This is a genomic window from Streptomyces sp. NRRL S-1022 (genome assembly GCF_000720135.1).
Classification (GTDB): domain Bacteria; phylum Actinomycetota; class Actinomycetes; order Streptomycetales; family Streptomycetaceae; genus Streptomyces.
In genome coordinates this window covers 1-55,521 of sequence record NZ_JOIU01000036.1, presented here as the reverse complement: position 1 = coordinate 55,521, position 55,521 = coordinate 1, and the positions used below count along the sequence as shown (strand labels likewise).

Here is a 55,521-nt window from a genome sequence, read left to right as displayed (position 1 = left end):
GGCGGCCCTCCCCGACCCGGCCTGCCCGGAGCTGAAGCGGGCGAGGACGGCCGCCGCCGAGGTGGCCACCGTCGCCGACGACCTCAACACGCTGATCGCCGACCAGAACGGCGACCTGAAGACGATGCGGGCCAACCTCGGCACGCTGCAGAAGCAGGCCGACGCCCTCGCCGCGCGCGCCCCGCACCTGTACGAGGACGTCGACGACGCCGTCAAGAAGATCAACAAGCTGAACACCGGCGCCCGGAAGGTCGCCGCCGGTGCCGAGAAGCTGCACGCCGGCATCGGCACCGCGCACACCGGCGCGGTCACGCTGGACCAGGGCATCGGTACCGCCAAGTCGGGCGCCGAGACCCTGAACGGCGGTCTGTACAAGCTCTCGGACGGCTCCGGGAAGCTGGCCGGCGGCCTGCACTCGGGCGCGAAGAAGATCCCGGACTACGACAAGCAGGACCGCGACCGGCGCACCGGCGTGATGGCCGACCCGGTCCAGCTGGCCTCCCACGACCTGCACAAGGCGCCGAACTACGGCACCGGGTTCGCCCCCTACTTCATCCCGCTGTCCCTGTGGGTCGGCGCGATGGTGGCCTACATGCTGATCCCGCCGCTCAACCGGCGGGCCCTCGCGGCCGGCTCCTCCGTCTGGCGGATCGCGCTGGCCGGCTGGCTGCCGGTGGTCGCGGTGGGGGTGCTCCAGGTGGCCGCGCTGATGGCCGTGCTGCACTGGGGGATCGGGCTGCAGATGCTGCGGGCGGCCGGCACGATCGGCTTCCTGTGCCTGGTCACGGCGTGTTTCGCGGCGATCGTGCAGTGGCTGAACGCCCGCTTCGGGCCGGCCGGCCGGATCCTGGTGCTCGCGCTGCTGATGCTCCAGCTGACCTCGGCGGGCGGCACCTATCCGGTGCAGACCAGCCCGGGCTTCTTCAACGCGATCCACCCGTTCCTGCCGATGAGCTACATCGTGGAGGCGCTGCGCCGGCTGATCACCGGCGGCGGGCTCGGCCCGGTGTGGCAGGCGTGCGGGGTGCTCGCCGCGTTCACCGCGGGCGCGCTCGCGCTGACCGCGCTGGCGGCCCGCCGCCGCCAGGTGTGGACACCGGACCGGCTGCACCCGGAGCTGAGCCTGTGATCCGGGGGCGGCGTCCGCACGCGCGCGTACCTGTGAGAATCGGAACCATGGAAAGCAGCAGCGCCCGGGCCGGCGGCAGCACGCGCCGCGAGGCCACCCGGCAGAAGCTCTACGAGGCGGCCGTCACCCTCATCGCCGAGCAGGGCTTCTCCGCGACCACGGTGGACGAGATCGCCGAGCGGGCCGGGGTCGCGAAGGGCACGGTCTACTACAACTTCGCGAGCAAGTCCGTTCTCTTCGAGGAGCTGCTGCGGCACGGCGTCGGCCTGCTCACCGCCTCCCTGAGGGAAGCGGCCGAACAGACGGCACGCGAGGGCCGCGGCAAGGTGGACGCGCTGGACGCGATGGTCCGCGCGGGACTGGTCTTCATCGACCGCTACCCGGCCTTCACCCAGCTGTACGTCGCCGAGCTGTGGCGCACCAACCGGGCCTGGCAGTCCACCCTGATGGTGGTGCGGCAGGAGGCGGTCGCGGTGGTCGAGGGGGTGCTGCGCGAGGGCGTGGCGGCCGGCGAGTTCAGCGACGAGATCGACATCCAGCTGACGGCGGCGGCCCTGGTCGGCATGGTCCTGGTGGCCGCGCTGGACTGGAAGTCCTTCCAGCCGGAGCGCTCCCTGGACGACGTGCACGCGGCCCTGTCCCGGCTGCTCCAGGGACGGGTCAGCGGCACGGTCTGAGACAGCCGCAGGAGAACCGGGAGACGCACGAGGAAGGCGCCGGTCCGTTGCCGGACCGGCGCCTTCCGCTCCCCCGTGTGCCACCGGGATCCCCCGTGATCCCCCGTGATCCCCGTTCTCCCGGTGTTTCCCCCGTTGCCCCCGTACTTCCTTCCCGTACTCACCCGCGTACGGGCTCCCCCGTGCGGACCCCCGTGGTGGTCTCTCCCCCAGGGCCCCCGTGTCTCGCTTCCGCCGACGGATCGGCGGAAGGAGCGGCCGGCGGGCGGGCGCCGTTCCGCCGCCCCGTGCCGGCGGTGCCGGGCCACGCCCCCTGCCGTGGCTCCACTCTCTCGTCCCGGCGGCCCGCGCCCCATCCGCGCGCGTACTCATCTCGCGGTCTGAGTACCTGTACTCAGCCCCTGCGCGCCCGCCCCCACGCGCCCCGCGCCGCCCGGCGGCCGGGTTGTCGGCGGCGGTCGATAAAGTCGCGGGCATGGCACGGATTGCGGTGATCGGCGCCGGGATGGGCGCGATGGCGGCTGCCGCCCGGCTGGCCGTCGCGGGCCACCGGGTGGTGGTGTACGAACGCACGGAGACGTACGGCGGTGCGGTGCGCCGGTTCGAGCGGGAGGGTTTCCGCTTCGACACGGGCCCGGGTCTGCTGACCCTGCCGGCGGTCTACCGGGATCTGTTCCTCAAGACCGGCAAGGAGCCGCTGGAGGACCGCGTCGAGCTGGTCCAGGTCGACCCCTCCTCGCGGCACGTCTTCGCGGACGGCACGGAGGTGACCCTGCCGAACGCCTCCCGCGCCGGCGTGGTCGCGGCGCTGGACGAGGCGCTGGGCGCGGGGGCGGGCGAGCGCTGGGGCGACTTCCTGGTGCGCGCCCGCGAGGCCTGGGACCGCACCCGCCGGCCGCTGCTGGAGGAGCCGCTGTGGCCCAACTGGGAGGTGCTGGCCGGCAAGGAGCCGTACCCGGGCACCCGGTACAAGCGGCTGCTGCGCACCCACCGCGTGGTCAAGCTGCACGAGATCGGCAGATGGGAGCTGCGCGACCCCCGGCTGGCCCAGCTGCTGGCGGGGTACGCGCTCGCGTACGGCGTCGACCCCGACATCGCCCCGGCGAGCGCGGCCGTGCTGGCGTACATGGAGCACGCCTTCGGCACCTGGTACGTGCGCGGCGGGGTCCGGGAGCTGGCCCGCGCGGTGTACGAGCGGTGCCTGGAGCGCCGGGTGGAGTTCGTCTTCGGCGCCGAGGTGGTCCGGGTCCTGGAGGCGGACGGCCGGGCGGCCGGGGTGGAGCTGGCCGACGGGACGGTGGCCGAGGCGGACTTCGTCGTCGGCCAGGGACCGTGGCGGCTGCGCGGCCTGCTCCGGGACGGGCAGCCGTTCGGCCCGCAGGACGTGCCGCCGGACCCCGAGGACGCCTACCCGGGCCGGGTGGTCGTGTGCCTGGCGCTGCGCGGGGCGCGGGAGCCCGGCGCGGTGCACCGCACGGTGGTGCACTCGGCCGACGCCGACGGGAGCCTGGACCTGTTCCGGCACGGGGTCGTGCCCGACCTGCCGCAGGTCGTCGTGGACCGGCCGGACGACCCGGCCCTGTGCCCCGACGCCGGCCACGAGTCCGTGGTGCTGACGGCCACCGTGCCGTCAGCCACGGAGTACGACTGGGCCGCGCCGGGGGCCGCCGACGCCTTCGCCGACCGGCTGGTGGCCGCCGCCGAGCGTGCCGTACCGGGGCTGCGCGAGCGGGTGCTGTGGCGGGAGGTGCGCACTCCGCTGGACACCGAGCGGGAGACGGGCGCGACGGGCGGTGCGGTGCCGCCGCCCGCGCTGGCCGGGCCGGAGGGTGTGCTGCATCCGGCCAACACCACGGCGGTGCCGGGCCTGTTCGCGGTCGGCGGCTGGTCGCACCCCGGCGGCGGCCTCCCGCATGCCGGCATGTCGGGCGCGCTGGTGGCCGGGCTGATCGTGGAGGGGCCGGAGTTCCGCGGCTCCCGGTGACGGGCCGGGCCCCGGCGGGCCCTCAGAAGCGGTACTGCTCGTCGTACCCGGCCCCGGGCTGCGCCTGCTGGCCGCCCGTGGTGTGCGGGTACGGCTGCTCCTGCGGGAGTTCGCCGCCGTAGGTCTCGTCGGTGCGCTGCTGCGGTACCCACACCCCGCCGGCCGGGGTCTCGCCGTAACCGCCCGTGACGTACGGGTCCTGGGCGTAGCCCTGCTGCTGCCCGTACTGCTGGCCGTAACCCTGGTCGTATGAGCCGTAGGACTGGTTGCCGATGTACGGGTCGGAGTAGTTGGCGTAGCTCTGCTGGCCCGCGGTGTCGTAGCCGTAGCCCTGCTGGCCGTAGCCGGTGTAGTCGTAGGCGTAGTTCTGCTGGGCGGCGCCCGCGGGGGCCGGGTCCGCGGGGGCTGCGTCGCCGTAGACGCCGTAGGCGCCGGTGTCGTCGGGGAGGGGCTGCGGCGCGTAGACGGCGGAGGTCTCGGCGGCGGCCTCGGCCGCGCGGGAGGCGGCCGGGGTGAAGACGTCGTCGCGGTCGTAGTCGTCGTCGTAGTCGCCGTGCGTCCGGCCGGAACCGTGAACGTCCTGGTCGGGCGCCTGGTCGTCGGCGGGCGCGGCGAACCCGGCGTCGTCCCGCGGGGCCGCCCCGGCCCTGTCCGACCGGCCGCGGCGGCGCTTGCTGCCGCCGGCCTCGGCCTCGGGCCGCTTGACCGCCCAGCCGGAGGCGAAGCCGCGGCGGAACGACAGCGTGACGTAGGTCTGGCCGAGCGCGAAGGCGATGGCGCCCAGTCCGATCACGACGACGGACGGCATCAGCACGCCGACCACGACGCCGAGGAAGCCGGCGAAGGCGAGAAGGCGCCAGCGCAGCCGCGCCTTGTACTGCAGCAGCACCTCGCCCAGCAACCACAGCGCGACGACGCCGAACGCGATGTAGAGGACCGTCCAGCCCATGTACGCCCCTCTCCCAGTGACCGCTACGCAGTGTGTCGTATCGCGGTGCGGCCGGTCTAGGCCTGCGGGGGGTGGTGCAGGCCCAGGTTCTCGTAGATTTCCAGGGTCGCCGTGGAGCTGTTGAGCGTGATGAAGTGCAGTCCGGGCACTCCCTCGGCCAGCAGCCGAGCGCAGAACTCCGTGGCGAACTCGATACCGATGGAGCGTACCGCCGCCGGATCGTCCTTCGCCGAGAGGATCCGCTCTTTCAGGGCGTCCGGGAAGCGGGCGTTGCTGAGCTTCGGCAACCGTTCCAGCATCTTCACGCTCGTGACCGGCAGAACCTCCGGGATCACCGGGGTGTCACAGCCCGCTGCCGCCACCCGGTCGCGCAGCCGCAGGTACGACTCCGGCTGGAAGAACATCTGTGTGATGGCGTAGTCGGCGCCCGCACGGCACTTGTCCACGAAGTGGGCGACGTCGGTGTCCCAGTCCGCGGAGCGCGGGTGCATCTCCGGGAAGGCGGCGACACCCACGCAGAAGTCGCCCGACTCCTTGATGAGCCGGACGAGTTCGGCGGCGTAGGCCAGCCCTCGCGGGTGCGGCACCCACTCGCCCATCGGGTCGCCGGGCGGGTCGCCGCGCACGGCGAGCATGTTGCGGATGCCGGCGTCCGCGTACTGGCCGATGATGTTGCGCAGCTCGGCGATGGAGTGGTCGACCGCGGTGAGGTGGGCGACCGGGGTCAGCGTGGTGTCCGCGACGATCTGCTCGGTCTCCTTGACCGTGCCCGCGCGGGTGGAGCCGCCGGCGCCATAGGTCACGGAGACGAAGTCGGGGGCGACCGCCTCGACCCGCCGGAGCGCGCTCCACAGGTTCCGCTCGCCCTTCGGGGTCTTCGGCGCCGAGAACTCGAACGAGTACGTCGTCTTGCCGGTGGCGAGGATGTCGCGCACGGTCCGTGCGCGATCAGTCCTGGTGGATGCGGTTCCGAGGGCCATACCGGCAGGTTAGCCAGGGGTGGGCGGTCCCCCAACCGGATGCCGGTAAATTGCCCGATTTGTCGCTGTCCTGTCCAGCAAGTGGACAGAAAGGCTCTAGCCGGCGTCCCGCAGCCGCTTCGCGAGCTCCGCGGCCGCCGCGCCCGGGTCGTCCGCCTCGGTGATCGCGCGGACCACGACCACCCGGCGGGCACCCGCGTCCAGCACCTGGTCCAGGGTGCCGAGGTCGATGCCGCCGATGGCGAACCAGGGCCGGCCGGTGCCGAGGGCCGCCGTGTGGCGGACCAGGCCGAGGCCGGGGGCGTGCCGGCCGGGCTTGGTGGGGGTGGGCCAGCAGGGGCCGGTGCAGAAGTAGTCCACGCCCTCCTGGACGGCGGCCGCGGTGGCCTCGGCCTCGGCGTGCGTGGAACGGCCTATGAGGACGCCGTCGCCGAGGATGGCGCGGGCCGCGGGGACCGGCAGGTCGCCCTGGCCGAGGTGGAGCACGCCGGCGCGGGCGGCGTGGGCGACGTCCGCCCGGTCGTTGACCGCGAGCAGCTTGCCGTGCCGGGCGCAGGCCTCGGCGAAGACCTCGAGGTGCGCCAGCTCCTCGGCGGCCTCCATGCCCTTGTCGCGCAGCTGCACGATGTCGACGCCGCCGGCCAGCACCGCGTCCAGGAACTCGGGCAGGTCGCCCTGGCGCTTGCGGGCGTCCGTGCACAGGTACAGGCGGGCGCCGGCGAGCGCGGCGCGGGCGGTGTCGGACATGGGTGGTCCCCCCGTGGTGTCGGTGTCCCCGGCGGTCCGGGGCGGTGGCGTACGGGCGTCCGTCCGCACGCCACCTCCTGCTGCGGGCCGGCTCAGACGGCGAGCGCCTGGGCGCGGCGCTTCACCTCCGTGCCGCGATTCTCGCTCAGGGCCTGCGCGGGGGTGCCGGGCAGGGTCGGGTCGGGGGTGAAGAGCCACTCGATCATCTCTTCGACCGTGAAGCCGTCGTCCCGCAGGAGCGTCAGGGTCCCGGCCAGGCCCTTGACGACCTTGTCCCCGTCGATGAAGGCGGCGGGGACGTGCAGCGCCTTGTTCTCACCACGGCGCACGGCGACGAGCTGGCCCTCCTTGACCAGCTGCCGGACGCGCGTCACCTCGACGCCGAGCATCTCGGCGATGTCCGGGAGAGTGAGCCAGGCGGGGACGAGAGCATCAATTTTTGCGTCAATCTCGGTCACGGGGACAAGCCTGCCATCCCCCGCCGACAGTCGGAAGCCAGGCAGGTCCACCTGGGAGAACGTCCTAGTCGGCGGTGGCGTCCTTCAGCGGGCGGGACGGGTCGTCCAGGGCGTCCGCGTCCATGGTCCGGGACGCCTCGATCAGCCGGCGGCCCTGGGCCAGGTCCCGGGGGCGGCCCACCGCCAGCAGGGCCACCAGGCGGCCCTCGCGCAGCCAGCACACCGTCCAGGACGGGCCCGCCGGGTCACCGCGCCACACCAGGCGGTCGGCGGCGGCGTGGTGGCCGGCGTACTGCACGAACCGGCCGAACTGCTCGGACCAGAAGTACGGCACCGGATCGTAGACGGCCGGGGTCTCGCCGAGGATGTTCGCGGCGACCGTGCGCGGGCCCTGGAGGGCGTTGTCCCAGTGGTGGACGAGGAGCCGTTCGCCGTAGCGGGCCGAGGGGAAGGAGGCGCAGTCGCCGACGGCGTACACGTCCGGCGCGGAGGCGCGCAGGCGGTCGTCGGTGAGGACCTCGCCGTGCGGGCCCAGCTCGATGCCGGAGCCGGCCAGCCAGGCGGTGGCGGGGCGGGCGCCGATGCCGACGACGACGGCGCCGGCGGGCAGCCGGGTGCCGTCCGTGAGCACCACCTCGCCGGGCTCGACACGCTCCACGCGCGCGCGGGTGCGCAGCTCCGCGCCCGCGTCGGCGTACCAGGCGGCCATGGGCGCGGCGACCTCGGCGGGCAGGGCGCCGGCGAGCGGGTGCTCGGCGGCCTCCACGACGGTGACCGCGCAGCCGGCCTCGCGGGCGGCGGTGGCGAACTCGGCGCCGATCCAGCCGGCGCCCACGACCACGATGTCGTGCTGGCGGGCGAGCACGGGCCGCAGCCGTTCGGCGTCGTCCAGGGTGCGCAGCAGGTGCACGCCGGGCACGCCCTCGGCGCCGGGCAGCCGGACCGGTTCCGCGCCGGTGGCGAGGACGAGGACGTCGTACGGCACCGGGCCCGCCTCGGTGTCCAGCTCGTGCTCGGCGGGACGCAGGCCCAGCACCTCGCAGCCGAGCCGCAGCTCGACCCCGAGGGAGTCGAAGTCGACCTCGAAGGCGGAGTCCTCGGCCTTGCCGAGCAGCACGGCCTTGGACAGCGGCGGCCGGTCGTACGGCTGGTGCGGCTCGGCGCCGATCAGGGTCACGCCGCCCCGGAAGCCCTGCTCGCGCAGGGCGACCGCGGTCTGCACCCCGGCCATGCCCGCGCCGACGACGACCACGCGCCGTCCCGCCGCCGTGCCCTCTTGCGCTGTCTGCTCGCTCACCCGATCACCATAGACAATTGACGATCTGTCAGTCAGGGGGCCTGACCGGTGACCTGTTCCACAACACTCGTGCCGGAGCCCGGCCGGGACTCCCACTCCCAGGTCTCCTCCAGCCGCACCCGCCCGTCCGGCAGCTCGGCGACCGTGGACACGCAGTGCCCGGAGGCGGTCGTCCCGTCGGTCTTCAGCTGCACGTACCGGAAGTCCAGCCGGTCCCCCTCCCGGGTGCCCACCAGACGGCCGCGTACGACGTCGCCGCCGGCGTACTCGGCCCAGATCGCGCCGTCCTGCTCGTGGTAGGTGAAACGGGTGCGGGTGCCCACCTGACCTGGGGCTTGGTCCGCCACCGGGGCGAGGATCAGTCCGTCGAGCGACCGGGCCATGAAGCGGGGCTCCCTTACGGGTGAGGAGGGCTGCGGGCTAGGGTGGCCACCGTACAAGCACTCGCGGGAGCCCGGACGCACCGGGCTGAGAGGGAGGCTGGCGGCCTCCGACCGTACGAACCTGATCCGGGTCATGCCGGCGAAGGGAGGGGCTGGACGCCCATGTCGTCACGTACGTCCGACGTCCTCGTCATCGGGGGCGGGATCATCGGCCTGGTCACGGCCTGGCGCGCGGCGCAGCGCGGGTTCGCCACGGCCGTGGTGGACCCGGAGCCCGGCGGCGGGGCCGCGCAGGTCGCGGCCGGGATGCTGGCCGCGGTCACCGAACTGCACTACGGCGAGGAGACCCTGCTCGCCCTGAACCTGGAATCGGCCCGCCGCTACCCCGGTTTCGCGGCCGAGCTGGCCGAACTGACGGGTCACGACCTCGGTTACCGCCGCTGCGGCACCCTCGCCGTCGCGCTGGACGCCGACGACCGCGCCCATCTGCGGGAACTGCACGAACTCCAGCAGCGCTCGGGGCTCGCCTCGGAGTGGCTGTCCGGGCGGGACTGCCGGCGTCTGGAGCCGATGCTGGCGCCGGGGGTGCGCGGCGGGCTGCGGGTGGACGCCGACCACCAGATCGACCCGCGCCGGCTGGCGGCGGCCCTGGTGACCGCGTGCGAGCGGGCCGGTGTGGTGTTCCACCGCGCGTGGGCGCAGCGGCTGGACGTGGTGCGGGACCGGGCCGCCGGGGTCACCACGGCGGACGGCACCGCGCTGCGCGCGGACCAGGTGGTGCTCGCGGCGGGCAGCCTGAGCGGGCGGCTCGCGGGGGTACCGGACGAACTGCTGCCGCCGGTGCGGCCGGTCAAGGGGCAGGTGCTGCGGCTGACCGTGCCGCGCCGGTACGCGCCGTTCCTGAGCCGGACCGTCCGGGCCGTGGTGCGCGGCAGCCACGTCTACCTGGTGCCCCGGGAGAACGGCGAACTGGTGGTCGGCGCCACCAGCGAGGAGCTGGGCTGGGACACGACGGTCACGGCCGGGGGCGTGTACGAGCTGCTGCGCGACGCCCACGAGCTGGTGCCCGGCATCACCGAGCTGCCGCTGACCGAGACGCGCGCCGGACTGCGTCCCGGCTCCCCCGACAACGCACCGCTGCTCGGCCCGTCCGGCCTGGCCGGGCTGCTGCTGGCCACCGGGCACCACCGCAACGGAGTGCTGCTCACCCCGGTCACCGGGGACGTGCTGGCGCACACCCTGGTCGCCGGTGAACTGCCGGAGGAAGCCCGCCCGTTCGCCCCGCAGCGTTTCGGCGCCGCGCCCGTGGAGAAGCTGGAGCAGCCCGCATGAACAGTCCGGTCCGCATTTCCGTCAACGGGGAGCGCCGGGAGATCGCCCCGGGCACCGCTCTCGACACCCTCGTGCGGACGCTCACCGCGGCGCCGCGCGGGGTGGCCGCCGCCGTCAACGAGACCGTCGTCCCGCGCGCGCAGTGGGCGGCGACCGCTCTCGCCGACGGCGACCGGGTCGAGGTCCTCACCGCCGTGCAGGGAGGCTGAGCCATGGCGGACGATCTCCTGGTCCTCGGGGACCTGACCCTGTCCTCCCGGCTGATCATGGGCACGGGCGGGGCACCCAGTCTCGACGTGCTGGAGCGGGCGCTGATCGCCTCCGGTACGGAGCTGACCACGGTCGCGATGCGCCGGGTGGACCCCTCCGTGCACGGCTCGGTGCTGTCGGTGCTGGAGCGGCTCGGCATCCGGGTGCTGCCGAACACGGCGGGCTGTTTCACCGCCGGTGAGGCCGTGCTGACCGCCCGGCTGGCCCGGGAGGCGCTCGGTACGGACCTGGTGAAGCTGGAGGTCATCGCCGACGAGCGGACGCTGCTGCCGGATCCGGTGGAGCTGCTGGAGGCGGCGGAGACACTGGTCGACGACGGGTTCACGGTGCTGCCGTACACCAACGACGACCCCGTGCTCGCGCGGAAGCTGGAGGACGTGGGGTGCGCCGCGGTGATGCCGCTGGGGTCGCCGATCGGGTCCGGGCTGGGCATCCGCAATCCGCACAACTTCCAGCTGATCGTGGAGCACGCGCGCGTGCCGGTGATCCTGGACGCGGGGGCCGGCACGGCGTCCGACGTGGCGCTCGCGATGGAACTGGGGTGCGCGGGGGTGATGCTCGCCTCCGCGGTGACGCGGGCGCAGGAGCCGGAGCGGATGGCGTCCGCGATGAGGCTCGCGGTGGAGGGGGGCCGGCTGGCCCGGCTGGCCGGGCGGATTCCGCGCCGGTACCTCGCCGAGGCGTCGTCTCCCCCGGAGGGGCTGGCCCGGCTGGATCCCGAGCGGCCGGCGTTCTGACCGTCACAGGTCGGCTGCAGTGCCGGTCGGAAAGCGCTCTCGGCGCGGGAACCGTCCGTGCCCCCTCGTAGACTCCCCTGCGTGGATACGACCCTTCAGGACCCTCTCCTCGGGCAGGTGCTCGACGGCCGGTACCGCGTGGACGCGCGCGTCGCGGCCGGCGGGATGGCCACGGTGTACCGGGCCCTGGACACCCGTCTGGACCGCGTGCTCGCGTTGAAGGTGATGCACCCCGCGCTCGCGGCCGACGGGACGTTCGTCGAGCGGTTCATCCGGGAGGCGAAGTCGGTCGCCCGGCTCGACCACCCCAACGTGGTGCAGGTCTTCGACCAGGGGACCGACGGGTCGTACGTCTACCTGGCGATGGAGTACATCGCCGGCTGCACCCTGCGGGACGTGCTGCGCGAGCGGGGCGCGGTGCAGCCGCGGGCCGCGCTGGACGTCCTGGAGCCGGTGCTCGCCGCGCTCGGCGCCGCGCACCGGGCCGGGTTCGTGCACCGGGACATGAAGCCGGAGAACGTGCTGATAGGCGACGACGGCCGGGTCAAGGTCGCCGACTTCGGGCTGGTGCGCTCCGTGGACACGGTGACCAGCACGACGGGTGCCGTGCTCGGGACCGTCTCCTATCTCGCGCCGGAGCAGATCGAGCAGGGCGCCACGGACGCGCGCGTCGACGTGTACGCGTGCGGTGTGGTCCTGTACGAGATGCTGACGGGCGGGAAGCCGCACGCCGGGGACTCCCCGGCGCAGGTGCTGTACAAGCACATCCACGAGGACGTGCCCCCGCCCTCGGCGCTGGTGCCCGGGCTGCCGTACGCGCTGGACGAGCTGGTGGCGTCGGCCACCGCGCGTACCCCGGACATCCGGCCGCACGACGCCGTCGCGCTGCTCGCCCAGGTCCGCGAGGCCCGCCTGACGCTGACCGACGAGCAACTGGACGCGGTGCCGCCGCAGGCGCTGACCGCGGAGCACGACATCGCCGAGGACCGCACGAGCGTGATCCCGCGCGCGCTGACCGTGCCCCGGCCGCTGCCCGTCCACGAGGACGCGGACGCCCCCGGGGACGGCGTCGACCGCACCGCCCGCTTCCAGAGCCCGCCCGTGCCGCACCGCCGGCGCCCGGGGCGGCCCCCGCGCGCGGTGCTCGCGGTGATCGCCGCCGTCCTGGTGGTGCTCGGGGTGGGCGCCGGGGTCTGGTACATCAACTCCGGACAGTTCACCAAGGTGCCGCCGCTGCTGGCGCAGAGCGAGGCGAAGGCGCGGCACCGGCTGAGCGCGGCCGGTCTCGACGTGGGCCAGGTCAAGCGGGCGTACAGCGACACCGTGAAGCGCGGCGCGGTGATCGGCTCGGACCCGGCGCCCGGTGCGCGGATCCGGGACCACGACGCGGTGACGCTGACCGTGTCGCTGGGCCCGGAGACGGTGAACGTGCCGAACGTGAAGGGGCAGTCGCTCGCGAAGGCGCAGGCACGCCTGAAGGCGGACGGCTTGGAGCCGGGCATGGTCACCCGCGAGTTCAGCGAGGACGTGGCCAGGGGCTCGGTGGTCGGTACGACGCCGGAGGCGGGCACCGAGCGGCACGCGGGCTCGGCGATCGCGCTGATCGTGAGCAAGGGCAGCCCGGTCGACGTGCCGGACGTGACCGGCGACGACGTGGACAGCGCCCGGCAGGAGCTGACGGACGCCGGGCTGAAGGTGAGGATCGCGGCCGGGCGGATCAACTCCGAGTACGACAAGGGCCAGGTCGCCGCGCAGAGCCCGGACGAGGGCAGCCGGGCCGCCGAGGGCGACACGGTGACGCTGACCCTGTCCAAGGGCCCCGAGATGGTCGAGGTCCCGGACGTGACCGGGGACAGCGTGGACGACGCGCACAAGGCCCTGGAGGCCGCCGGCTTCGAGGTGGACGAGGACCGCGGGCTGCTCGGGCTGTTCGGCGACACCGTGAAGAAGCAGTCGGTGGCCGGCGGCGACGAGGCGCCCAAGGGGTCGACCATCACGATCACCATCCGGTGACCGGTCTCACCGGGGACTGCGGTCCCGTCGCGGGGGGCGGACATGACACCCTGAACGGGTGAGTCCACTTCCCTCCTCCCTTCCGCGCAACCCCGTCGGCGGCCATGTGCCGGTGGCCGGCGGCCTGCACTCCGTGGGGCTGTCGTACGCCCGTGACCTGAAGGCGGAGACCGTGCAGGTCTTCGTCGCCAACCCGCGCGGCTGGGCCACTCCGCCCGGCAATCCGCGGCAGGACGAGGCGTTCCGCGCGGCGTGCGCCGAGGAGGCGGTCCCGGCGTACGTGCACGCGCCGTACCTGATCAACTTCGGCTCGCACACCGAGGCGACGGTGGAGCGGTCGGTGGAGTCGCTGCGGCACTCGCTGCGGCGCGGGCGGGAGATCGGCGCGCTGGGCGTGGTCGTGCACACCGGCAGCGCGACCGGCGGCCGGGCCCGGGACGTGGCGCTGAAGCAGGTGCGTCAGCACATGCTGCCGCTGCTGGACGAGCTGACCCACGACGACGACCCGTTCCTGCTGCTGGAGTCGACCGCCGGGCAGGGCGCCTCGCTGTGCTCGCGGACCTGGGACTTCGGGCCGTACTTCGAGGCGCTGGACGCCCATCCGAAGCTGGGCGTGTGCCTGGACACCTGCCACGTCTTCGCCGCCGGGCACGACCTGACCGGGCCGAGCGGCATGCACCAGACCCTGGACCTGCTGGTGGACACCGTGGGCGAGGGGCGGCTGAAGCTGATCCACGCGAACGACTCGCAGGACGTGGTGGGCGCGCACAAGGACCGGCACGCGAACATCGGCGCCGGTCACATCGGCGAGGACCCGTTCCGGGCGCTGATGACCCACCCCGCGACCGAGGGCGTCCCGCTGGTCATCGAGACGCCCGGCGGCAAGGAGGGGCACGCGGCGGACGTGGAGCGGCTGAAGAAACTGCGCGACGCATAACCCTGTGGGAATACCCCTGGGGGGTATACGGTTCCTGTCCGGTGCAGGAGCCGTCATCCGACATGGGGGTACACGTCATGCAGCACGAGGCACACACGGAACACGTCCACCACGACGCACACCACGCACACCACGCCGGTCACGCGGGCGGGGCCGGCTGGGCAACGGCCGCACAGGCCACCCTGCACTGCCTCACCGGCTGCGCCATCGGCGAGGTGCTCGGCATGGTCGTCGGCACGGCGCTGGGCTGGGGCAACCTGGCGACCACCCTGCTCGCGATCGTGCTGGCCTTCTTCTTCGGCTACTCGCTCACCCTGCGCGGGATCCTGCGGGCCGGCGTCGGCTTCCGTGCGGCCTTCCGGGTGGCACTGGCCGCGGACACGCTGTCCATCGCCGTGATGGAGCTGATCGACAACGGGGTGATCGTGGTCTGGCCGGCCGCGCGGGACGCCATGCTGGACGACGCGCTGTTCTGGATCTCGCTCGCGGTCTCGCTCGTGATCGCCTTCGTGGTGACCACCCCGGTCAACAAGTGGATGATCGGCCGGGGCAAGGGGCACGCGGTGGTGCACCGGTACCACCACTGACGCGCCGGGCCGGGAGTCAGAGCTCGGGGCCGTCCCCGGGCTGCTCCTGGTAGGAGTAGCGCTGCTCCTTCCAGGGGTCGCCGATGTTGTGGTAGCCGCGCTCCTCCCAGAAGCCGCGGCGGTCGGCGGTCATGTACTCCACGCCCCGGACCCACTTCGGGCCCTTCCAGGCGTACAGGTGGGGCACGACGAGGCGGACCGGGAAGCCGTGCTCGGCGGTGAGCAGCTCGCCGTCCTTGTGGGTGGCGAAGAGGGTGCGGTCGGAGGCGAAGTCCGACAGGCGCAGGTTCGAGCTGAAGCCGTACTCCGCCCAGACCATCACATGGGTGACGTCCGGCGCCGGCGGGGCCAGGTCGAGGATGGCGCGGGCCGGGATGCCGCCCCACTCGGCGCCGACCATGCTGAACTTCGTCACGCAGTGCAGATCGGCCACCACGGTGGTGTACGGCAGGGCCGTGAACTCCTCGTGGTCCCAGGTGCGCTTGTCCCCGTCGGCGGTGGCGCCGAAGACCCGGAACTCCCAGCGTTCGGGCCGGAACTTCGGGACCGGACCGTAGTGCGTGACCGGCCAGCCCCGCTGGAGCCGCTGACCCGGCGGAAGCTCGGACCCGGTCGCTGCCCCAGACTCTCGCTCCACCGGATGACCCATGTATCCATCCTGACAGACCTCGGGCGGTGCCCTTGACCACCTTCCCCGGAATCGGACAAGAAGCATCAAGTCAGCACGAACTTACTAAGTACGCACTTACTGGACGATCTTCGCCGCCGGTGCAATCATGCCGCCGCACCCTCTCCCGTATCCCGTGTGGAAGGAGCCGCTGCGATGCAGGGCGACCCCGAGGTCATCGAGTTCCTCAACGAGCAGCTGACCGGCGAGCTGACGGCGATCAACCAGTACTTCCTGCACGCGAAGATGCAGGAGAACTTCGGCTGGTACAAGCTCGCCAAGTACACGCGGCACGAGTCGTTCGACGAGATGAAGCACGCCGAGGTGCTCACCGACCGGATCCTGTTCCTGGAGGGGCTGCCCAACTACCAGCGGCTGTTCCACGTGCGGGTGGGGCAGACGGTGCGGGAGATGTTCGAGGCCGACCGGCAGATCGAGGTGGAGGCGATCGACCGGCTCAAGCGGGGCGTCAAGGTGATGCGAGAGAAGGGGGACATCACGTCCGCCAACGTCTTCGAGGACATCCTCGCCGACGAGGAGCACCACATCGACTACCTCGACACCCAGCTGGAGCTGCTGGAGAAGCTCGGCGAGGCGCTCTACCTCGCCCAGCTGATCGAGCAGCCGGAGAGCAGCTGAGCCCTAGGCCGCCCTGGGGACGTCCGTGGGGATCTCCGCCAGTGCCGGCCTGCCCTGGTCGGCCAGCTCACGGCGCGGGCAGGCGCCCCGGCCGAGGATGGCCTGGATCCGGCGGACGCACGAGCCGCAGTCCGTGCCCGCCTTGCAGGCGGAGGCGATCTGGCGGGGGGTGCAGGCGCCCTGGTCCGCGTGCCGCTTCACCTGGTCCTCGGTGATGCCGAAGCAGCTGCACACGTACACGCGGATTCACCTCCCGACGGGATCGCTGTCTCTACTGCCGTCCCGTTCCCGGTGAGGCAAACCTAACCTAACCCATGCCGTGGGGACCGCAAAAGGGAAAGAGGCGCGGATCCGGTGTGATCCGCGCCCCTTCCGGTGCTCAGCGGCCGCTCACTGGTCCCGGTACATCTCCGCGACGAGGAACGCCAGGTCCAGCGACTGGCTGCGGTTCAGCCGCGGGTCGCAGGCCGTCTCGTAGCGCTGGTGCAGGTCGTCGACGAAGATCTCGTCGCCGCCGCCCACGCACTCGGTGACGTCGTCGCCGGTCAGCTCCACGTGGATACCGCCCGGGTGCGTGCCGAGCGCCTTGTGCACCTCGAAGAAGCCCTTGACCTCGTCCAGCACGTCGTCGAAGCGGCGGGTCTTGTGCCCGGAGGCCGCCTCGAAGGTGTTGCCGTGCATCGGGTCGGTCACCCAGGCCACCGTGGCACCGGATGCCGTGACCTTCTCGACCAGCTCGGGGAGCTTGTCGCGGATCTTGCCGGCGCCCATGCGGACGATGAAGGTCAGCCGGCCCGGCTCCCGCTCGGGGTCGAGGCGGTCGATGTACCGCAGCGCCTCCTCGGCCGTGGTGTTCGGGCCGAGCTTGATGCCGATCGGGTTGCGGATCTGCGAGGCGAACTCGATGTGCGCGTGGTCCAGCTGCCGGGTGCGCTCACCGATCCACACCATGTGCGCCGAGACGTCGTACAGCTTGCCGGTGCGGGAGTCGACCCGGGTCAGGGCGGACTCGTAGTCCAGCAGCAGCGCCTCGTGCGAGGAGAAGAACTCGACGGTCTTGAACTCCTCCGGGTCGGTGCCGCAGGCCCGCATGAAGTTCAGCGCGTTGTCGATCTCCCGGGCGAGCTGCTCGTAGCGCTGGCCCGACGGCGAGGTGCGCACGAAGTCCTGGTTCCAGGCGTGCACCTGGCGCAGGTCCGCGTAACCGCCGGTGGTGAAGGCGCGCACCAGGTTCAGCGTGGACGCCGACGCGTGGTACATGCGCTTCAGCCGCTCGGGGTCCGGGATGCGGCTGGCCTCGGTGAAGTCGAAGCCGTTGACGGAGTCGCCCCGGTACACCGGGAGCGTCACGCCGTCACGGGTCTCCAACGGCTTGGAGCGGGGCTTGGAGTACTGCCCGGCGATCCGGCCGACCTTCACCACGGGCACGGAGGCCGCGTAGGTCAGGACGGCGCCCATCTGGAGCAGCGTCTTCAGCTTGTTGCGGATGTGGTCGGCGGACACCGCGTCGAAGGCCTCGGCGCAGTCGCCGCCCTGGAGGAGGAACGCCTCTCCCTTGGCGACGGCCGCCATCCGGGCGCGCAGCTGGTCGCACTCGCCCGCGAAGACGAGCGGCGGATACGACTCAAGGTCCGCGATCACTGCGCGCAGAGCCTCGGTGTCGGGGTACTCGGGCTGCTGCGCCGCGGGCAGGTTTCGCCAGGTGTTGCCAGCGCTCGGGCTGGTCTTAGCGTTCACGGTCACGAACTCAACACTACGGGGTGCTGTCGCGCCTTCCCGTCGGTGCTCAGGTAATGAGACACGGCATACAGAGTGCGGACATACGGAGCGCGGGCATGCGGTAGGGTTCCCCGCATGTTCGCGCCGTCGATCCAGAACTGGTGGTGGACCGCTTCTCCGGCGGCCCACTGATCGCGCGTACCACCGACATCGCGAAGGCCGCCCGAGGGGCGGCCTTCGGCGTTTCCCGGGGCCGTTCCTCCTCACCGAGTCACCGACGGAAGAGGAACCATGGACCTGGCACAGCTGCTGCACGACCCCCGCCCCTTCGCCCTGCTGCGCCGCCGCGCCCCGGGCCGCGACGAGCACCCGGTGGAGGTGCTGCTCGGCCCGGTGACCGGCCGGGACCGGCTGGCCGACCTGCCCGACGAGGGGCTCGCCCTGGTTCCGTTCCGGCAGCTGCGCGAGCGGGGCTTCGACGTCCGCGACGACGGCACCCCGCTGCTGGTGCTGACCCCCGAGGAGTCGTACGAGATCCCGCTCGCCGACGCGCTCTCCCAGCTGCCGGCGCACGAGGTGCGGGTCGAGGGCGGGGGCTTCGACGTCGGCGACGAGGAGTACGGCGAGATCGTCGGGCGGGTGCTGCGCGAGGAGATCGGCCGGGGCGAGGGCGCGAACTTCGTGATCCGGCGCACGTACCAGGGCACGGTCCCCGGCTTCGGACGGGCGGACGCGCTCGCGCTGTTCCGGCGGCTGCTGGCGGACGAGCGGGGCGCGTACTGGACGTTCGTGGTGCACACCGGGGAGCGCACGCTGGTCGGGGCGAGCCCGGAGGTGCACGTCCGGATGAGCGGCGGGACCGTGGTGATGAACCCGATCAGCGGCACGTACCGCTATCCCGCCGAGGGCCCCACGCCGGAGCAGCTGCTCGGCTTCCTCGCCGACGGCAAGGAGACCGAGGAGCTGTCGATGGTGGTCGACGAGGAGCTGAAGATGATGTGCACCGTCGGCGACATGGGCGGGATCGTGGTCGGCCCGCGGCTGAAGGAGATGGCGCACCTCGCGCACACCGAGTACGAGCTGCGCGGGAAGTCCTCCCTGGACGTGCGGGAGGTGCTGAGGGAGACGATGTTCGCGGCGACCGTCACCGGGTCGCCGGTGCAGAACGCCTGCCGGGTGATCGAACGGTACGAGCCCCTCGGGCCGGACGGCGTCGGGCGCGGCTACTACGCCGGTGCGCTGGCGCTGCTCGGCCGGGACCCCGGGGGCGCGCAGACCCTGGACTCCCCCATCCTGATCCGCACCGCCGACATCGGTGCCGACGGCCGGCTGCGGGTGCCCGTCGGGGCGACGCTGGTGCGCGGCTCCGACCCGGCCGGCGAGGTCGCGGAGACCCACGCGAAGGCGGCGGGCGTGCTGGCCGCCCTCGGGGTGGGGCCGGCCCGGCCGCGGCGGGAGCGGGAGCTGCCCCGGCTGGCCGACGACCCGCGGGTGCGGGCCGCGCTGGACGGGCGCCGGGCCGGGCTCGCGCCGTTCTGGCTGCGGATGCAGGAGCGGTCCGACGCCCTGGCGGGCCACGCCCTCGTCGTGGACGGCGAGGACACCTTCACCGCGATGCTGGCGCACGTCCTGCGCTCGGGCGGGCTCGACGTGACCGTCCGGCGCCACGACGAGCCCGGGCTGCGGGAGGCGGTCCTCGCCCACCGGGGGCCGGTCGTCCTGGGGCCCGGTCCCGGTGACCCCCGCGACCTCGCCGACCCCAGGATGCGGTTCCTGCGCGGCCTCGCCGCCGAGGTGGTGCGCACCCATCGGCACGGTGTGCTGGGCGTCTGCCTCGGGCACGAGTTGATCGCGGCGGAGCTGGGCCTGGAGATCGTGCGCAAGGAGGTGCCTCACCAGGGGGCGCAGACCCGGATCGACCTGTTCGGGCGGGACGAGACCGTCGGTTTCTACAACAGCTTCGTGGCGCGCTGCGACGAGGACGCGGCCCGCGAGCTGGCCGCGCACGGGGTGGAGCTGAGCCGGGCGGGGAACGGTGAGGTGCACGCGCTGCGCGGCCCCGGTTTCGCGGGCGTGCAGTTCCACCCCGAGTCGGTGCTGACGCTGAACGGGGCCGCGGTCGTACGGGAGCTGATCGGTCAGCTGCGCCGCACGACCGTGTAGCCGCCGAAGGGCCGCCGTCAGCCGAAGAACACCCCGGCCTCCTCGTACAGCTTCGGGTCCACCGTCTTCAGCCTGGCGGTGGCCTCGGAGAGCGGGACGCGGACGATGTCGGTGCCGCGCAGGGCGACCATCGTGCCGAAGTCGCCGTCGTGGACGCTGTCGACGGCGTGCAGGCCGAAGCGGGTGGCGAGCCAGCGGTCGAAGGCGCTGGGGGTGCCGCCGCGCTGGATGTGACCGAGGACGGTGGTGCGGGCCTCCTTGCCGGTGCGCTTCTCGATCTCCTTGGCCAGCCACTCGCCGACCCCGGAGAGCCGGACGTGTCCGAAGGAGTCCAGCGACTGGTCCTTGAGCACCATGTCGCCGTCCTTCGGCATGGCGCCCTCGGCGACGACCACGATCGGCGCGTACGACGCCCGGAAGCGGGAGGTGATCCAGGCGCACACCTGGTCGAGGTCGAAGCGCTGCTCGGGGATGAGGATGACGTTGGCACCGCCGGCGAGGCCCGAGTGGAGGGCGATCCAGCCGGCGTGCCGGCCCATCACCTCGCAGACGAGCACCCGCATGTGGGACTCGGCGGTGGTGTGCAGCCGGTCGATGGCCTCGGTGGCGATGCCGACCGCGGTGTCGAAGCCGAAGGTGTAGTCGGTGGCGGACAGGTCGTTGTCGATCGTCTTGGGCACGCCGACGCACGGCACGCCGTACTCGTCGGACAGGCGGGCGGCGACGCCCAGGGTGTCCTCGCCGCCGATCGTGACGAGGGCGTCGATCTCCTGCTTGGCCAGGTTCTCCTTGATACGGCGGACACCGCCCTCCACCTTGAGGGGGTTGGTGCGCGAGGAGCCGAGGACGGTGCCGCCGCGGGGCAGGATGCCGCGCACCGCGGCGATGTCGAGCCGCACGGTGTCGCCTTCGAGAGGTCCGCGCCAGCCGTCCCGGAAGCCGACGAAGTCGTAGCCGTACTCCTGTACGCCCTTGCGCACGATGGCCCGGATGACGGCGTTGAGCCCGGGGCAGTCGCCGCCTCCGGTCAGTACTCCGACCCGCATGGAATTGTCCCTTCACCGCGGTTTCCTGACAGACAGTCACGCTAGTGGTGATCCGTGTCACATCGGGAGAGGCGGGAAGGGTGATTCGGGCGCGTTTACTCCTCGTCGAGCCCGCGCTCGATCGCATACCGCACGAGCTCCACCCTGTTGTGCAGTTGCAGCTTGCCGAGGGTGTTCTGGACGTGGTTCTGGACCGTGCGGTGGGAGATGACGAGGCGTTCGGCGATCTGCTTGTAGCTCAGGCCCTTCGCCACCAGCCGCAGCACCTCGGTCTCCCGGTCCGTCAGCCGGGGCGCGCCCGGCTCGCCGGCGTCCGGGGCGGGCACCGGCTCGGCGGCCAGCCGCCGGTACTCGCCGAGGACCAGTCCGGCGAGCCCCGGCGTGAACACCGGGTCGCCCACGGCGGTACGGCGGACCGCGTCCAGCAGTTCCTCGGTGGAGGCCGACTTCAGCAGGTAGCCGGTCGCGCCGGACTTCACGGCCTCCAGCACGTCCGCGTGCTCACCGCTCGCCGAGAGGACCAGGACCCGCAACGCCGGGTTGTGGCCCACGAGTTCCTTGCACACCTGGACGCCGGGCTTGGCGGGCAGGTTGAGGTCGAGCACCAGGACGTCCGGGGCGGCGGCCCGGGCGCGGCGGACCGCCTGCTCGCCGTCGCCGGCGGTGGCGACCACCTCGAAGCCGGACTCGGCCAGGTCACGGGCGACCGCGTCACGCCACATCGGGTGGTCGTCCACCACCATGACCCGGATCGGGTCCTGCTGCTGTGTCATCGCTGCTCCGCCTTCTTCCCCCGCGCCCGCACGGCGCCCTTCGGTACCTTCAGTTCGACTTCCGTGCCCTGCCCGGGCACCGAGACGATCTCGGCGCTGCCGCCGAGGTCGCGCAGCCGGCCGCGGATCGACAGGGCCACTCCGAGCCGGCCCTCCCCCTCGGCCTGCGCGAGCCGGCCCTCGGGAATGCCGGGGCCGTCGTCCCGGACGGTGACGACGATCTCCTCCGGCTCGTCCTCCACCAGGATCCAGGCCCGGGCCTCGGCCCCCGCGTGCAGGCGCACGTTGTCCAGGGCGGCCCCGGCCGCGTCGGCCACCTCGCGGGCCGCGGCCGGCGGCAGCAGCACGGGGGCGCCGGGCTCGGCGAGGCTGACCCGGGCGCCGGCGTGGCGGGCGAGCAGGGAGCGCAGGTCGACCGGGCCCGCCGGGTCGTCCTCGTCCGGCTCCTCCACCGCGCGGACGACGGCACCGGCCGCCAGGTCCTCCGAGACCCGGGACACCGGGACCAGACCGCCCGACACCAGCGTGCGCAGGGCCACCTCCTGATCCCCGGCCAGCCGGCCCAGCTCGGCCGCCTCGCCGCCGAGGGCCGCGCCCCGGCGCTTCACCATCGCCAGCACCTGCAGCACGCTGTCGTGGATGTCCCGGGCCAGCCGCTCGCGTTCCCGGGTCGCGGCCTCGATCTCCAGGGCGCGGGCGAGGGTGCGCTCGGAGGCGCGGGCCACCTCCACGACGTAGCCGATCGCGATGGAGGCCACCCAGACGAGGATCACGTTGTGCACGGTGTCCCGGGCGGGGTGGCCGCGCTCGACCAGGTTGACGGCGGCCACGGCCGTGGAGGCGGCGGCCGCCCAGCGCCAGCCGCCCTTGATGGCGAAGGTCAGCACCGCGCCCGCGGTCCATATCGAGGGCAGGGTGGGGCCGCCGCCCGCGATCCGCTCGTGGCTGTCGGCGACCGGGGTGAGCAGGATGCCGGCGAGGGCGACGGTGAGGTCGGCGGCCAGGAAACGCCGGGTGCAGGCGGCCGCGGTGGCCAGCTTGGGCAGGGTGGCGAGGGTCCACACGAACAGGAAGGCGTAGTAGGCGACGGCGACCCAGGGCCGGACGAAGTGGTCGTACGCGGTGGCGCACAGGCCGATGGCGTACAGCATGGTCAGGACGCGGTAGCCGGCGAGCGCGCGCCACAGCGGCAGCTCGACCGACATCCGCATGACGCGCTCGCGCTTGGGCATGTCCCCCGGTCCCCCCGGCTCCCCCTTGTGCCCCCGTCTAGGACTCGTCCTGCTTCTTCCCGGCCTTCTGGGCCTTCTCGGCTTCCCTGGCCGCCTTCGCCGCCTCGGCTATCTGCCGTTTGGCGGCGGTGGCGTACATGTCGACGTACTCCTGGCCGGAGAGCTTCATGATCTCGTACATGACCTCGTCGGTCACGGCGCGCAGCACGAACCGGTCGTGTTCCATGCCCTGGTAGCGGCTGAAGTCCAGGGGCTTGCCGATGCGGATGCCGGGCCGCATCAGCTTCGGCACCACCTTGCCGGGCGGCTGGATCTTCTCCGTGTCGATCATGGCGACCGGGATGACCGGCGCGCCGGTGGCGAGGGCCACGCGCGCGAGGCCGCCGGGCTTGCCCCGGTACAGCCGGCCGTCCGGCGAGCGGGTGCCCTCCGGGTAGATGCCGAACAGCTCGCCGCTCTCCAGCACCTCTATGCCGCTGCGGATCGCGGCCTCGCCGGCACCGCGCGCGCCGGAGCGGTCCACCGGGAGCTGGCCGACCCCCTTGAAGAAGGCGGCGGTGAGCCGGCCCTTCACGCCCGGGGTGGTGAAGTACTCGGCCTTGGCGATGAACGTGACCTTGCGGTCCAGCACCGCCGGCAGGAAGAACGAGTCCGAGAAGGACAGGTGGTTACTGGCCAGGATGGCCGGGCCCGTGGCCGGAACGTTCTCCAGGCCCTCCACCCAAGGCCTGAAGGCGACCTTCAGCGGCCCTCCGATGGCGACCTTCATCGTGCCGTACAACACCCGTGTGCCTCCTGGTTTCCGTCTCAGAGACCTTAACCCGGGGGACCGTCAATGAGCCCGACGACCCTGGTCGGTGTCAGTGCGGTCGCGTACGGTGAAGCACATGCCAGTTCTCCCCGGAGCCGAGCCGTACCGCCACCAGGGCGGGGAGGTGGGGGTTCTCCTCTGCCACGGCTTCACCGGCTCGCCCCAGTCGCTGCGTCCCTGGGCGGAACACCACGCGGCGCACGGCCTGACCGTGTCCCTGCCGCTGCTGCCCGGCCACGGCACCCGCTGGGAGGACATGCAGCTCACGACCTGGCAGGACTGGTACGCGGAGGTGGACCGCGAGCTGCGCCTGCTCGCCGAGCGCTGCTCCCGGGTCTTCGTCGCGGGCCTGTCGATGGGCGGCGCGCTGGCCCTCCGGCTCGCGGCCCGGCACGGCGAGCGGGTCGCGGGCGCGGTGGTCGTCAACCCGGCGAACCGGGTGCACGGCCTGTCCGCGTACGCCCTCCCGGTCGCCCGGCACCTGGTGCGCACGACCCGGGGCATCGCCAGCGACATCGCGAAGGAGGGCGCGGCCGAGCTGGGCTACGACCGGGTGCCGCTGCACGCGGCGCACTCGCTGCGGGTGTTCCTGCGCCGGCTGGACGGCGAGCTGCCCCAGGTCACCCAGCCGTTGCTGCTGCTGCGCAGCGCCCGTGACCATGTGGTGCCGGCGGCCGACTCGGCGCGGGTGCTGAGCCGGGTGTCGTCCACGGACATCACGGAGGTCGTGCTGGAACACAGCTACCACGTGGCGACGTTGGACAAGGATGCGGACCGGGTCTTCGAGGAGAGCCTCGCCTTCATCGGCCGGCTCGCACCCGATGTCGGCAAGGAAGGGACGGCCGCAGTTGGCTGAGCACGACTCCGACCGCGAGGACCGTGAGGACCGCGAGGGCCGTGAGGGCCTCGACGGTCACGAGGTCCGCGAGCCGGACAAGCAGGAGGTGCCGTTCGACGAGGACGCCGCCTGGCGGGCCATCGTCGCCGGGTACGGCGAGGAGCCGCCGGACCCGCCGGGCACCCGGCCGTTCAAGCCGGTGGAGGACCTGGCGCTGCTGGAGAGGCAGCTGGCGAAGGAGCCGGTGACGGAACCGGCGAAGGAACCGGTGCCGGAGCCGGACGGCGACGCCGGGGGCGACGCGGAGGACTCCGCGGGCCGGCCGGCCGCCCGGCCCCTCGGCGGTTCCGTCTCCTTCGCGCCCGGCGTCGGCCCGCGCGACTACGCGGTGGCCGAGCCGTCCGACGACGACTTCACCGAGGACGACGAGGGCCACTTCGTACCGCCCGAGCCGCCGCCGCTGCCGACCGCGGACACCACCGCCCGGTTCGCCTGGCTCGGGGTGGTCGGCGGTCCCGTCCTGCTCCTGCTGGCGGTGCTGCTCGGCTGGGAGATGACCTGGTGGCTGGCGACCGCCGGCATCGGCGGCTTCCTGGGCGGCTTCGTGACGCTGGTGGCGCGGATGCGGACGGACGACGAGGAGGACGACGACCCGGGGCGCGGAGCGGTGGTCTGACACCGGACGGGAGCGGCGGGCCGGCGTCCTGGACTCAGTACAGGACGCGGCCTGGTGACCTGTCGTGTGCCCATGCCGCGCGACACGCTCACGCTGGAGCGGGCCCTGCTCGCCGGCCTGCGCCCCGAGAACGCCTGACGCCCGGACCGGACGCCGCCCGCCGGGACGTGACCGTGCCGTCGGCCGCGCGGGAGGAGAAGCCGCGCTGTCCCTTCAGGCCGCCCTCGCTGCGGCCGGGGGGGCGAGGGCAAGAGGTTTCTTGTACTGCTTCAATCGCCGGCCGGGACGCGGAGGGCGGCGAGGACCGGGAGGTGGTCCGTGGCCGCCCTCAGGTCCGCTTCGTGCACGCCCGGCTGGCCCAGGGGCACCCCGCAGCCCAGCACCTCGATGCCCTCCGTCGCGAAGATCGCGTCGATGCGCTGGTGGGGGTCGGCGGGCGTGGAGGTGAACTCGCCGCCCCAGGGCGCGGTCGTACGGCAGTCCTGGAGGGTACCGGCGAGCCGGCGGAAGGTGTGGCCGTCGGGGCGTTCGTTGAGGTCGCCGCCGACGACGGCGTGCTCCGCGCCCAGTGCGGCGAGGCGGTCGAGGAGCATGCCGCCCTGCTCCCGGCGCTCGGCCTGCTGGAGGCTGAGGTGGCAGCTGACCACGCCGAGGCGGGCGCCGCCGAAGCGGACCACCGCCGTGGCGAGGCCGCGCCGGTGGAGGCCGGGGGTGAGCGGGAGGAGGACGTCCTCGGTCCGCTCGACGGTGGCCCGGAGCGAGCAGAGGATCGCGGGGCCGGCGGCGGTGGCCCCGCCGGTGAGGATCACCTGGCCGGAGGCCGCGGCCAGGCGGGCGAGCTTCTTGCGCCAGCGGAAGAAGCGCGGGGCCTCCTGGACGAGGACCAGGTCGGGGGCGCAGGCCGTGATCACCCTGGCGAGGGCGGCCGTGTCGTCCCGCATCGAGCGGATGTTGTAGCTCAGGACCCTGATGACCGCGGAACCGTCGGGTTCCGTACGGGAGTTGGGGAGCAGCTCCATGTGGATCAATGTACGCCCGACGAAGCGGGGCGCGAGAACCGCCGACACGGCCTCGCGCCCCCCGTGCAGTGCACGCCGGTCACATGACGGGGTCCGGCTCCCGGGCCAGGTCCGCCGCGCCCACCAGGCCCGCCTTGTTGCCCAGCCGGGCGGCGATCACCTCGGCCATCGGGCGCCAGTTGGCGCCGACCAGCCAGCGCTTGTACGACTTGCGGATCGGGTCGAGGACCAGGTCGCCCTCGTCGGAGAGGCCGCCGCCGACGATGAACGCGGACGGGTCGAAGAGGGAGGCCAGGTCGGCGAGGCCGGCGCCGGCCCAGCGGGCCAGCTCGCGGTAGGAGTCCACGGCGACCGGGTCGCCCTGACGGGCGGCCACGGAGATGTGCTTGCCCTCGATGCCCTCGGGGGTGCCGTCGCCGAGCGCCAGCAGGACCTCGGCGCGTTCGGGGGTGGCGTTGGCGCGCTGCTTGGCGTAGCGGACCAGGGCGCGGCCGGAGGCGTACTGCTCCCAGCAGCCCTGCGAACCGCAGCCGCACAGCAGGCCGTCCGGGACCATGCGGATGTGGCCGAACTCGGCGGCCACGCCGAAGTGGCCGCGGCGCAGCTTGTTGCCGATGATGATGCCGCCGCCGAGGCCGGTGCCGAGCGTGATGCAGATGACGTTGCGGTGGCCCTTGCCGGCGCCGAACTTGTACTCGCCCCAGGCGGCGGCGTTGGCGTCGTTCTCGACCACGACCGGGAGGCCCGTGCGAGCCTCGACCTTCTCCTTGAGCGGCTCGTTGCGCCAGTCGATGTTCGGCGCGAAGTACACCGTGGAACGCTGGCGGTTGACGTAACCGGCCGCGCCGATGCCCACGCCGACGATCTCGTGCCCGGCGCGCGCCCCCTCCACCGCCGAGGCGATGGCGTCCACGATGGCCTCGGGCGTGGTGGGGGTCGGCACCTTGAAGGTCGAGAGGATGTTGCCTTCCTCGTCGACCACGCCGGCCGCGATCTTCGTGCCGCCGATGTCGACGCCGATGGTGAGTCCCATGAATCCCTCAGTTTCGGTCGAGCCCCGCTACGGCCAACCGTACCCGAGGCCCTGCCGTGCGAGGGCTTCAGTCCAGGTCGATGCGTTCGCCCGGACCGTCTCCCTCCCCCGGGTCACGCCGGCCCGGCCGGTCGTCGCCCGCGGGGTCGGCGCTGCGGGCGGTCCAGCGCTGCTCCTGGGCCTGGACGGCGGAGCGGTAGGCGGCCAGCAGCTCGCTGCCCGCCGCGGCGAGGTGGTCGAACACGTCCGGGTTGCGGTCTATGACGGGCTCGACGGCGGCCTTCGCCTGCTGGACGACCTGCCGCACCACCTGCTGGGCGGCGGGTCCGGCGAGACCGCCGAGGAGTGGTGACGGCAGGCCGGACAGCTTGTCGGCCACCGTGTCCACGAGTCTCTTCAGTTCCTCGGCGGCGGATCCGGGCGGCGGGCCGTGCCGGTCGTGGCGGCGGGCCTGCTCGGTGGCGAGGTCCTCGGCACAGGCCGTGGCCCAGGCGTCGGCGTCGGTCGCCCGCGGACGCTCCTCCTCGGCAGGGTCGGGTGCGGGGCGCTCTTCGCTCATGGCGGCTCCTGACTACGGTTCGCCTTTACGACGTTACCCGAACGGGCGTACCCGTTCACCGTCCCGCGGCGGGCCACAGGTCCGGGTCGGGGGCGAACCGGATGCGCAGCTCGCCGTCGCGCAGTGCGGCGCCGGCGACGGTGCAGCGGCGCAGGGCGGAGGGCAGTGGAACGATCCGGCGGAACGGACCCGCGGTGATCAGGAGTTCGTCGCCGCGCCGGACGAGGTCCAGGTCGTCCCGTATCGCGCCGGGCAGCGGGAGGTGCCAGACCAGGACGCCGTCCTCGGCGAGCCGGTCGGTGACGGGCCACCCGACCGGGGTGGGCGCCGGGTTGACGGCGGGCACGGCGAGGGCGGTGAGGTCGTCCGGGCCGTGCGGGTCGCGGCCCAGGTGCGGGGCGGGGTGGACGTCGTACGTCTCCTGCCAGTCGGCGAGCGTCTTGCGCTGCTGGGCGAGGAGCGAGCCGAGCCAGCTGTCGGGGGCGGCGTCGGGCAGGGTCCGGTTGGCGATCAGGGCCTCGGTGGGCAGGCCGCGCAGGGCGAGGCCGAGGCTCGCGGCGCGGACGGCGTCGGCACCGGCCGGTCCGGGTTCGGCGACCAGGCGTACGGCGGTGTCCCGGTCGGTGAGGACGGCCTCGACGGCGGCCAGTTCGACGTCCCAGCGGGCGGCCGTCTCGTACAGCCAGTCGGCGGGCATGGGGACGCCGGCCAGCCGGCCGAGGACCGGGCGCAGGGCGCGGGCGGCCTGCCGCTCGGGCGGCAGCAGGCGGCGCAGGTAGCGGCGCAGCTCCTCGGGCAGGGCGAGCAGGGCGAGGGCCTGCGGGAGCGGCGGGAGGTCGACGACGAGCAGGTCGTACCGCTCGGACAGGGCCGCGTCGCGCAGCGCGCGCAGGAAGGACAGTTCCTCGGCGCCGGGCAGCGGGGTGACCTCCTCGGCGTCCAGGCGGGCCGCGCCCAGGAGGTCGAGGACGCTCGCGGCGCGGGTCTGGAAGGCGGTGAGGTCCGCCCGGAAGCGGGCGCCGGCGTCGGGCCGCCAGGCGGTGAGGCGCTCGGTGACGTCGGCGGGGGCCGGTCCTGTCGCGGTGCCCAGTGCCGTGCCCGGGGTGTCCGTGCGGTCGGCGCTCAGCAGGAGGGTGCGGCGGCCCTCGCGGGCGGCGGTGAGCGCGGTGGCGGCGGCGACGGTCGTGCGCCCGCTGCCGCCCGGGCCCGTGATCAGGATGGTGCGCATGAGGGTGAACGGTACCGCCGGGCGCGCGGGCCGCAGCGGAGCGACTACTTCTCCCCGGACTCGACCCGCTTCTTCAGGCCCGCCAGCGCGCGGTCGATGATGACCTTCTCCGCCTTGCGCTTGATCATGCCGAGCATGGGGATCTTGACGTCGACCGTCAGCCGGTAGGTGACCTCGGTGGCGCCCGCGCCGGCCGGCTTCAGCAGGTAGGAGCCGTCGAGGGAACGGAGCATCTGGGACTTGACCAGGGTCCAGGAGACCTCGTGGCCGCCGGTCCAGGTGTAGGCGAGGGTCTGGTCGTCCTTGATGGCGCCGGCGTCCATGACCAGGCGGACCTGTTCGGCGCGGCCCTGCCCGTCGGTGGCGAGGACCTCCGCCTCCTTCACCTCGCCGGTCCAGTCCGGGTAGCGCGCGAAGTCGGCGATCACCGCCATGACGTCGGCCGGAGCCGCCTCGATCGTGATGCTCGAACTGGTGTGTTCCGCCATCGCGGTGGCTCCTCCAGATGCGGGCCGGTGGGAGAGGTCTGTGTGCGCCGGGCTGCGCACGTGTGTGCAGCGTGAAGGCTACCGCGCCGCCGACCTGCCGCCTTCACCGCGCCCGTGTGCCTCACCATTCGAGCGCCCAGGGCGTGCCGGTGCCGGCGAAGTGCCCCACGTTCACGCACTCGGTGGCGCCGATCCGCATCCGCCGTGCCAGCGGCTGGTGCACGTGCCCGAACAGCGCGTACCGGGGCCGGGTGCGGCGGATGGCGTCGAGCAGGGCCCGGCTGCCCCGCTCGAAGCGGCGCGCGACGGTGTCGTACACCAGCTCGGGGACCTCGGGCGGGATGTGGGTGCACAGCACGTCGACCTCGCCGACGGCCTCGATCTTCGCCGCGTACTCCTCGTCATCGATCTCGTACGGGGTGCGCATGGGGGTGCGCAGGCCGCCGCCGACGAATCCGAAGACACGGCCGCCGATCTCCACCCGCTGGCCGTCGAGGACGGTGGTGCCGGGCCGGACGTACTCCGGCCACAGCTGTGGCATGTCGACGTTTCCGTAGGTGGCGTACGTCGGCGTGGGGAACGCGGCGAAGAGTTCGGCGTACTGCCCCCGCACGGCCTGCTCGATGGCCGTGGCCCGGTCGGTGCCGATGCCGGCCCACAGCCGGGCGCCGAACTCCCGGGCCTCGGCGAAGCGGCGGGCGGTGCGCAGCTCGACGATGCGGTCGGCGTTCTCCTTGCCGAACAGGTCCGGGAAGATGCCGCGCGAGTGGTCGGCGTAGTCGAGGAAGAGGACGAGGTCGCCCAGGCAGATCAGGGCGTCGGCACCGTCGCCGGCGCGGGCCAGGTCGCGGGCGTTGCCGTGCACGTCGCTGACGACGTGGACGCGGGTCCGCCGGTTGCCGGAGCGTGTGGATGCCATGGCGATCAAGCGTAGGCGTGTGCGGTGGAGGTGAACAGTGCCGGTCCGGCCTGCGGTTACTCGCCGGTCGGTTGGGCCGTGGACTACTGTGCGCAAAGGAACGCCCACCTGTGTGACGCAGCGAACATCTCGCCGGGACCCCCTGTCGTAGACGCCATACCGGCGGGTAACGTCCGGGCAGTCCAGTCGTGCTCAGGATTTCAACATGTGAATCGTCATGTTGTTCCGGAGCACTTGCCCGAGCCTTGGACCGCACCGTCGCATCGCACAACGTCGTGGCGCCGGCGCCCTATGAGGAGCAGCAGTCTTGCGCGAGTTCAGCCTTCCGGCTTTGTACGAGGTCCCCGCGGACGGGAATCTGACCGACATCGTCCGCAGAAACGCCGCGCAGCATCCCGACGTCGCCGTGATCGCCCGCAAGGTCGGGGGCGCCTGGCAGGACGTGACGGCCCGGGAGTTCCTGGCCGAGGTGCACACCGCCGCCAAGGGCCTCATCGCCTCCGGCGTGCAGCCGGGCGACCGGGTGGGCCTGATGTCCCGCACGCGGTACGAGTGGACGCTGCTGGACTTCGCGATCTGGAGCGCCGGCGCGATCACCGTGCCGGTGTACGAGACCAGCTCGCCGGAGCAGGTGCAGTGGATCCTGTCCGACTCGGGCGCCACCGCCTGCGTCACGGAGCTGGACAACCACACGGCGGCCGTGGAGTCGGTGCGCGAGACGCTGCCCGCGCTCAAGCACGTCTGGCAGATCGAGGCCGGGGGCCTGGCGGAACTGGGCCGGCTCGGGCAGGACGTGTCCGACCGGGCGGTGGAGGAGCGCAGCTCGCTCGCCCGGGCCGACGACCCCGCGACCATCGTCTACACGAGCGGCACGACCGGGCGTCCCAAGGGCTGTGTGCTCACCCACCGCAGCTTCTTCGCCGAGTGCGGGAACGTGGTGGAGCGGCTGCGTCCGCTGTTCCGCACCGGTGAGTGCTCGGTGCTGCTGTTCCTGCCGCTGGCCCATGTCTTCGGGCGGCTGGTGCAGGTCGCGCCGATGATGGCGCCGATCAAGCTGGGCTGCGTCCCGGACATCAAGAACCTCACCGACGAGCTGGCCGCGTTCCGGCCGACGCTGATCCTGGGTGTGCCGCGGGTCTTCGAGAAGGTCTACAACTCGGCGCGGGCCAAGGCGCAGGCGGACGGCAAGGGCGCGGTCTTCGACAAGGCGGCGGACACCGCGATCGCCTACAGCAAGGCGCTGGACAGCCCCTCGGGCCCGTCGCTCGGTCTGAAGATCAAGCACAAGGTCTTCGACAAGCTGGTCTACAGCAAGCTGCGCGCGGTCCTGGGCGGCCGGGGCGAGTACGCCATCTCCGGCGGTGCCCCCCTCGGCGAGCGGCTCGGGCACTTCTTCCGGGGCATCGGCTTCACGGTGCTGGAGGGCTACGGCCTGACCGAGTCCTGTGCGGCGACCGCGTTCAACCCGTGGGACCGGCAGAAGATCGGCACGGTCGGGCAGCCGCTGCCCGGCTCGGTGGTACGGATCGCGGACGACGGCGAGGTGCTGCTGCACGGCGAGCACCTGTTCAAGGAGTACTGGAACAACCCGGGCGCGACCGCGGAGGCGCTGGCCGACGGCTGGTTCCACACCGGAGACATCGGCACCCTGGACGAGGACGGCTACCTGCGGATCACCGGCCGGAAGAAGGAGATCATCGTCACGGCGGGCGGCAAGAACGTGGCCCCCGCGGTGATCGAGGACCGGATCCGGGCGCACGCGCTGGTCGCGGAGTGCATGGTGGTGGGTGACGGACGGCCGTTCGTGGGCGCGCTGGTCACCGTCGACGAGGAGTTCCTGGGCCGCTGGGCCGCCGAGCACGGCAAGCCGGCGGGGGCCACCGCGGCGTCGCTGAAGGACGACCCGGATCTGCACGCGGCGATCCAGGCGGCGGTCGACGACGGCAACGCCGCGGTGTCGAAGGCGGAATCGGTGCGGAAGTTCCGCATTCTGTCCTCCCAGTTCTCGGAGGAGTCGGGCCACCTCACCCCGTCGCTGAAGCTCAAGCGGAACGTGGTGGCGAAGGACTACGCGGACGAGATCGAGGCGATCTACGCCAAGTGACGCGGGCGGTGCCTCATGGCGCGGTGTCCTCGGCGAGGACCCGCGCCATGGTGCGTTCGGCGAGGGCCGTGATGGTGACGAACGGGTTCACGCCGATCGACCCGGGGACGAGCGAGCCGTCGGTGACGTACAGCCGTGGACACCCCTTCACGCGTCCGTAGGCGTCGGTGGCCCGGCCGAGCACGCAGCCGCCGAGCGGGTGGTAGGTGAAGTCGTCCGCGAAGACTTTGCTCCCCGGGCCGAACAGGTCGTACCGGTAGATCGTGGCGTTGGCCGCGTTGATCCGGTCGAACAGCTTCTTCGCCATGCGCACCGAGACGGCGCTCTGGTCGGCGGTCCAGCCGAGCCGCACCGCCCCGGACGAGGAGTCGTAGGTGAACGTCGCCCGCTCGGGGTTCTTGGTGATCGCCAGGTACAGGCTGACCCAGTGCTCGAAGCCCATGGGCAGCGGGGCGATCTCCGCGAAGACCGGGTTGTCGGGGTTGGCCCAGTCGTCGATGCCCATCACGGGCATGGTGGCCTGGTGGGCGCCGACGGTGTCCCACACGTGGTTGGCGCGGCCGAGCATGGTGTTGCCGTTGGTGCCCCAGCCCGCGCCCACGTCGGCGCCGAGGCCGGGCAGGGTGCCGGTGTCCCGGGCGCGCACGAGGAGCTCGGTGGTGCCGAGGCTGCCGCCGCCGAGGAAGAGGTACGTACAGCCGTACTGCCGCCTCTCCACGACCGCCCCGGTGTCGTCGATCCGGTCGGCGGTCAGTACGTACGACCCGTCGCCCGCGCGGCTGACCGAGGTGACCTTCTCCAGGGTGTGGATGGTGACGTTGCCGGTGCCGAGGGCGGCGGCCAGGTAGGTCTGGTCGAGGCTGCGCTTGCCGTGGTTGTTGCCGTAGATGACCTCGCCGGCGAGCGCGGACTTCTCGGCCGTGCCGGCGGCCTCGCGCTGCATGTGGCCGAAGTCGTAGACGTTGGGCACGAAGGTGGTCCTCAGACCCGCGTTGGCGGCGGCCTTCCGGGAGGTCCGGGTGAACTGGTACCACTCGGTCGACTCGAACCACGCCGGGTCGACGGAGTTGACGCCGAGCATGGCGCGGGCGCGCGGGAACCAGGTGCCGTACATCTCGTCGGCGTCCACGCCCGGGAACTGCTCGGTGAAGTAGGACCGCGGCGGGGTGACGGCCATGCCGCCGTTGACCAGGGAGCCGCCGCCGACGCCGCGGCCCACGTAGACCGACATGGCGTCGTAGTGCACGCGGTCGAGGACCCCGGGGTAGGGGCCGATGGCCCGGTTGACCACGTCCAGCCAGAGGAAGGTGGCGAGCGGCGCCTCGGTGCGGGTGCGGAACCACATGGAGCGCCGGTCGGGGGCGCTGGTGGAGCAGAACACCTTGCCGTCGGGGCCGGCGGTGTTCCACAGCCGGCCCATCTCCAGGACGAGGGTGCGGATGCCGGCCTGGCCGAGGCGGAGGGCGGCGACCGCGCCGCCGTATCCGGAACCGACCACGATCGCCGGGGAGTTGTCGGTGGGGGCGGGTTCCGCCGCGCGGGCGGACTGGAGTCCCACGCGGGTGAATCCGAGGGCGGCCGCCGTCTGGAGTGCCGCCATGCCGAGGATGTGACGCCTGGTCAGCTGACGCTGCATCAGTTTTGCTGTCATGCGCGCAGCATGTGCGGATTTTCCGGTTCCGCCTAGGCCCGCGACGGGTTTCTAGAGCAGAGCTTTCAACTTCTCCGCCAGCAGGTCCCAGCGCCACTTCTCCTCGACCCACTGCCGGCCGCGCGCGCCCATCCTCCGGCGCAGCTCGGGGTCCTGGAGCAGGGTGACGATCCGCTCGGCCGTCTGCCCGGCCGAGCCGCCCCGGACCACCCAGCCGGTCTCCCCCTCCAGGACCGCGTCCGGGGCGCCGCCGGAGTCGCCCGCGACGACGGGCAGGCCGGTGGCGGAGGCCTCCAGGTAGACGATGCCGAGGCCCTCCACGTCGAGGCCGCCGCGGCGGGTGCGGCAGGGCATGGCGAAGACGTCGCCGGCCCCGTAGTGGGCGGGCAGCTCCGCCCAGGGGACGGCGCCGGTGAAGCGGACCGAGCCGGCGACGCCCGTCTCCCCGGCCAGGCGGCGCAGGTCCCGCTCGTAGGGACCGCCGCCGACGATCAGCAGGACGGTGTCCGGCTCGGCGGCGAGGATGCGGGGCATGGCCCGGATCAGGGTGTCCTGGCCCTTGCGCGGCACCAGGCGGGAGACGCAGACCACGACCGGCCGGTCGGTGAGCCCGAGCCGCGCGCGGACCTCGTCGCCGCCGGAGCCGGGGTGGAAGGTCTTCTCGTCGACCCCGGGCGGCAGCTGCACCATGCGGCCGGCCGCGTCCGGCGTGAGCGCGGTCGATATCCGGGAGCGGGTGTACTCGCCGAGGTAGGTGATCGTGTCCGTGGACTCGCCGATCCGGCGCAGCAGCTGCCGGGCGGCGGGCAGCTGGGCCCAGCCGGCCTCGTGGCCGTGGGTGGTGGCCACCAGCCGCTCGGCGCCGGCGCGGCGCAGCGCGGGTGCCATGAGACCGAGCGGGGCCGCCGCGCCGAACCACACCGAGGTGCAGCCGTGCTCGCGGAGCAGCCCGGCCGCCCGCCGGGTCGCGCCCGGCGTGGGCAGCAGCATGGTCGTACGGTCCCGTACGACGGTGAAGGGCTGCTCGGCGTCGAAGGCGGCGGTGGCCTCGACGCCCTCCCTGCCGCGCTTCCAGGTGGAGGCGTACACGACCAGCCGGCCGGGGTCCAGGCGGAGCGCCATGTTGTGCAGGAAGGCCTGGATGCCGCCCGGCCGGGGCGGGAAGTCGTTGGTGACGATCAGGGTCTTGTGCATCGCCGCCGACCCTACCGAATGGGCCGTCCGGCGGGCCGGGTCCGGCCGGGCCTGTGGCATGTGCACAGCCGCGCAGGACATCATGGTCGCCCGACGCGGAAATCGAACGGCAGGGGATCACGTGGACACGAAGGGTGCCTGGCGGTCCCTTGCCTGGCTGCTCGGGACCTGGGCCGTCACCCGCACGGTACTGCTGCTGTTCGTGTTCCGGGTGTACGCCTTCCCGGGCCCGGACGTCACCTCGGACGTGTCGGTGATCTACCGCGGCTGGTACGAGGTCCTGCAGCAAGGAACGTTTCCGCTGGACGACGTGACCTGGCAGTACCCGCCGGCCGCGGCCCTCGCCGTCCTCTCCCCCGCCGTGCTGCCCTTCCTGTCGTACGCGCACGGCTTCTACGTGCTGGCCTGCCTGGCCGACGCCGTCGTGCTGGCACTGCTGGTGTACGCGGCCGGGCGCCCCGAGCGCTCCGCGCGCGGGGCCTGGGTGTGGGTGGCGGGCGTGCCGCTGCTCGGGCCGACGGTGTACGCCCGCTACGACGTGATGGTGACCGCGGTGGCCGTGGCGGCGCTGCTCGCCGGGGCCCGCCGGCCGCGGGTGATGGGCGCGCTCACGGCGTTCGGGGCGCTGCTGAAGGTGTGGCCGGCGCTGCTGCTGGTCGGTGCGGTGCGGCGGCGGGCGTGGGCGGCGGCGGCGGTGACCGCGGCGGGCGTCGCGCTGCTGTTCGCGGTGTCCATGCCGGGCGCCTTCGCGTTCCTGACCTTCCAGCGGGACCGGGGCACCGAGGTGGAGTCGCTGGGCGCCCTCGTCTTCCACGTGGCCCGGCACTTCGGCTGGCAGGGGCAGGTGCTGCTGAACTACGGGTCGATCGAGTTCCTGGGCCCGCACGTGGACGAGGTCAGCACGGCGGCGCTGGCGCTGACCGGGGCCGCGTTCGGCTGGCTGCTGCTGTGGCGGCTGCGCGCGGCCCGCTTCGCGCCGCACACCCTTGCCGACGCGGCCCTGACGGCGGTGCTGCTGTTCACGGTGACCAGCCGGGTGATCAGCCCGCAGTACCTGGTGTGGCTGGTCGGACTGGCCGCGGTGTGCCTGGCGCACCGGGCGAGCCGCATGGGGCCGCCCGCGCTGCTGGTCGTCCTCGCCTCCTTCGTGACGGTTCTGGAGTTCCCGCTCGGCTTCTCGCACGTCGTGCTGAGCGACTGGTACGGCGTGACGCTGCTGGCGGTGCGCAACGGCCTGCTGGTCGCGGCCACGGTCACGGCGGGCCGCCGCCTGTGGCACGCGACCGTCCCGCGGTCCGCGGACACCCCCTTCCCGCCCCGGGCCGCCCGCCAGGAGGAGACCCCGGTCTCCCCCTGAGGGCCGGCCCGCCGCTGCGGCGGGGGGACCGCTCAGCCGAGCTGTGCCGTGACGTAGGCGCGCCAGCGGGCGGTGAATTCCCGCGGGGTCGCGCCGAGCACCTTCTCCAGGGCCTCCTCGACCGCGCCGGCCCGCTGCCCGTGGGCGCCGACGGCCCGGTAGAAGGCGCCGAGCCGGGCCGCGCCCCACTGGTCGGCGATCATCCGGCAGGCCAGCCAGCCGCCCTCGTAGGCACGGGCCAGTCCGGTGGGTTCGCTGGTGAAGGCGAAGTCCTTGTCGGCGGGGAGTGTGCGGGGCGTCTCGCCGTCCCGGACGGCTCGGGCGAGTTCCGGGGCGGCCTCGACCGGGGTGCGGCCGGTGCCGAGGTAGCCGATCCAGTCGGCGTAGCCCTCGGAGAGCCACAGCGGGGTGGCGGCGGTGGTGCGCGCCCGGGTGGCGACGTGGGTGGTCTCGTGGGTGAGGACGACCTGCTTGCCGGGGTCGCCGAGCCCGGCGTACGCCTCCGGGTTGACCACCACCCGGTCCGCGGGCGACCGGCCCGAACCGCCGGCCTCGCCGGTGGTGACGGCGGCGATCCCCCGGTAGCTGGCGGCCGGCGAGCCCAGCAGGGACGCCATGCCCGCCAGGGACCGCGGGACGAGCACGACGACCCGGCGGCTCCAGTCGGTGCCCCACGCCCCGGAGACGGCCGGGACCGCCCGGTCCGCCAGCCGGGCGTACGACCTCAGGCCGGCGGCGGAGCCCCCGGTGCCGAGCACCAGGCTGTGCGCGCCCCGCACCGCGGTCACCGTGCCCTGGTCCCACAGCTGCTGCCCGGCCCGTGCGGCGGGCCGGTCGGCGGTGACGTACCACCGGCCGCCGGCGGTGCGGCCCAGGGTGAGGGTGCGGCGGGCGTCGACGGGGGCCTTGTCGTAGCCGGCGACGCGGTAGCGCAGCTCGGCGTCGGCGGTGGCGCCGGAGGCGGTGCGGCGCACGGCGGTGACCCGGTAGCTCCAGGAGGCCAGCGGGAGGGCGCGCAGCCGGCTGTACCCGGTGCGGGTGCCCGTCGCGCCGTACGCCGTCTCGTCGCGGCCGAGGAGCGCGGCCGCGCGCCGGTCCAGCACCTGCTGCACACCGGCCCGCGCGGAGTCGGCCGCCGTGGGCCCGCCGCACCCGGCCAGCGGCAGCAGCAGGCCCAGTCCTACCGCCCCGATGCTCCACGCCCGCCTGCGACCAGCCATTTCCCGATCGTACGGCGCGCGGCGCGGTCAGGGCCGGGTGACCGAGGAGACGGGCATCATCCCGACCGGGTCGTACCGCACCGGGGCGCCGGGGTAAGGGGCGTGGATGACCTGGCCGTTGCCCGCGTACATCGCCACGTGGCCGGCGTCGGAGCGGTAGACGACCAGGTCTCCGGGGCGGGCCTGGGAGAGCGGGACCCGCCGGCCGGCGAACCGCTGTTCCTGCGAGGTGCGCGGCAGGTGGACGCCGGCGTGCGCGTACGCCCACTGCGTCAGGCCCGAACAGTCGAATCCGGAGGGGCCGTTGGCGCCCCACACGTAGGGGCGGCCGAGAGCGGAGCGGGCGGCGGCCAGGGCCGCGGCGGCGCGGCCGTCGGGCGCGGGGACGCCGGACAGGTCGGGCAGGTCCGTGCGGCCGCCGCGGGAGGCCCGGTCGTAGGCGGCGCGTTCGGCGGTGGGCAGGGCGTTGATCAGCTGCCGGGCCCGGGCGAGCTTGCGCTCCACGGTCCGCTTGTGCTCGGCCACGGCCTTGCGGCTGCGTTCCAGCTCGGCGAGGGTGCCGGCCGCCTCCGCGCGCTCCTGGGCGAGGTCGCGCAGCACGGACTGCAGCTCCTTGAGCCGGCCCGCCTGCCGGGTGCCGATGCGGTCCAGCGTGGACGCCTTGTCCAGGTAATCGTCGGGGTCGGCGGAGAACAGCAGGGCGACCGCCGGATCGATGCCGCCGGAGCGGTACTGGGCCCCGGCCAGCGAACCGATCTGCTCGCGCAGGTCGTTGACGCGCTCCTGCTGGCGCGCGATGTGGTCCTGCGCGTCCCGGACCCGGCGGCGCAGCCGCCCCGCCTGCTCGTCGGCCTTGTCGTAGGCCTGGGTCGCCTTCTCGGCCTCCTCGTACAGGCGGTCCACCTCGGCCCGGGTGTCGGCGTTCGGCGCGGCGTGCACCGGTACGGCACCGAGCGCGGCCATCGAGGTGGACAGTACGCACAGGGCTAGGGCGCCCCGGTCGAATCCGGACGGGGCAAGGCGGCGATGGGACCCCACGGCAGTCCTTCTGCTGGCGGACACAGACCGTTTCCCCGGCGCCTGGGGACGGGGAGGCCCCAGCGCCGGGGAAACGCGGCAGACAGTAGCCGTGCCGAGCGGCCCGGGCCAAAGACCTCGGAGTCAACGCAGAGTGACGCCCCGCCGCTGACGCAGGTCATGGGCGGGGCGTGGAGTCAGTTTGGGTTCCGGTGATTCGCCCGTTCGGGCGCCACCGTGTCCGGTGTGTCGCCGGGTGTCAGACCCGGACGCCGAACATGAACGGGCCGCCGATGGTCGTCATGGACTCGTACCGGACGACCGTGCCGGTGCGCGGGGCGTGCAGGATCTGGCCGTTGCCCGCGTAGAGGCCGACGTGGTGGATGTCGTTGAAGAAGAAGACCAGGTCGCCGACCTTGAGGTCGCTCTGGTTGTAGATCTTCGTACCGATCTGCGCCTGCGCCTCGGAGGTGCGCGGGATGGAGACGCCGGCCTGGGCGTAGGCCCACGAGGTCAGGCCCGAGCAGTCGAAGGAGGAGGGGCCGGTGGCGCCGTAGACGTACGGCGAGCCGAGTCTGGTCTGGGCGGCGGAGAAGGCCGCCTGGGCACGGCCGGAGGCCGGCGGGGCGTCACCGAGGTCCACGCGCTCGGTGGAGGAGCGGTTGGCGCGCTGCTCCTTCTCGGCGAGCTGCGCCTTCTCCTTGGCGGTCAGGGTGTTCAGGAGCTTCTGCGCCTCGGCGAGCTTGCTCTGGACTTCCTTCTTCTTGTTGCCCAGTTCGGTGCGGGTGGCCGAGAGGTCCTTGAGCTTCTCGGTCGCCTCGGCCCGCTCCTGGGCGAGTTCGCGCTGCTTGTCCTGGATCTTCTTCAGCGCGTCGACCTGCTGGCTGCTCAACTGGTCGAGCGTGGACGCCTTGTCGAGGAAGTCGTCCGGGTCCGAGGACAGGAAGAGCTGGACCGAGGAGTCGATGCCGCCGGACCGGTACTGCGCGGTGGCCAGCGAACCCAGGCCGTCGCGCAGCTTGTTGAGCTCCTCCTGGCCGCGGGCGACGTCGTCCTGGATGGTGGCGATTTCCTTCTGCAGCTTCTGCTGCTTCTCCTTGGCGCCGTTGTACTTCTCGGTCGCCTGCTCGGCCTGCTCGTAGAGCTTGTCGACCTTGGCCTTGACCTCGTCCTTGCCGAGCTTCTCGCTCGGCGCGGCGTTGGCGGCGTTGGCGCTGAGCGCGACGGCAGCTGCGGCAGCGGTGGTGAGCACGGTCACGCGGGTGCGGCTCGGCTGCTTGGGTCGACGGTGGGACGCCACGGAGGACGAACTCCTTCTTGTGAGTGTTCACCCGTTCGGAGGTTCGAGCCCAGACCCTAGTGACCCAGTTGTGATCAGTTCAAATCCCACAGCAAAAAAACTCGTCACGCAGTGCATTCTTTGCACACAACTCACGTGCAGTGAGTCCCGATTGACACTACGTTGCGTGACGATACGGCCAATTCGGGCATTACCTATGTCCGTTGGGCCTTCAGGACAGTCGCTTCAGAAGCACCGCAGAGGCCACCGGCCGGGCACCCGCCTTCGCGACCCCGTCGGCGACCTCCCGGTCGGTGGAGGCGACGATGACCGGACGTCCCGGCGGCTCCGCGCGCACCAGCTGGCGGATCAGCTCGTCGGCCGTCACGCCCGGCTTGGAGAACAGCACCCGCACCCCGCGCGGCGGCGCGAGCAGCACCGGCGCGGCCAGTTCGGCACCGTCGAAGACACAGGTCACCTCGGCGCCGGTCTGCGCGGCGAGCGCCGACAGCTGGCCCAGCAGCCGCAGCCGCTGCTTCTCCAGCGGCATCTGCGGATAACCGGTCTTGGTCACGTTGTAACCGTCGACGACCAGGTGCGCCTGCGGCAGGGCCAGCAGCTGGTCGAGGATCGCCGGATCGTGCTCCGACAGGGCGCGCGCCGCGATGTCCTTCGGGGTCATCCGGCCCGGCTCCACCGCGTCGACGGTCTCCGCCGGGCGCACGGACACCGGCGGCAGCGCGAGTTCGCGCCGCAGCCCCTGGGTGGCGTCCAGCAGGGTGTCCAGCAGCAGCCGCACCCGCATGTCCTCCACGCTGCGGCCCTCCCGGGCGGCCCGGCGAGTGGCCTCCAGCGCGGACTCGGCCTCGCCCAGGCGGGTCTTGAGCCGCCGGGACTCGCTCTCCGCGGCCGACACCTGCGCCTGCGCCTCGGCGCGCACGGCGTCCATCTCGCCGTGCGCCTTGCGCAGCGCGGCCTCGCCCCGCTTGACGTCGCTCAGCGCGGCACGCAGCTTGCGGTGAAGCGATTCCGCTTCCTTCCGGGCAGACTCCAGCTCCGCCCGCAGCCGTTCGGTCTCGGCGCGGGTGTGCTCCCGGGCCTGCGCCAGCTCCGCGCGCAACCGCTCCAGCTCGGCCCGGCTCTCCTCGTCGGCGCGCTCGGCGTCCGCGCGCTGGGCCTCCTCGCCGGCCGCGGTGACCAGCTTCACCCAGCCCGCCGGACGCAGCACGTAGGCCGCGGCCGCCACGTCGAGCGGGTCCGCGGCCGGGGGCGGGGAGCCGGAGTCGAGGGCCCCGGCGAGTTCCGGCTGGGCCTCCCGGAACTTCTCCCCGATCCGCTGCCGGAACAGCGGATCGGTCTCCAGCGCCGCGGCCATCGCGTTGCCCGCGAACTTGGTCCGGCGATTGGGGGCGAACCGGGCGTACTGCCTCAGCTGGGCGGGCAGTTCCGCCATGGTCAGTCCGCCGAAGCCGTCCGACACGATCTGCACGACCCGGCGGCGCACGCCGTCGGGCAGCGGACGGTCAAGCACCTCGGCGGTGCCGTCCCCCGGCCCCCCGCCCGCGGTCTCCACCATCCGTCACACCCCAATACCGGAAAATTCCTCCCGGGGCCGCTCCGCTCAGGAGCCGGCGCCCGGCCTGTCCACCAGTTCCACCTGGTTGTCCGCGTTGCACCAGCGGCAGCGGACCGACTCGATGGTCTCACTGACCACCTCGCGCTCCTCCACCGTCGGCTCGCCGGCCAGATCGAGGTGGACGTACTCGACGACCTTCGACGAGCGGGTGACGTCGAACCGGGTGAGGTTGCCGCACAGGGTGCAGCGCCATCGTGTGGTGGCCGTCGGCAGGGGAACCGTCATCGTGACTGTTCTCTTCCTTCTCGTGTCGGTCCGCGCCGGCCCCCGACGCGTGTGGCTCGTAACCCTACGGCCTGGCGGGGACTCGCCGCCCGTCCGTTCCGAGCGGCGAGGCGGTCTGTCTGCTTGCGTCCCGTTACGTCATGCTCTGTAGTCATGATCAGCACCTGGAGCAGGGCGGCCGGCCGGACGTACAGAGCGGTCCGGGGTGCCACGGCCCCGACGACGTACGGCCTGATCGGCCTGTGCGCCCTGGTCTTCGCGCTCGGCCCGGCTTCCGGGCTGGCCCCCGGGTACGGCACCGGAGAGGCGCTGCTCGCCGCGCAGCGGACGTACTTCCGGCACTGGGGGGTGGTCCCGGCCGAGCTGTTCGCCGGACAGGCCCGCGCGGCGCTCACCCCGGCCACCGCGCTGTTCGTGCACGGCAGCTGGGTGCATCTGCTCGGCAACATGCTCTTCCTCTTCGTCTTCGGGGGGATGACCGAGGAACGGATGGGCCGGGTGGAGTTCACCCTCTTCTACGCCGGCTGCGGCTACCTCGCCCTGCTGGGGTACGCGGCCGTCAACGCCGCCTCCGAGCAGTCGCTGGTCGGCGCCTCCGGGTCGATCTCCGCGGTGCTCGGCGCGTTCCTCTACCTGTTCCCCCGCGCGCGTGTGACCAGTCTTCTTCCGTTCCTGTTCTTCCTGCCGCTGCGCTTCCCCGCGTGGGTGGTGCTGCCGTTCTGGGCGGCCCTGCAGTGGCTGGCGGCGAGGCAGGCCTCGGACGGGCCGGGGGTGGCGTACCTGGCGCACCTGCTGGGGTTCGGGCTCGGGTTCGGTTACGCGTGGGTCAGATATGGCCGTACGACTAGAGTGAAAGCCGCCCCAGCTCCGGTCACCGAGGGAGAGAAACAGCCGTGATCACCGCGATCGTCCTGATCAAGACCAGTGTGGACCGGATTCCCGAGATCGCGGAGCGGATCGCCTCGCTCGACAGCGTCAGCGAGGTCTTCTCGGTCACCGGCACCTACGACCTGATCGCCATGGTCCGCGTCGGGCAGCACGAGGACCTCGCCGAGGTCATCCCGGGCCGGATCAGCAAGATCCCCGGCGTGGAGGCCACGGACACGCACGTCGCGTTCCGCACCTACTCCCAGCACGACCTGGAGGCCGCCTTCGCCATCGGCCTCGACAACTAGGGCACCGCTAGACGATCAGGTCGACCGCGGCGATACCGGTGCCCGAGGGGACGTAGAGGCGGCTGCCGCGGACCAGCGGGCCGTGCTGGTCGCCGGCCGCGGCCCGGCCGAGGGCCGCGTCCCAGCGCCGCCCGCCGTTCAGGTCCAGCGCCCACACCCGGTCGCCCGCGCGGGCGTACACGGTGTCGCCGGCCACCACCGCCCGGGGCTCGGCCGTGCTCCCCTCGACGTCGTGCGCCCAGGCCCGGGTGCCGTCGGCCGCCCGTACGGCGTACACCGTGCCCTGCTCCGTGCCGACGGCCAGCGCCCGGTTGCCGGCAGTCAGGGGCCCGGCGTCGGCGTCCCTGCGCCACAGGCGGCGGCCGTCCGAGACGCGGAAGCCCTGGCGTACGGGGCCGGAGTGCGTGATCAGGGTGGTGCCGGCGAGGGCGAGGACGGTGACGTCGGTCCCCCCGGCCACCTGCCACTTCCGCTTCCCGTCCCGCGCGCCCAGCGCCAGCAGCTCGTCGCCGTAGCTGCCCGTGTAGATCACCCCGGCCGCGACGAGGGGGGTGCCGGTGGGACCGGCCGGGGTCCTGAAGGTCCAGTTCTCGCTGCCGTCGGGGGCGTAGCTGCGCAGCGCGCCCGCGTCCGTGCCGCCGGTGGAGACGAGCACGTCCGCACCGAGCAGGACCGGGACGGCGTAGCCCGTGTCGCCGAGGGTGCGGGTCCACAGCGGGCTGCCCGAGGGGCTCACCGCGGTCAGCCGGCGCACGCCTTCGCCGTGCAGGCCCACCACGCAGTACACGGCGTCCCGGGTGGCCACGGGCGTGGAGACGTCGTCGCCGAGCCGGACCTTCCAGCGCCGGGAGCCGTCCCGGGAGATTGCGTGCAGCACACCGCCGGAGGTGCCGGCGTAGACGACGGAGCCGTCCGGGGAGAGCGCGCAGCAGGCGCCCTCCAGGCCGCCGAGGCCGCCGAGGTCGTACTGCCAGCGCAGCACCGCGGACCGGGCGGAGGCCTTGCTCTCGGCCACGCCGGGGTCCGAGCTCCCGGGCGACCGGTAGCTGCCGCTCATGCTCTCGGTATCGAACCCGCGGTACAGCAGCCAGCCGCCGGTCCCCGCACCGGCCGCGGCGACGGCTCCCCCGGCGAGGATCTTCAGCAGCCGCCGGCGCCCGGGGGCGACGGGGCCGAGCCGGCCGACGGACGTGGTGGGGGCGAGGGGGCTCGCGGGGGCGGCGGTCGCGGTGACGGGGCCGGGAGCGGGAGCGGGGGCTTCGGCGGCGGGAGCAGGGGCCGCGGCCGGGGTGGCGGGGCCGGCGGGGGACCCCGGGAGCGCGGGGCCGGCGGCGGACGCCGGTGTGACGGGGCCGGGGGCCAGGTACTCCACGCCGCTGGGGCGGTCGGCGGAGGCCGGGCCCGCCTTCGCCGCGGGGCCGTACCAGCCGGGGTGGACGGCAGCGCGCAGGGTGGCCGGGGCGAAGCCCGCCTCGGCCAGCACCTCCGCCGGTTCCGGCCGCTCCAGCGGGTCCTCGGCCAGGCAGGCCGCCACCAGCGGGCGGATGCCGTCCGGGACGCCGGACAGGTCGACGTCGCGGGTCAGGATGCGCAGCAGGACCACCGAGTCCTGGCCCTCGCCGAACGGCTCCCGGCCCGCCGCCGCGTAGGCGAGGACCGCGCCGAGGGAGAAGACGTCGCTCGGCGGGCCGACCTGGCCGCCGTTGCGGATCTGCTCCGGCGAGACGTAGCCGACCGAGCCGACGACCGCGCCGGTACGGGTCAGCGCGGTGGCCTCCAGGGCCCGGACGATCCCGAAGTCGATGACCCGGGGCCCGTCCGGGCCGAGCAGGATGTTGGACGGCTTCAGGTCGCGGTGGACCAGGCCCTTGGCGTGGATCGCGGCCAGCGCCTCGCCGAGCGCGGCGGCGAGGATCCGGACCGCGGGCCCGGGCAGCGCGCCGTGGTCCAGGACGGCGTCCCGCAGATTCGGGCCGGGCACGAACTCCGTCGCCATCCAGGGCCGTTCGGCCTCGGTGTCGGCGTCCACCACCCGTGCGGTGTACGTGCCCGCGCCGCCGACGGTCTGGGCGGCGCGGACCTCGTGGCGGAAGCGGGCGCGGAAGGTGCGGTCCTCGGCGTGCTCGGCCCGTACCACCTTCACGGCGAGCCTGAGACCCGTGCGGGACTCGGCGAGGTACACCTCGCCCATGCCGCCGGCGCCCAGTCTGCGCATGACGGTGTACGGGCCGATGTGGCGCGGGTCTGCTGCGCGCAGCGGCTGCACTCCGGGCTCCCCCTGTCCGACGAGTCGTCAGGGGGAGGTTATACGGCGCTCACACCGCCGGTACGCAGCGGCCGTCCTCCGTGCGGTACTGCCACTTCGCGCCGTCCGCCACGAGTTCCCGGACGGCGTCGACGAAGCGCTCGACGTGCTCGTCGGGGGTGCCCGCGCCGAAGCTGACGCGGATGGCGTTGAGGGACTTCTCGCCGGGGGCCGCCTCGGGGGCGCCGCACTCGCCCTGGGTCTCGGGGTCGCTGCCGAGCAGGGTGCGGACCAAGGGGTGGGCGCAGAAGAGGCCGTCGCGGACGCCGATGCCGTACTCGGCGGAGAGGGCGGCGGCGAAGTGGGAGCTGTTCCAGCCCTCGACGACGAAGGAGATGACGCCGACCCGCGGGGCGTCGTCGCCGAAGAGGGAGAGGACCCGCACCCCGGGGACCTCGGCGAGGCCCTCGCGGACGGTGCGGACGAGGTGCTGCTCGCGGGCGACCAGGGTGTCCCAGCCGGCCTCCGTGAGGGCCTTGCAGGCGGAGGCGATGGCGTAGGCGCCGATGACGTTCGGGGAGCCGGCCTCGTGGCGGGCCGCGGTCTCGTGCCACTCGACGGCCACGCCGCCGTCCTCGCGCCGGGTGACCTTGCGGCTGGCGCCGCCGCCGGCGAGGTACGGCTCGGCCGCCTGGAGCCAGTCGGCGCGGCCGGCCAGCACGCCGGAGCCGAACGGGGCGTACAGCTTGTGACCGGAGAAGACGACCCAGTCGACGTCGAGGTCCGTGACGGACACCGGGTGGTGCGGGGCCAGCTGGGCGGCGTCCAGGACGATGCGGGCGCCGTGGGCGTGCGCGGCGGCGGCCAGTTCGCGCACCGGCCACAGCTCGCCGGTGACGTTGGAGGCGCCGGTGACGCAGACCAGGGCCGGACCGTACGGGTCGCGGCCGGCGAGGGCCCGCTCCAGGGTCTCGACCGCCTGCCGCGGGGTGCGCGGGGCGTCGAGGTAGGTGACCCGCGCGTCCTGCCAGGGCAGCAGGGAGGCGTGGTGCTCGGTCTCGAAGACGAAGACCTGGCAGCCGGCCGGGACCGCGCGGGCGAGGAGGTTGAGGGAGTCGGTGGTCGAGCGGGTGAAGATCACCTGGTCGGCCGGCCGGCAGCCGAGGAACTCGGCGACCGTCCTGCGGGCGTTCTCGAACAGGTCCGTGGAGAGCTGGGAGAGGTAGCCGGCACCGCGGTGGACGCTGCCGTAGTACGGGGCGTACGCGGCGACGTCGTCCCAGACGCGCTGGAGGGCGGGGGCGCTGGCCGCGTAGTCCAGCGCGGCGTAGGCGACCTCGCCGCCGGTGACCAGCGGGACGGTGACATCCCGCCCCAGAACGGGCAGAGGGGTGCAAACGGACTGGTCGGCGGCAGCGGTGGAGACAGACATGGCGGAACTCCCGTGAGAGGAAGGCGAAGAAGACAGAGAAAGGGTGTGCGGAGGCGGGGCTCTGCGGCCCTAACGCATTCGCTTGCTCACGGAAGACTCCTCGACGACCAGGATCCCTGGATGCGTGAGGGATCCGCGCTTGCCGGGGACCTTGCTGTCCACGGCCTGGTCTTCACCCGGGGCACCCCGCCACGGACGGAGGGTTGCCGGACAGTCGGCCGGGGCCTCATGACTGTCACTCATGACCTGGTACAGGAACGTACGCGATGTGATCGTCGTCCCGCAACCCGTGTCCGGATCGCGGGACGACGTCCGGTGGCCCTAGGCGTTGCTGACGGCCACCCAGCGCTCCAGGGTGCGCTTGGCCGCGCCCGAGTCGATGGACTCGGCGGCCCTCGCCATGCCGGCCCGGAGCTGCTGCGCCAGCGGAGCGCCGGTCGGCGCGAGCGCGACGAGCGCCGCGGCGGAGTTCAGCAGCACCGCGTCCCGTACGGGCCCCGTCTCGCCGTCGAGCAGACGGCGGGCGACCTCCGCGTTGTACGACGCGTCGGCGCCGCGCAGGGCCTCCACGGGCACGAGGCCGATGCCGACGTCCCTCGGGTCGAAGGTCTCCTCGGTGACCTTGCCGTCCCGGACGACCCACACCCGCGAGGTGGCGGTCGTGGTCAGCTCGTCCAGGCCGTCGTCGCCGCGGAAGACCAGCGAGGAGTTGCCGCGCTCGGCGAGGACGCCGGCCACGACCGGGGCCATCCGCGGATCGGCCACGCCGACGGCCTGGGCCCGTACCTTCGCCGGGTTGGTCAGCGGACCCAGCACGTTGAAGGTCGTACGGATCCCCAACTGGCCGCGGGCGGCGGCCACATGGCGCAGGGCCGGGTGGAACTTGACCGCGAAGCAGAAGGTGATCCCGGCCTCCTCGGCGACCTGCGGGACCCGCTCCAGCGGCAGGTTCAGGTTGACGCCCAGCTTCTCCAGCACGTCCGAGGCGCCCGACGCGGAGGACGCGGCCCGGTTGCCGTGCTTGACGACCTTCGCACCGGTGCCGGCGACGACGATCGAGGACATCGTGGAGATGTTCACCGTCTTCGCGCCGTCGCCGCCGGTGCCGACGATGTCGACGGTCCGGCCCGGCACCTCGATGACGTTCGCGTGCCGGTACATCGCGCGGACGAGCCCGGTGATCTCCTCCACCGTCTCGCCCTTGGCCCGCAGGGCCACGGCGAACCCGGCGATCTGCGCGTCGGTGGCCTCCCCGCGCATGATCCGGTCCATCGCCCATGCCGTGGCGTCCGCGCTCTGGTCACGGCCTTCCAGCAGGGCGTCCAGTACCGCGGGCCAGGAACGGCCCGCCGCGGTGTCGCCTCCAGCGGGGGTCACAGCGCTCATCAGCCGCTCCTGGTGTCGTACACAGCATCGGATGTCGGCCCCAGCCTATCGACCCCCGCACAGGGCGAAGGGCCCCGTCCGTGTACCGGACGGGGCCCTTCGCGTGGCGTGGCGACGCGGGATCAGTGGTGGCCGTGGCCGCTCGTGATCTCCTTGTACTCCTCGACGGTCGGCTTCGGGATCTGGTTGTCCTCGCCGTAGTAGGCGTTGGACAGCTTCGCCCGGAGCTTCTCCGCGGCCGGCACCTTGCGCTCGACACCGTTCTCGTCGACCGTCGGGCCGATCTCGGCCGGCTTGTACTGCTCGTGCGCGGTGAGCGTGTGCAGCTGCTCCTGGCTGAGCGGCTCGTGCACCTCGATGAACTCACCGTGCGGCAGCCGCTTGATGATGCCGGTCTCGCGACCGTGCAGCACCTTGTCGCGGTCGCGGCGCTGCAGGCCCAGGCAGATCCGCTTGGTGACGATGAACGCGATGACCGGTCCGGCGAAGAAGAAGATCCGGACGAACCAGGTGACGGCGTTGATCGACAGGTGGAAGTGGGTGGCCCACAGGTCGTTGCCACCGCCGACCAGGGTGATCATGTAGATCGTCACCCAGGCCACACCGAACGCGGTACGGGTCGGGGCGTTGCGCGGGCGGTCCAGGATGTGGTGCTCGCGCTTGTCGCCGGTGACCCAGGACTCGATGAACGGGTAGACCGCGATCCCCGCCAGGACCAGCGGGAAGAGCACCAGCGGGATGAACACGCCCAGGACGAGCGTGTGACCCCAGAAGTTGATCTCCCAGCCCGGCATGAAGCGGATCAGGCCCTCGGCGAAGCCCATGTACCAGTCGGGCTGGGCGCCGGTGGACACCTGGTCCGGACGGTAGGGGCCCATCGCCCAGATCGGGTTGATCTGCGCGACCGCGGCGATGGCCGCGATGACACCGAAGACCAGGAAGAAGAAGCCTCCGGCCTTGGCCATGTACACCGGCAGCAGCGGCATGCCGACGACGTTGTTGTTCGTCTTGCCGGGACCCGCGAACTGCGTGTGCTTGTGGTAGAAGACCAGGATCAGGTGCGCCACCATCAGGCCGAGCATGATGCCCGGCAGCAGCAGGATGTGGATCGAGTAGAACCGGGCGACGAAGTCGTGGCCGGGGAACTCTCCGCCGAACAGGAAGAACGACAGGTACGTGCCGACGATCGGCACGGACAGGATCGCGCCCTCCATGAAGCGGACACCGGTGCCGGAGAGCAGGTCGTCCGGGAGCGAGTAACCGGTGAAACCGGTGAACATGCCGAGGACGAACAGCAGGAAGCCGAACAGCCAGTTGATCTCACGCGGCTTGCGGAACGCGCCGGTGAAGAACACGCGCATCATGTGCACGAACATGCCGGCGAGGAAGATCAGCGCGGCCCAGTGGTGGATCTGCCGGACGAGCAGACCACCGCGCACGTCGAAGGAGATGTGCAGGGTCGAGCTGAACGCCTCGGACATCAGCTGTCCCTGGAGCGGGATGTAGCTGCCGTGGTACTCCACCTCGTTCATCGACGGGTGGAAGAACAGCGTCAGGTACACACCCGTCAGGATGATGATGATGAAGCTGTACATGCACACTTCGCCCAACATGAACGACCAGTGGTCGGGGAAGATCTTGCGCATGTTGGACTTGGCCAGGGAGTAGATCCCGAGCCGGCCGTCGGCCCAGTCGGCGACACGCTCGCCGGCCGGAGCCTTCCCGCGAGAGCGGGGCGTCTCGTTCGCTGCAGTACTCATCCGCGCTCCCAGAATGCAGGACCGACGGGCTCCTCGAAGTCGCCGAGCGCCTGGAGGTAACCCTCGCTGTCCACGCCGATGCGCAGCTGCGGCAGGGCGTGGCCGGCGGGACCGAAGATCACTCGGGCACCGTCGGAGAGGTCGAAGGTGGACTGGTGGCACGGGCACAGCACGTGGTGCGTCTGCTGCTCGTACAGCGAGATCGGGCAGCCGACGTGGGTGCAGATCTTGGAGAACGCGACGATGCCCTCGTGCGACCAGTCGAGCTCGCGCTTGTCCTTGATGTTGCCCGGCTGGAGCCGGACGATCATCAGGGCCGCCTTGGCGATCTCCGTCTGGAACTCCTCCTGGGTCTCCTCCAGGCCGTCCGGCTTGGCGAAGGTGAGGGAGCCGACGGCGACGTCCTCGGGACGCAGCGGCTGGTTCGTGTTCATGTTGACCAGGCGCTTGCCCTTGGCCCACAGGGTGTGCCGCAGCGTGCTGTGCGGGAGCGGACCGAGGTCGCGCAGCAGCATGACGCCGGAGAGCGGCACCATGGCCAGCGCGCCGAACATCGTGTTGCGGATCAGCTTGCGACGGCCGAGGGCCGACTCCTTGGCGCCCTGGCGGAAGTCCTCGTGGACCTTCGCCCGGACCTCCGGAGAGGCCTGGATCGGGTGCCGCTCGTCGGCGACCTCCACGTCGGACATCAGGGTGCGGGCCCAGTGGACCGCGCCCGCGCCGATGCAGAACAGCGCCACGCCCAGGGTCAGACCCAGCGCGAAGTTCAGGGCGCTGACGTGCCCGATCGGGAAGACGAAGATCGACTTGTCGTCCGGGATCGCCACGTACGAGGCGATGAAGCCGATGGTGGCCAGCATCGACACCGTGAACAGCAGGGCGACCATGCGCTCGGACCGCCTGGCGGCCCGCTCGTCGATGTCCTGGATCCGGTGCTCGTGCGGCGGCAGGCCCGGGTCGGAGAACGGGTTCTCCTCGTCCGCGACCCCTACCGCGCCGTGCGCGTGGTCCTGCTCAGCGGGCAGGTTCTCTTCTGGAATGTCTTGGCTACTCATGACTTCTTGGCCTTTGCGGTCCGAGCGGCGACCCAGACGGCGACCGCGATCAGCGCGCCGAGGCCGAAGATCCAGGCGAACAGACCCTCACTGACCGGCCCGAGGCCGCCCAGCTCAAGACCGCCGGGGTTCTCCGTCTCGCTGCCGTTGACCGCGTTCAGGTACGCGATGATGTCCTTCTTGTTCTTCTCCGACATGGTGGTGTCGGGGAAGGACGGCATGTTCTGCGGGCCGGTCTGCATGGCCTCGTAGATGTGCTTGGGAGCGACACCCTCCAGGCTCGGGGCGTACTTGCCCTTGGTCAGGGCACCGCCCTTGCCGGTGAAGTTGTGGCACTGAGCGCAGTTGGTGCGGAACAGCTCGCCACCCTTGGCGATGTCCGCGCCCGCGGGGCCGTACTGCTGCTTGGTGGGCACGCTCGGGCCGGCACCCAGCGAGGCGACGTACGCGGCGAGCTGGTCGATCTGGGCCTGCGTGTAGATGGGCTTCTTGCGCGGGACCTGGGCGCCCTGCGAGGTCGCGGCGGGCATACGGCCGGTGCCGACCTGGAAGTCGACCGCGGCGGCACCCACGCCGACGAGGCTCGGGCCGTCGGAGGAGCCCTGGCCACCGGTGCCGTGGCAGCTGGCGCAGCCGACCTCGTAGAGCTTCTTGCCCTCCTTGATGGTCAGGGACTGGGAGGTTTCATCGGCCTGCGCCTTGCCCGCGGGCGCGAACGCGGCGTACAGCCCCCCAGTGGCCGCCAGCGCGAGGAGTAGGACGACGACCGCCGCCAGCGGATGGCGTCGTCGTGCGGAGAGCTTTTTCACGGATTACCCCGGTGTCAGGATCTTCTGCGTCGGTGCTTCTGGATGTGCGGGAGCGGTCCCGGCTACTTGATCAGGTAGATCGTGGCGAAGAGGCCGATCCAGACGACATCGACGAAGTGCCAGTAGTAGGACACGACGATGGCGGCGGTCGCCTGCTCGTGAGTGAACCTCTTGGCCATGTAGGTGCGGCCGAGGACCAGCAGGAAGGCGATGAGACCGCCCGTCACGTGCAGGCCGTGGAAGCCGGTGGTCAGGTAGAACACCGAGCCGTACGGGTCGGAGGACAGCGAGATGCCGTCCTTCTTCACCAGCTCCGTGTACTCGTAGATCTGACCGCCGATGAAGATCGCACCCATGATGAAGGTGAGGATGAACCAGCCACGGAGCTTCTTCACGTCGCCGCGTTCGGCCGCGAACACGCCGAGCTGGCAGGTGAGGGAGGAGAGCACCAGGATCGTGGTGTTCGTGGCGGAGAAGGGCACGTTGAGTGCCTCCGCCTGTTCCTTCCAGTGGACCGGTCCGGTCACCGACCGGAGGGTGAAGTACATCGCGAAGAGGGCCGCGAAGAACATCAGCTCGGAACTCAGCCAGATGATGGTTCCGACGCTGGTGAGGTTCGGCCGGTTGACCGACGGGTGCGCGTGCCCGGTTTCTACTGTCGTTGCTGTCGCCACGACCGACATTATGTCGGTCGCTTATCTCGCGCTCACTCCGGGGGGTGCCGTTCGGAGTGTTGCCACCCGCGGGACCGGTGTTGACGTGGTGTTCATGCGGACGACGACGGGAGTAACATCCGCCGGAACGGGCCTGCCCGTCCTGTCCGTACGACGCTGACGTCTCGGAGGAACAATGCAGCCGACCGCCACGGTGCTGGTCTACAGCGACGACTCCACCACCCGCGAGCAAGTACGGCTGGCCGCCGGGCGCCGGCCGGCTCCCGATGTGCCCCTGGTCGAGTTCGTCGAGTGTGCGACTCCCGACGCGGTCCTCGCGGAGCTGGACAAGGGCGGCATCGACGTCTGCGTGTTCGACGGCGAGGCCGTGCCGATGGGCGGCATGGGCATGTGCCGGCAGATGAAGGACGAGGTCTTCGGCTGTCCGCCGGTGCTGCTGCTGATGGGACGGCCGCAGGACGCCTGGCTGGCCACGTGGAGCCGGGCCGACGCGGCGGTGACCCTGCCGGTGGATCCGGTGGAGTTCGCCTCCGCCCTGGCCTCTCTGCTGCGCCGGAAGCGGTTGGTGGGCGCCTAGCGGGGAGGGGCGCGAGGATCCTGCGCGAGTGCGGGCCGGTGGTCCCTTCCCGCGCCGTTCCCCGCGCCCCTTCAGGGCGCTCACAGGGCCGCTGGCTGGATCCTCAGGGCGTCCGACGGAGCCGGGCCGTCCGGTCTGCCGTTGAAGAGGGCGCTGCCCTGGCGCCACTTCTGCCAGTCGAGGTTCCAGTCGCCGAAGCCGTTGCCGAAGGGCTCCATCTCGTCGCCGGCGGAGTTGACGACCTTCACGATGTCGCCCTCGCGGACGGTGTCGAAGAACCACTCCGCGTTGGACGTGCTCATCCCGGTGCAGCCGTGGCTGACGTTGGCGTATCCCTGGGAACCCACGGACCAGGGGGCGGCGTGCACGTACTCGCCCGACCAGGTGACCCGGGTGGCGTAGTAGACCGGCAGGTCGTAGGAGTCCGCGCTGCCCTCGGCGATGCCGACCGTGGCGCCGCGCATGCGTACGAAGTACTGCTTGGCCAGGACGACCTTGACTCCGTTGCGAGTCTCGAAGCCGGGCTTGCCGGTCGTGACGGGGATCTGGTTGATCTCCTGGCCGTTCTTGAAGACGGTCATCTGGTGCGAGGCGGCGTCCGTGACGGCCTCGATCCGCTCCCCTGTGGTGATCTTCACCGGCTTGGCCTTCCCGCCCCACAGCCGGTCGCCGATCCGGACGCCCTCCAGGTTGCTGTGGACCTGGATGGTGGCGTGGACGGGCCAGTAGTCCTTGGGGCGGTAGTGGAGTTCCTTGTTGTCCACCCAGTGCCAGGCGCCCGGCACGGCCGGCGTGGAGTCCACCCGCAGGGCGCGTTCCACGACGGCGCGCTGCGCCTTGTCCTTGATCTCGTGGTCGAGTTGGGCCGTGATCGGCTGTCCGACGCCGTAGGTGCCCTTCTCCGGCCCGAACGTGACGTTCAGGCGCTGCTTGCTGGTGGGCGCGCTGGTGTCGAACGTGAGGACCTTGCGGCCGGGCGCGCCGTCGTCGTCCTCGGTGCTCACCGTGACCGTGTAGTGGGCGTTGGCGGCCAGCGGGGACGTGCTGTGCCAGCGGCTGCCGTCGGCGGCCAGTTCGCCCGCCACGTAGCGTCCTGAGGAGTCCTGGGCGGTGACGTCCGTGATGCGCCCGTCACCGCTGTTGGCGGTGACCTCCAGGGGCTTGTCCGGGTCGGCCCGCTTCCCCGCCTCGGTGGGGCCGTTGAAGGAGATCAGGCCCGCTGCGTCGTACGGCCTGGCCGACAGGGGGTTGCCGTCCGAACCGCAAGCGGTGACGCCCGCGCCGAGGGCGGTCACCAGCAGGGTGCAGCTGACGACGGTGCGGGTCCGCGGAGTGTGGTTCATATGATCACGCTATGAGCTGGAGACCGTACCGGCGCGGCAGGTAACTCGTACGAGCGAACGACACTGCGCCAAAGGAAGGACACGCCGGGGCCGCCGGAAAAGCCGGGAGCCCGGACCCTCCCCGAGGGAAGGTCCGGGCTCCCGGTGCGTTCCGCGAGTCCTACTGGGTGCGGTTCTCACCGTGGTAGTACTCGAACACCCAGCCGAACAGGCCGAGCACGATGAACGGCGCGGAGAAGTAGATCAGCCACCAGCCGACCGCGATGCTGAGGAAGGCGATCGCGCCGCCGAAGCCCAGCATGAGCGGCTGCCAGCTGTGCGGGCTGAAGAAACCCAGCTCGCCCGCGTCGTCCGCGACGTCCGCCTCCTTGTCGTCCTGGGCGCCCGCGTCGACCCGCCGGGCGGTGAAGCCCAGGTAGAAGCCGATCATGACGCTCAGGCCGAAGGCCAGGAAGAGCGCGGTGGTTCCGGCCGGCTCCTTCGACCACACGCCATACACGATGGCCATGATCAGGATGAAGACGCTCAGCCAGATGAACATCCGACCCTGGATCTTCACTTGCCGGCCTCCTTGCTGCCCGCGACGGCGGTGCCATGACCGGCGTGCTCAAGCTGTTCGAGCGCGGCGATCTCAGGGTGGTGCAGGTCGAACGCCGGGGATTCGCTGCGGATCCGCGGCAGGGTGAGGAAGTTGGGCGTACCGGCGCGGCATGCCCTCGGCACCCAGCCAGTGCTGGACCAGGAAGGTGCCGTGGAAGCCGACGAACAGCGTCCAGAAGGTGATCTTGCCGAGACGCTCGTCCAGCATCTTGCCGGTCATCTTGGGCCACCAGAAGTGGAAGCCGGCGAACATCGCGAAGACGACCGTACCGAAGACGACGTAGTGGAAGTGGGCCACCACGAAGTACGAGTCCGAGACGTGGAAGTCCATCGGCGGCGAGGCCAGGATGACACCGGTGAGACCACCGAAGGTGAAGGTGATCAGGAAGCCGACGGCCCAGAGCATCGGCGTCTCGAAGGACAGCGAGCCCTTCCACATGGTGCCGATCCAGTTGAAGAACTTCACGCCGGTCGGGACGGCGATGAGGAACG

General features: G+C 72.5%; 54 protein-coding genes, 1 pseudogene and 2 riboswitches (1 of these 57 only partly in view). Of the genes and pseudogenes, 19 read left to right on the top strand and 36 right to left on the bottom strand.

The features are described 5' to 3' along the window. The 3 genes from IG05_RS0136855 to IG05_RS0136845 all read left to right on the top strand — a co-directional run. A protein-coding gene (locus tag IG05_RS0136855; protein WP_030348468.1) for a YhgE/Pip domain-containing protein crosses the window boundary here: on the top strand, positions 1-1,129 show its 3' portion. 956 nt of this gene lie to the left of the window's left edge; 1,129 of the gene's 2,085 nt are visible here — the last part of the coding sequence; its start codon lies off the left edge, out of view; its stop codon occupies positions 1,127-1,129. A gap of 47 nt (positions 1,130-1,176) precedes the next feature. Then, a complete protein-coding gene (locus tag IG05_RS0136850; RefSeq protein WP_030348467.1) occupies positions 1,177-1,806 on the top strand; it encodes a TetR/AcrR family transcriptional regulator in 630 nt (209 codons plus the stop codon). A gap of 475 nt (positions 1,807-2,281) precedes the next feature. Further along, positions 2,282-3,790 (top strand): phytoene desaturase family protein, encoded by a 1,509-nt coding sequence (locus IG05_RS0136845; protein ID WP_199808444.1) that lies wholly within the window; start codon positions 2,282-2,284, stop codon positions 3,788-3,790. A 22-nt stretch (positions 3,791-3,812) separates the two neighbouring features. On the opposite strand, the gene IG05_RS0136840 is transcribed toward IG05_RS0136845, so the two are convergent. The 6 genes from IG05_RS0136840 to IG05_RS0136815 all read right to left on the bottom strand — a co-directional run bounded on the left by IG05_RS0136840 (position 3,813) and on the right by IG05_RS0136815 (position 8,604). Then, positions 3,813-4,739, bottom strand: a complete 927-nt coding sequence (locus tag IG05_RS0136840; RefSeq protein ID WP_030348465.1) for a hypothetical protein — start codon at positions 4,737-4,739, stop codon at positions 3,813-3,815. Positions 4,740-4,795: 56 nt separating this feature from the next. Next, positions 4,796-5,719 carry a methylenetetrahydrofolate reductase [NAD(P)H] gene (metF, locus tag IG05_RS0136835; RefSeq protein WP_051790651.1) on the bottom strand — a complete coding sequence of 308 codons (924 nt, stop codon included), beginning with the start codon at positions 5,717-5,719 and terminating at the stop codon, positions 4,796-4,798. 96 nt (positions 5,720-5,815) lie between these two features. Beyond that, complete coding sequence (gene thiE, locus IG05_RS0136830; RefSeq protein ID WP_030348463.1) at positions 5,816-6,466, bottom strand: thiamine phosphate synthase; 651 nt, start codon at positions 6,464-6,466, stop codon at positions 5,816-5,818. 92 nt (positions 6,467-6,558) lie between these two features. Further along, positions 6,559-6,924 (bottom strand): Rv2175c family DNA-binding protein, encoded by a 366-nt coding sequence (locus IG05_RS0136825; RefSeq protein ID WP_030348462.1) that lies wholly within the window; start codon positions 6,922-6,924, stop codon positions 6,559-6,561. 64 nt (positions 6,925-6,988) lie between these two features. Next, positions 6,989-8,221 (bottom strand): NAD(P)/FAD-dependent oxidoreductase, encoded by a 1,233-nt coding sequence (locus IG05_RS0136820; protein WP_078894760.1) that lies wholly within the window; start codon positions 8,219-8,221, stop codon positions 6,989-6,991. Positions 8,222-8,253: 32 nt separating this feature from the next. Further along, a complete protein-coding gene (locus tag IG05_RS0136815; RefSeq protein WP_030348460.1) occupies positions 8,254-8,604 on the bottom strand; it encodes a hypothetical protein in 351 nt (116 codons plus the stop codon). Between the two features lie 53 nt (positions 8,605-8,657). Then, positions 8,658-8,769: riboswitch (TPP riboswitch) on the top strand. Here IG05_RS0136815 and thiO point away from each other — a divergent pair. From thiO to IG05_RS0136785, 6 genes are all read left to right on the top strand, one after another. Continuing rightward, complete coding sequence (gene thiO, locus IG05_RS0136810) at positions 8,767-9,936, top strand: glycine oxidase ThiO (protein WP_030348459.1); 1,170 nt, start codon at positions 8,767-8,769, stop codon at positions 9,934-9,936. Its footprint overlaps the riboswitch before it by 3 nt. Then, a complete protein-coding gene (gene thiS / locus IG05_RS0136805; RefSeq protein WP_030348458.1) occupies positions 9,933-10,145 on the top strand; it encodes a sulfur carrier protein ThiS in 213 nt (70 codons plus the stop codon). Before thiO ends, thiS begins: the two co-directional genes overlap by 4 nt. A gap of 3 nt (positions 10,146-10,148) precedes the next feature. Beyond that, positions 10,149-10,943: a thiazole synthase gene (locus IG05_RS0136800; protein WP_030348457.1), complete on the top strand. Its 795-nt coding sequence runs from the start codon at positions 10,149-10,151 to the stop codon at positions 10,941-10,943. 81 nt (positions 10,944-11,024) lie between these two features. Next, complete coding sequence (gene pknB, locus IG05_RS0136795; RefSeq protein WP_030348456.1) at positions 11,025-12,956, top strand: Stk1 family PASTA domain-containing Ser/Thr kinase; 1,932 nt, start codon at positions 11,025-11,027, stop codon at positions 12,954-12,956. Positions 12,957-13,014: 58 nt separating this feature from the next. Further along, positions 13,015-13,893 (top strand): deoxyribonuclease IV, encoded by an 879-nt coding sequence (locus IG05_RS0136790; RefSeq protein WP_078894758.1) that lies wholly within the window; start codon positions 13,015-13,017, stop codon positions 13,891-13,893. A gap of 77 nt (positions 13,894-13,970) precedes the next feature. Beyond that, positions 13,971-14,480, top strand: a complete 510-nt coding sequence (locus IG05_RS0136785) for a DUF4396 domain-containing protein (protein ID WP_030348454.1) — start codon at positions 13,971-13,973, stop codon at positions 14,478-14,480. A gap of 16 nt (positions 14,481-14,496) precedes the next feature. Here the strand turns inward: IG05_RS0136785 and IG05_RS0136780 are convergent, their stop codons facing one another. After that, positions 14,497-15,129, bottom strand: coding sequence for a sulfite oxidase-like oxidoreductase (locus IG05_RS0136780; RefSeq protein ID WP_030348453.1), 633 nt, complete (start codon positions 15,127-15,129; stop codon positions 14,497-14,499). Positions 15,130-15,303: 174 nt separating this feature from the next. Between IG05_RS0136780 and bfr the strand changes: the two genes are divergently transcribed. Continuing rightward, the gene (gene bfr, locus IG05_RS0136775; protein WP_030348452.1) at positions 15,304-15,786 is read left to right on the top strand and encodes a bacterioferritin; all 483 of its coding nucleotides are present in this window, start codon (positions 15,304-15,306) and stop codon (positions 15,784-15,786) included. 3 nt (positions 15,787-15,789) lie between these two features. Here bfr and IG05_RS0136770 read toward each other — a convergent pair whose 3' ends face one another. Beyond that, positions 15,790-16,026 carry a (2Fe-2S)-binding protein gene (locus tag IG05_RS0136770; RefSeq protein WP_030348451.1) on the bottom strand — a complete coding sequence of 79 codons (237 nt, stop codon included), beginning with the start codon at positions 16,024-16,026 and terminating at the stop codon, positions 15,790-15,792. A 150-nt stretch (positions 16,027-16,176) separates the two neighbouring features. Beyond that, positions 16,177-17,529 carry a class II 3-deoxy-7-phosphoheptulonate synthase gene (locus IG05_RS0136765; RefSeq protein WP_030348450.1) on the bottom strand — a complete coding sequence of 451 codons (1,353 nt, stop codon included), beginning with the start codon at positions 17,527-17,529 and terminating at the stop codon, positions 16,177-16,179. A 111-nt stretch (positions 17,530-17,640) separates the two neighbouring features. On the opposite strand from IG05_RS0136765, the gene IG05_RS50765 reads away from it, so the two are divergent. Together IG05_RS50765 and IG05_RS0136760 are read left to right on the top strand one after the other, a co-directional pair. Further along, the gene (locus IG05_RS50765; protein WP_079060191.1) at positions 17,641-17,697 is read left to right on the top strand and encodes a trp operon leader peptide; all 57 of its coding nucleotides are present in this window, start codon (positions 17,641-17,643) and stop codon (positions 17,695-17,697) included. A gap of 99 nt (positions 17,698-17,796) precedes the next feature. Further along, positions 17,797-19,668, top strand: coding sequence for an anthranilate synthase family protein (locus IG05_RS0136760; RefSeq protein ID WP_030348449.1), 1,872 nt, complete (start codon positions 17,797-17,799; stop codon positions 19,666-19,668). Positions 19,669-19,685: 17 nt separating this feature from the next. Here the strand turns inward: IG05_RS0136760 and IG05_RS0136755 are convergent, their stop codons facing one another. The 4 genes from IG05_RS0136755 to IG05_RS0136740 form a co-directional block, all read right to left on the bottom strand. After that, on the bottom strand, positions 19,686-20,714 hold the full coding sequence (locus tag IG05_RS0136755; protein WP_030348448.1) for a 6-phosphofructokinase: 1,029 nt from the start codon (positions 20,712-20,714) through the stop codon (positions 19,686-19,688). 95 nt (positions 20,715-20,809) lie between these two features. Continuing rightward, positions 20,810-21,487 (bottom strand): response regulator, encoded by a 678-nt coding sequence (locus IG05_RS0136750; protein WP_030348447.1) that lies wholly within the window; start codon positions 21,485-21,487, stop codon positions 20,810-20,812. Continuing rightward, a complete protein-coding gene (gene macS, locus IG05_RS0136745) occupies positions 21,484-22,719 on the bottom strand; it encodes a MacS family sensor histidine kinase (RefSeq protein WP_030348446.1) in 1,236 nt (411 codons plus the stop codon). Before macS ends, IG05_RS0136750 begins: the two co-directional genes overlap by 4 nt. 37 nt (positions 22,720-22,756) lie before the next feature. Further along, positions 22,757-23,500: a lysophospholipid acyltransferase family protein gene (locus tag IG05_RS0136740; protein WP_037815434.1), complete on the bottom strand. Its 744-nt coding sequence runs from the start codon at positions 23,498-23,500 to the stop codon at positions 22,757-22,759. Between the two features lie 106 nt (positions 23,501-23,606). Between IG05_RS0136740 and IG05_RS0136735 the strand changes: the two genes are divergently transcribed. After that, the gene (locus IG05_RS0136735; RefSeq protein ID WP_030348444.1) at positions 23,607-24,386 is read left to right on the top strand and encodes an alpha/beta hydrolase; all 780 of its coding nucleotides are present in this window, start codon (positions 23,607-23,609) and stop codon (positions 24,384-24,386) included. Further along, complete coding sequence (locus IG05_RS0136730; protein ID WP_030348443.1) at positions 24,379-25,044, top strand: hypothetical protein; 666 nt, start codon at positions 24,379-24,381, stop codon at positions 25,042-25,044. Before IG05_RS0136735 ends, IG05_RS0136730 begins: the two co-directional genes overlap by 8 nt. Positions 25,045-25,313: 269 nt before the next feature. On the opposite strand, the gene IG05_RS0136720 is transcribed toward IG05_RS0136730, so the two are convergent. The 6 genes from IG05_RS0136720 to IG05_RS0136695 form a co-directional block, all read right to left on the bottom strand. Next, positions 25,314-26,063: an endonuclease/exonuclease/phosphatase family protein gene (locus IG05_RS0136720; protein ID WP_030348442.1), complete on the bottom strand. Its 750-nt coding sequence runs from the start codon at positions 26,061-26,063 to the stop codon at positions 25,314-25,316. A gap of 79 nt (positions 26,064-26,142) precedes the next feature. Beyond that, on the bottom strand, positions 26,143-27,096 hold the full coding sequence (locus IG05_RS0136715) for an ROK family glucokinase (RefSeq protein WP_030348441.1): 954 nt from the start codon (positions 27,094-27,096) through the stop codon (positions 26,143-26,145). A 67-nt stretch (positions 27,097-27,163) separates the two neighbouring features. Beyond that, positions 27,164-27,655 (bottom strand): DUF5304 domain-containing protein, encoded by a 492-nt coding sequence (locus IG05_RS0136710; protein WP_030348440.1) that lies wholly within the window; start codon positions 27,653-27,655, stop codon positions 27,164-27,166. Positions 27,656-27,710: 55 nt separating this feature from the next. Beyond that, positions 27,711-28,883 (bottom strand): ArsA family ATPase, encoded by a 1,173-nt coding sequence (locus IG05_RS0136705; protein ID WP_030348439.1) that lies wholly within the window; start codon positions 28,881-28,883, stop codon positions 27,711-27,713. A 44-nt stretch (positions 28,884-28,927) separates the two neighbouring features. Beyond that, a complete protein-coding gene (locus tag IG05_RS0136700; RefSeq protein WP_030348438.1) occupies positions 28,928-29,371 on the bottom strand; it encodes an SRPBCC family protein in 444 nt (147 codons plus the stop codon). 121 nt (positions 29,372-29,492) lie between these two features. Next, positions 29,493-30,290, bottom strand: a complete 798-nt coding sequence (locus IG05_RS0136695) for a metallophosphoesterase family protein (RefSeq protein WP_030348437.1) — start codon at positions 30,288-30,290, stop codon at positions 29,493-29,495. A 307-nt stretch (positions 30,291-30,597) separates the two neighbouring features. On the opposite strand from IG05_RS0136695, the gene IG05_RS0136690 reads away from it, so the two are divergent. Then, positions 30,598-32,394, top strand: a complete 1,797-nt coding sequence (locus IG05_RS0136690) for an AMP-dependent synthetase/ligase (RefSeq protein WP_030348436.1) — start codon at positions 30,598-30,600, stop codon at positions 32,392-32,394. A 13-nt stretch (positions 32,395-32,407) separates the two neighbouring features. Here the strand turns inward: IG05_RS0136690 and IG05_RS0136685 are convergent, their stop codons facing one another. Together IG05_RS0136685 and IG05_RS0136680 are read right to left on the bottom strand one after the other, a co-directional pair. Further along, the gene (locus IG05_RS0136685) at positions 32,408-34,045 is read right to left on the bottom strand and encodes a GMC oxidoreductase (protein ID WP_234336177.1); all 1,638 of its coding nucleotides are present in this window, start codon (positions 34,043-34,045) and stop codon (positions 32,408-32,410) included. Between the two features lie 51 nt (positions 34,046-34,096). Further along, the gene (locus tag IG05_RS0136680) at positions 34,097-35,239 is read right to left on the bottom strand and encodes a glycosyltransferase family 4 protein (protein WP_030348434.1); all 1,143 of its coding nucleotides are present in this window, start codon (positions 35,237-35,239) and stop codon (positions 34,097-34,099) included. Positions 35,240-35,360: 121 nt separating this feature from the next. Here IG05_RS0136680 and IG05_RS0136675 point away from each other — a divergent pair, with 121 nt between their 5' ends. After that, a complete protein-coding gene (locus tag IG05_RS0136675; RefSeq protein WP_030348433.1) occupies positions 35,361-36,596 on the top strand; it encodes a glycosyltransferase 87 family protein in 1,236 nt (411 codons plus the stop codon). A 32-nt stretch (positions 36,597-36,628) separates the two neighbouring features. Here the strand turns inward: IG05_RS0136675 and IG05_RS0136670 are convergent, their stop codons facing one another. From IG05_RS0136670 to IG05_RS0136650, 5 genes are all read right to left on the bottom strand, one after another. Next, positions 36,629-37,816 carry a hypothetical protein gene (locus IG05_RS0136670; RefSeq protein WP_030348432.1) on the bottom strand — a complete coding sequence of 396 codons (1,188 nt, stop codon included), beginning with the start codon at positions 37,814-37,816 and terminating at the stop codon, positions 36,629-36,631. A gap of 27 nt (positions 37,817-37,843) precedes the next feature. After that, entirely contained in the window at positions 37,844-38,854 is a 1,011-nt protein-coding gene (locus IG05_RS0136665; protein WP_030348431.1) for an NlpC/P60 family protein, read from the bottom strand. A gap of 238 nt (positions 38,855-39,092) precedes the next feature. Beyond that, positions 39,093-40,133 (bottom strand): C40 family peptidase, encoded by a 1,041-nt coding sequence (locus IG05_RS0136660; protein WP_030348430.1) that lies wholly within the window; start codon positions 40,131-40,133, stop codon positions 39,093-39,095. Between the two features lie 211 nt (positions 40,134-40,344). Beyond that, complete coding sequence (locus tag IG05_RS0136655) at positions 40,345-41,688, bottom strand: NYN domain-containing protein (RefSeq protein WP_030348429.1); 1,344 nt, start codon at positions 41,686-41,688, stop codon at positions 40,345-40,347. 45 nt (positions 41,689-41,733) lie between these two features. Then, the gene (locus tag IG05_RS0136650; protein ID WP_030348428.1) at positions 41,734-41,973 is read right to left on the bottom strand and encodes a hypothetical protein; all 240 of its coding nucleotides are present in this window, start codon (positions 41,971-41,973) and stop codon (positions 41,734-41,736) included. A 153-nt stretch (positions 41,974-42,126) separates the two neighbouring features. Here IG05_RS0136650 and IG05_RS0136645 point away from each other — a divergent pair, with 153 nt between their 5' ends. Both IG05_RS0136645 and IG05_RS0136640 read left to right on the top strand, forming a co-directional pair. Continuing rightward, positions 42,127-42,870 (top strand): rhomboid family intramembrane serine protease, encoded by a 744-nt coding sequence (locus IG05_RS0136645; protein ID WP_030348427.1) that lies wholly within the window; start codon positions 42,127-42,129, stop codon positions 42,868-42,870. Further along, complete coding sequence (locus tag IG05_RS0136640) at positions 42,867-43,148, top strand: Lrp/AsnC family transcriptional regulator (RefSeq protein ID WP_030348426.1); 282 nt, start codon at positions 42,867-42,869, stop codon at positions 43,146-43,148. Before IG05_RS0136645 ends, IG05_RS0136640 begins: the two co-directional genes overlap by 4 nt. Positions 43,149-43,155: 7 nt before the next feature. Here IG05_RS0136640 and IG05_RS0136635 read toward each other — a convergent pair whose 3' ends face one another. The 7 genes from IG05_RS0136635 to IG05_RS0136605 form a co-directional block, all read right to left on the bottom strand. Continuing rightward, a complete protein-coding gene (locus tag IG05_RS0136635) occupies positions 43,156-45,414 on the bottom strand; it encodes a serine/threonine-protein kinase (protein WP_030348425.1) in 2,259 nt (752 codons plus the stop codon). A gap of 49 nt (positions 45,415-45,463) precedes the next feature. Further along, complete coding sequence (locus IG05_RS0136630; RefSeq protein WP_030348424.1) at positions 45,464-46,825, bottom strand: aminotransferase class V-fold PLP-dependent enzyme; 1,362 nt, start codon at positions 46,823-46,825, stop codon at positions 45,464-45,466. Positions 46,826-46,955: 130 nt separating this feature from the next. After that, positions 46,956-47,072: riboswitch (SAM riboswitch) on the bottom strand. Between the two features lie 74 nt (positions 47,073-47,146). Beyond that, a complete protein-coding gene (gene trpD / locus IG05_RS0136625) occupies positions 47,147-48,211 on the bottom strand; it encodes an anthranilate phosphoribosyltransferase (protein ID WP_030348423.1) in 1,065 nt (354 codons plus the stop codon). A 122-nt stretch (positions 48,212-48,333) separates the two neighbouring features. Next, positions 48,334-49,971, bottom strand: a complete 1,638-nt coding sequence (locus IG05_RS0136620; RefSeq protein WP_030348422.1) for a cytochrome b — start codon at positions 49,969-49,971, stop codon at positions 48,334-48,336. Further along, complete coding sequence (locus tag IG05_RS0136615; RefSeq protein ID WP_030348421.1) at positions 49,968-51,026, bottom strand: ubiquinol-cytochrome c reductase iron-sulfur subunit; 1,059 nt, start codon at positions 51,024-51,026, stop codon at positions 49,968-49,970. Before IG05_RS0136615 ends, IG05_RS0136620 begins: the two co-directional genes overlap by 4 nt. Continuing rightward, positions 51,023-51,835, bottom strand: coding sequence for a c-type cytochrome (locus IG05_RS0136610; RefSeq protein WP_030348420.1), 813 nt, complete (start codon positions 51,833-51,835; stop codon positions 51,023-51,025). The genes IG05_RS0136615 and IG05_RS0136610 overlap by 4 nt, the downstream gene beginning before the upstream one ends. 62 nt (positions 51,836-51,897) lie before the next feature. Beyond that, positions 51,898-52,518, bottom strand: coding sequence for a cytochrome c oxidase subunit 3 (locus IG05_RS0136605; RefSeq protein ID WP_030348419.1), 621 nt, complete (start codon positions 52,516-52,518; stop codon positions 51,898-51,900). Positions 52,519-52,684: 166 nt separating this feature from the next. Here IG05_RS0136605 and IG05_RS0136600 point away from each other — a divergent pair, with 166 nt between their 5' ends. Next, a complete protein-coding gene (locus IG05_RS0136600; protein WP_030348418.1) occupies positions 52,685-53,086 on the top strand; it encodes a hypothetical protein in 402 nt (133 codons plus the stop codon). Between the two features lie 80 nt (positions 53,087-53,166). Here IG05_RS0136600 and IG05_RS0136595 read toward each other — a convergent pair whose 3' ends face one another. The 3 genes and pseudogenes from IG05_RS0136595 to IG05_RS0136585 form a co-directional block, all read right to left on the bottom strand. Further along, positions 53,167-54,429, bottom strand: a complete 1,263-nt coding sequence (locus IG05_RS0136595; protein WP_030348417.1) for a L,D-transpeptidase — start codon at positions 54,427-54,429, stop codon at positions 53,167-53,169. A 160-nt stretch (positions 54,430-54,589) separates the two neighbouring features. Next, entirely contained in the window at positions 54,590-54,988 is a 399-nt protein-coding gene (locus IG05_RS0136590; protein ID WP_030348416.1) for a cytochrome c oxidase subunit 4, read from the bottom strand. Continuing rightward, positions 54,985-55,521 (bottom strand): annotated as a pseudogene (locus tag IG05_RS0136585) (cbb3-type cytochrome c oxidase subunit I); the annotation flags it as partial. The gene IG05_RS0136590 and the pseudogene IG05_RS0136585, both read right to left, overlap by 4 nt.

What these genes read in the sequence shown, in the direction of transcription:
- IG05_RS0136705 (WP_030348439.1), bottom strand. Translation starts at nt 28,883, where the DNA reads ATGCGCACCATCCTGATCACGGGCCCGGGCGGCAGCGGGCGCACGACC.
- IG05_RS0136620 (WP_030348422.1), bottom strand. Translation starts at nt 49,971, where the DNA reads ATGAGTACTGCAGCGAACGAGACGCCCCGCTCTCGCGGGAAGGCTCCG.
- IG05_RS0136780 (WP_030348453.1), bottom strand. Translation starts at nt 15,129, where the DNA reads ATGGGTCATCCGGTGGAGCGAGAGTCTGGGGCAGCGACCGGGTCCGAG.
- thiS (WP_030348458.1), top strand. Translation starts at nt 9,933, where the DNA reads ATGAACAGTCCGGTCCGCATTTCCGTCAACGGGGAGCGCCGGGAGATC.
- IG05_RS0136655 (WP_030348429.1), bottom strand. Translation starts at nt 41,688, where the DNA reads ATGGTGGAGACCGCGGGCGGGGGGCCGGGGGACGGCACCGCCGAGGTG.
- IG05_RS0136605 (WP_030348419.1), bottom strand. Translation starts at nt 52,518, where the DNA reads ATGTCGGTCGTGGCGACAGCAACGACAGTAGAAACCGGGCACGCGCAC.
- IG05_RS0136735 (WP_030348444.1), top strand. Translation starts at nt 23,607, where the DNA reads ATGCCAGTTCTCCCCGGAGCCGAGCCGTACCGCCACCAGGGCGGGGAG.
- IG05_RS0136685 (WP_234336177.1), bottom strand. Translation starts at nt 34,045, where the DNA reads ATGACAGCAAAACTGATGCAGCGTCAGCTGACCAGGCGTCACATCCTC.
- thiO (WP_030348459.1), top strand. Translation starts at nt 8,767, where the DNA reads ATGTCGTCACGTACGTCCGACGTCCTCGTCATCGGGGGCGGGATCATC.
- macS (WP_030348446.1), bottom strand. Translation starts at nt 22,719, where the DNA reads ATGCCCAAGCGCGAGCGCGTCATGCGGATGTCGGTCGAGCTGCCGCTG.
- bfr (WP_030348452.1), top strand. Translation starts at nt 15,304, where the DNA reads ATGCAGGGCGACCCCGAGGTCATCGAGTTCCTCAACGAGCAGCTGACC.
- IG05_RS0136650 (WP_030348428.1), bottom strand. Translation starts at nt 41,973, where the DNA reads ATGACGGTTCCCCTGCCGACGGCCACCACACGATGGCGCTGCACCCTG.
- IG05_RS0136710 (WP_030348440.1), bottom strand. Translation starts at nt 27,655, where the DNA reads ATGAGCGAAGAGCGCCCCGCACCCGACCCTGCCGAGGAGGAGCGTCCG.
- IG05_RS0136700 (WP_030348438.1), bottom strand. Translation starts at nt 29,371, where the DNA reads ATGGCGGAACACACCAGTTCGAGCATCACGATCGAGGCGGCTCCGGCC.
- IG05_RS0136760 (WP_030348449.1), top strand. Translation starts at nt 17,797, where the DNA reads ATGGACCTGGCACAGCTGCTGCACGACCCCCGCCCCTTCGCCCTGCTG.
- metF (WP_051790651.1), bottom strand. Translation starts at nt 5,719, where the DNA reads ATGGCCCTCGGAACCGCATCCACCAGGACTGATCGCGCACGGACCGTG.
- IG05_RS0136755 (WP_030348448.1), bottom strand. Translation starts at nt 20,714, where the DNA reads ATGCGGGTCGGAGTACTGACCGGAGGCGGCGACTGCCCCGGGCTCAAC.
- IG05_RS0136600 (WP_030348418.1), top strand. Translation starts at nt 52,685, where the DNA reads ATGCAGCCGACCGCCACGGTGCTGGTCTACAGCGACGACTCCACCACC.
- IG05_RS0136845 (WP_199808444.1), top strand. Translation starts at nt 2,282, where the DNA reads ATGGCACGGATTGCGGTGATCGGCGCCGGGATGGGCGCGATGGCGGCT.
- IG05_RS0136595 (WP_030348417.1), bottom strand. Translation starts at nt 54,429, where the DNA reads ATGAACCACACTCCGCGGACCCGCACCGTCGTCAGCTGCACCCTGCTG.
- IG05_RS0136815 (WP_030348460.1), bottom strand. Translation starts at nt 8,604, where the DNA reads ATGGCCCGGTCGCTCGACGGACTGATCCTCGCCCCGGTGGCGGACCAA.
- IG05_RS0136750 (WP_030348447.1), bottom strand. Translation starts at nt 21,487, where the DNA reads ATGACACAGCAGCAGGACCCGATCCGGGTCATGGTGGTGGACGACCAC.
- IG05_RS0136695 (WP_030348437.1), bottom strand. Translation starts at nt 30,290, where the DNA reads ATGGCATCCACACGCTCCGGCAACCGGCGGACCCGCGTCCACGTCGTC.
- IG05_RS0136850 (WP_030348467.1), top strand. Translation starts at nt 1,177, where the DNA reads ATGGAAAGCAGCAGCGCCCGGGCCGGCGGCAGCACGCGCCGCGAGGCC.
- IG05_RS0136840 (WP_030348465.1), bottom strand. Translation starts at nt 4,739, where the DNA reads ATGGGCTGGACGGTCCTCTACATCGCGTTCGGCGTCGTCGCGCTGTGG.
- IG05_RS0136715 (WP_030348441.1), bottom strand. Translation starts at nt 27,096, where the DNA reads ATGGGACTCACCATCGGCGTCGACATCGGCGGCACGAAGATCGCGGCC.
- IG05_RS0136645 (WP_030348427.1), top strand. Translation starts at nt 42,127, where the DNA reads ATGATCAGCACCTGGAGCAGGGCGGCCGGCCGGACGTACAGAGCGGTC.
- IG05_RS0136670 (WP_030348432.1), bottom strand. Translation starts at nt 37,816, where the DNA reads ATGGCTGGTCGCAGGCGGGCGTGGAGCATCGGGGCGGTAGGACTGGGC.
- IG05_RS0136630 (WP_030348424.1), bottom strand. Translation starts at nt 46,825, where the DNA reads ATGTCTGTCTCCACCGCTGCCGCCGACCAGTCCGTTTGCACCCCTCTG.
- IG05_RS0136800 (WP_030348457.1), top strand. Translation starts at nt 10,149, where the DNA reads ATGGCGGACGATCTCCTGGTCCTCGGGGACCTGACCCTGTCCTCCCGG.
- IG05_RS0136720 (WP_030348442.1), bottom strand. Translation starts at nt 26,063, where the DNA reads ATGGAGCTGCTCCCCAACTCCCGTACGGAACCCGACGGTTCCGCGGTC.
- IG05_RS0136615 (WP_030348421.1), bottom strand. Translation starts at nt 51,026, where the DNA reads ATGAGTAGCCAAGACATTCCAGAAGAGAACCTGCCCGCTGAGCAGGAC.
- IG05_RS0136680 (WP_030348434.1), bottom strand. Translation starts at nt 35,239, where the DNA reads ATGCACAAGACCCTGATCGTCACCAACGACTTCCCGCCCCGGCCGGGC.
- thiE (WP_030348463.1), bottom strand. Translation starts at nt 6,466, where the DNA reads ATGTCCGACACCGCCCGCGCCGCGCTCGCCGGCGCCCGCCTGTACCTG.
- trpD (WP_030348423.1), bottom strand. Translation starts at nt 48,211, where the DNA reads ATGAGCGCTGTGACCCCCGCTGGAGGCGACACCGCGGCGGGCCGTTCC.
- IG05_RS0136785 (WP_030348454.1), top strand. Translation starts at nt 13,971, where the DNA reads ATGCAGCACGAGGCACACACGGAACACGTCCACCACGACGCACACCAC.